Annotated in this window: 53 protein-coding genes (2 of these 53 running past the window's edge); 24 read left to right on the plus strand and 29 right to left on the minus strand. The window is 73.3% G+C overall.

The genetic code is table 11. The features are described 5' to 3' along the window. The 4 genes from ACH4TP_RS11150 to ACH4TP_RS11165 all read right to left on the minus strand — a co-directional run. Positions 1-495, minus strand: the 5' portion of a protein-coding gene (locus ACH4TP_RS11150; protein WP_398437151.1) for an RNA polymerase sigma-70 factor. The gene continues 384 nt to the left of window position 1, outside the view; the window shows 495 of its 879 coding nt (coding positions 1-495); its start codon is at positions 493-495; the stop codon falls past the left edge of the window. 5 nt (positions 496-500) lie between these two features. After that, positions 501-1,424: an NAD-dependent epimerase/dehydratase family protein gene (locus ACH4TP_RS11155; RefSeq protein ID WP_398437153.1), complete on the minus strand. Its 924-nt coding sequence runs from the start codon at positions 1,422-1,424 to the stop codon at positions 501-503. 144 nt (positions 1,425-1,568) lie between these two features. After that, the gene (locus ACH4TP_RS11160) at positions 1,569-2,210 is read right to left on the minus strand and encodes a phosphatase PAP2 family protein (RefSeq protein ID WP_398437155.1); all 642 of its coding nucleotides are present in this window, start codon (positions 2,208-2,210) and stop codon (positions 1,569-1,571) included. Continuing rightward, complete coding sequence (locus tag ACH4TP_RS11165) at positions 2,210-2,893, minus strand: DedA family protein (RefSeq protein WP_398437157.1); 684 nt, start codon at positions 2,891-2,893, stop codon at positions 2,210-2,212. The genes ACH4TP_RS11160 and ACH4TP_RS11165 overlap by 1 nt, the downstream gene beginning before the upstream one ends. 151 nt (positions 2,894-3,044) lie before the next feature. Between ACH4TP_RS11165 and ACH4TP_RS11170 the strand changes: the two genes are divergently transcribed. Beyond that, positions 3,045-3,419, plus strand: coding sequence for a BlaI/MecI/CopY family transcriptional regulator (locus ACH4TP_RS11170; RefSeq protein ID WP_398191321.1), 375 nt, complete (start codon positions 3,045-3,047; stop codon positions 3,417-3,419). Continuing rightward, positions 3,416-4,351, plus strand: a complete 936-nt coding sequence (locus ACH4TP_RS11175; protein WP_398437160.1) for a M48 family metalloprotease — start codon at positions 3,416-3,418, stop codon at positions 4,349-4,351. Before ACH4TP_RS11170 ends, ACH4TP_RS11175 begins: the two co-directional genes overlap by 4 nt. Before the next feature lie 48 nt (positions 4,352-4,399). Here ACH4TP_RS11175 and ACH4TP_RS11180 read toward each other — a convergent pair whose 3' ends face one another. Beyond that, entirely contained in the window at positions 4,400-4,891 is a 492-nt protein-coding gene (locus ACH4TP_RS11180; protein ID WP_398437162.1) for an SMI1/KNR4 family protein, read from the minus strand. Positions 4,892-5,085: 194 nt separating this feature from the next. On the opposite strand from ACH4TP_RS11180, the gene ACH4TP_RS11185 reads away from it, so the two are divergent. Beyond that, on the plus strand, positions 5,086-6,618 hold the full coding sequence (locus ACH4TP_RS11185) for an NCS1 family nucleobase:cation symporter-1 (protein WP_398437163.1): 1,533 nt from the start codon (positions 5,086-5,088) through the stop codon (positions 6,616-6,618). Here ACH4TP_RS11185 and ACH4TP_RS11190 read toward each other — a convergent pair. Together ACH4TP_RS11190 and ACH4TP_RS11195 are read right to left on the minus strand one after the other, a co-directional pair. After that, positions 6,581-7,393 (minus strand): serine protease, encoded by an 813-nt coding sequence (locus ACH4TP_RS11190; protein WP_398437165.1) that lies wholly within the window; start codon positions 7,391-7,393, stop codon positions 6,581-6,583. The genes ACH4TP_RS11185 and ACH4TP_RS11190 overlap by 38 nt on opposite strands. A gap of 516 nt (positions 7,394-7,909) precedes the next feature. Beyond that, positions 7,910-8,965: a biotin/lipoate A/B protein ligase family protein gene (locus tag ACH4TP_RS11195; RefSeq protein WP_398437167.1), complete on the minus strand. Its 1,056-nt coding sequence runs from the start codon at positions 8,963-8,965 to the stop codon at positions 7,910-7,912. A gap of 121 nt (positions 8,966-9,086) precedes the next feature. On the opposite strand from ACH4TP_RS11195, the gene ACH4TP_RS11200 reads away from it, so the two are divergent. The 6 genes from ACH4TP_RS11200 to ACH4TP_RS11225 all read left to right on the plus strand — a co-directional run bounded on the left by ACH4TP_RS11200 (position 9,087) and on the right by ACH4TP_RS11225 (position 15,012). Further along, positions 9,087-9,923, plus strand: a complete 837-nt coding sequence (locus ACH4TP_RS11200; protein WP_398437169.1) for an inositol monophosphatase family protein — start codon at positions 9,087-9,089, stop codon at positions 9,921-9,923. Positions 9,924-10,004: 81 nt separating this feature from the next. Then, on the plus strand, positions 10,005-11,408 hold the full coding sequence (locus ACH4TP_RS11205; protein ID WP_398437835.1) for a phytoene desaturase family protein: 1,404 nt from the start codon (positions 10,005-10,007) through the stop codon (positions 11,406-11,408). A 9-nt stretch (positions 11,409-11,417) separates the two neighbouring features. Further along, entirely contained in the window at positions 11,418-12,038 is a 621-nt protein-coding gene (locus ACH4TP_RS11210) for an L-threonylcarbamoyladenylate synthase (RefSeq protein WP_389233122.1), read from the plus strand. A gap of 102 nt (positions 12,039-12,140) precedes the next feature. Then, positions 12,141-12,902: a metallophosphoesterase gene (locus ACH4TP_RS11215; RefSeq protein WP_398191271.1), complete on the plus strand. Its 762-nt coding sequence runs from the start codon at positions 12,141-12,143 to the stop codon at positions 12,900-12,902. A gap of 74 nt (positions 12,903-12,976) precedes the next feature. After that, entirely contained in the window at positions 12,977-14,515 is a 1,539-nt protein-coding gene (locus ACH4TP_RS11220) for an AlkA N-terminal domain-containing protein (RefSeq protein ID WP_398437172.1), read from the plus strand. Further along, the gene (locus ACH4TP_RS11225; protein ID WP_398437174.1) at positions 14,512-15,012 is read left to right on the plus strand and encodes a methylated-DNA--[protein]-cysteine S-methyltransferase; all 501 of its coding nucleotides are present in this window, start codon (positions 14,512-14,514) and stop codon (positions 15,010-15,012) included. Before ACH4TP_RS11220 ends, ACH4TP_RS11225 begins: the two co-directional genes overlap by 4 nt. A 4-nt stretch (positions 15,013-15,016) precedes the next feature. Here the strand turns inward: ACH4TP_RS11225 and ACH4TP_RS11230 are convergent, their stop codons facing one another. Next, positions 15,017-15,736: an SIR2 family NAD-dependent protein deacylase gene (locus tag ACH4TP_RS11230; protein ID WP_398437176.1), complete on the minus strand. Its 720-nt coding sequence runs from the start codon at positions 15,734-15,736 to the stop codon at positions 15,017-15,019. Between the two features lie 64 nt (positions 15,737-15,800). Here ACH4TP_RS11230 and ACH4TP_RS11235 point away from each other — a divergent pair, with 64 nt between their 5' ends. Further along, on the plus strand, positions 15,801-16,004 hold the full coding sequence (locus ACH4TP_RS11235) for a type II toxin-antitoxin system VapB family antitoxin (RefSeq protein ID WP_398191259.1): 204 nt from the start codon (positions 15,801-15,803) through the stop codon (positions 16,002-16,004). Here the strand turns inward: ACH4TP_RS11235 and ACH4TP_RS11240 are convergent. Next, positions 16,001-17,074 carry an ADP-ribosylglycohydrolase family protein gene (locus ACH4TP_RS11240; RefSeq protein ID WP_398437178.1) on the minus strand — a complete coding sequence of 358 codons (1,074 nt, stop codon included), beginning with the start codon at positions 17,072-17,074 and terminating at the stop codon, positions 16,001-16,003. The genes ACH4TP_RS11235 and ACH4TP_RS11240 overlap by 4 nt on opposite strands. Before the next feature lie 43 nt (positions 17,075-17,117). After that, positions 17,118-18,782, minus strand: coding sequence for a BCCT family transporter (locus ACH4TP_RS11245; RefSeq protein WP_398437180.1), 1,665 nt, complete (start codon positions 18,780-18,782; stop codon positions 17,118-17,120). A gap of 112 nt (positions 18,783-18,894) precedes the next feature. Between ACH4TP_RS11245 and ACH4TP_RS11250 the strand changes: the two genes are divergently transcribed. Then, positions 18,895-20,046, plus strand: a complete 1,152-nt coding sequence (locus ACH4TP_RS11250; RefSeq protein WP_398191253.1) for a glycerate kinase — start codon at positions 18,895-18,897, stop codon at positions 20,044-20,046. A 69-nt stretch (positions 20,047-20,115) separates the two neighbouring features. Continuing rightward, complete coding sequence (locus ACH4TP_RS11255; RefSeq protein WP_398437181.1) at positions 20,116-21,120, plus strand: GNAT family N-acetyltransferase; 1,005 nt, start codon at positions 20,116-20,118, stop codon at positions 21,118-21,120. Positions 21,121-21,205: 85 nt separating this feature from the next. Here the strand turns inward: ACH4TP_RS11255 and pssA are convergent, their stop codons facing one another. From pssA to ACH4TP_RS11300, 9 genes are all read right to left on the minus strand, one after another. Beyond that, positions 21,206-22,072 (minus strand): CDP-diacylglycerol--serine O-phosphatidyltransferase, encoded by an 867-nt coding sequence (pssA, locus tag ACH4TP_RS11260; protein WP_389233277.1) that lies wholly within the window; start codon positions 22,070-22,072, stop codon positions 21,206-21,208. Then, positions 22,065-22,721 carry a phosphatidylserine decarboxylase gene (locus ACH4TP_RS11265; protein WP_398191247.1) on the minus strand — a complete coding sequence of 219 codons (657 nt, stop codon included), beginning with the start codon at positions 22,719-22,721 and terminating at the stop codon, positions 22,065-22,067. The genes pssA and ACH4TP_RS11265 overlap by 8 nt, the downstream gene beginning before the upstream one ends. Before the next feature lie 169 nt (positions 22,722-22,890). Beyond that, positions 22,891-24,096: an acyl-CoA dehydrogenase family protein gene (locus ACH4TP_RS11270; RefSeq protein WP_389233155.1), complete on the minus strand. Its 1,206-nt coding sequence runs from the start codon at positions 24,094-24,096 to the stop codon at positions 22,891-22,893. Positions 24,097-24,099: 3 nt separating this feature from the next. Continuing rightward, positions 24,100-24,612, minus strand: a complete 513-nt coding sequence (locus ACH4TP_RS11275; protein ID WP_389233158.1) for a MaoC family dehydratase — start codon at positions 24,610-24,612, stop codon at positions 24,100-24,102. Between the two features lie 5 nt (positions 24,613-24,617). Further along, complete coding sequence (locus tag ACH4TP_RS11280) at positions 24,618-25,583, minus strand: HpcH/HpaI aldolase/citrate lyase family protein (protein WP_398437184.1); 966 nt, start codon at positions 25,581-25,583, stop codon at positions 24,618-24,620. Further along, a complete protein-coding gene (locus ACH4TP_RS11285) occupies positions 25,580-27,640 on the minus strand; it encodes a protein meaA (RefSeq protein ID WP_398191240.1) in 2,061 nt (686 codons plus the stop codon). The genes ACH4TP_RS11280 and ACH4TP_RS11285 overlap by 4 nt, the downstream gene beginning before the upstream one ends. A gap of 10 nt (positions 27,641-27,650) precedes the next feature. Next, positions 27,651-28,988 (minus strand): crotonyl-CoA carboxylase/reductase, encoded by a 1,338-nt coding sequence (gene ccrA, locus ACH4TP_RS11290; RefSeq protein WP_389233164.1) that lies wholly within the window; start codon positions 28,986-28,988, stop codon positions 27,651-27,653. Between the two features lie 398 nt (positions 28,989-29,386). After that, on the minus strand, positions 29,387-30,226 hold the full coding sequence (locus ACH4TP_RS11295; RefSeq protein WP_389233167.1) for a TetR family transcriptional regulator: 840 nt from the start codon (positions 30,224-30,226) through the stop codon (positions 29,387-29,389). Positions 30,227-30,341: 115 nt separating this feature from the next. Further along, a complete protein-coding gene (locus tag ACH4TP_RS11300; protein WP_389233170.1) occupies positions 30,342-32,123 on the minus strand; it encodes a 3-hydroxyacyl-CoA dehydrogenase family protein in 1,782 nt (593 codons plus the stop codon). A gap of 335 nt (positions 32,124-32,458) precedes the next feature. On the opposite strand from ACH4TP_RS11300, the gene ACH4TP_RS11305 reads away from it, so the two are divergent. Then, entirely contained in the window at positions 32,459-33,061 is a 603-nt protein-coding gene (locus ACH4TP_RS11305) for a HEAT repeat domain-containing protein (RefSeq protein WP_398437187.1), read from the plus strand. Here the strand turns inward: ACH4TP_RS11305 and ACH4TP_RS11310 are convergent. From ACH4TP_RS11310 to ACH4TP_RS11325, 4 genes are all read right to left on the minus strand, one after another. Then, positions 33,032-34,285, minus strand: coding sequence for an MFS transporter (locus ACH4TP_RS11310; RefSeq protein WP_398437189.1), 1,254 nt, complete (start codon positions 34,283-34,285; stop codon positions 33,032-33,034). The genes ACH4TP_RS11305 and ACH4TP_RS11310 overlap by 30 nt on opposite strands. A gap of 164 nt (positions 34,286-34,449) precedes the next feature. After that, positions 34,450-34,884, minus strand: coding sequence for a RidA family protein (locus ACH4TP_RS11315; protein WP_398437191.1), 435 nt, complete (start codon positions 34,882-34,884; stop codon positions 34,450-34,452). 82 nt (positions 34,885-34,966) lie between these two features. Further along, entirely contained in the window at positions 34,967-36,595 is a 1,629-nt protein-coding gene (locus ACH4TP_RS11320; RefSeq protein ID WP_389233182.1) for an alpha/beta hydrolase, read from the minus strand. 149 nt (positions 36,596-36,744) lie between these two features. Then, positions 36,745-37,776 carry an Rv2578c family radical SAM protein gene (locus ACH4TP_RS11325; RefSeq protein WP_398437192.1) on the minus strand — a complete coding sequence of 344 codons (1,032 nt, stop codon included), beginning with the start codon at positions 37,774-37,776 and terminating at the stop codon, positions 36,745-36,747. Between the two features lie 160 nt (positions 37,777-37,936). Here ACH4TP_RS11325 and ACH4TP_RS11330 point away from each other — a divergent pair, with 160 nt between their 5' ends. Both ACH4TP_RS11330 and ACH4TP_RS11335 read left to right on the plus strand, forming a co-directional pair. Continuing rightward, the gene (locus ACH4TP_RS11330; RefSeq protein ID WP_041132028.1) at positions 37,937-38,380 is read left to right on the plus strand and encodes an SRPBCC family protein; all 444 of its coding nucleotides are present in this window, start codon (positions 37,937-37,939) and stop codon (positions 38,378-38,380) included. Positions 38,381-38,579: 199 nt separating this feature from the next. Then, complete coding sequence (locus ACH4TP_RS11335) at positions 38,580-41,168, plus strand: MFS transporter (protein WP_398437194.1); 2,589 nt, start codon at positions 38,580-38,582, stop codon at positions 41,166-41,168. A 6-nt stretch (positions 41,169-41,174) separates the two neighbouring features. On the opposite strand, the gene ACH4TP_RS11340 is transcribed toward ACH4TP_RS11335, so the two are convergent. Further along, positions 41,175-42,359 (minus strand): hypothetical protein, encoded by a 1,185-nt coding sequence (locus ACH4TP_RS11340; protein ID WP_398437196.1) that lies wholly within the window; start codon positions 42,357-42,359, stop codon positions 41,175-41,177. Between the two features lie 165 nt (positions 42,360-42,524). Between ACH4TP_RS11340 and ACH4TP_RS11345 the strand changes: the two genes are divergently transcribed. From ACH4TP_RS11345 to ACH4TP_RS11365, 5 genes are all read left to right on the plus strand, one after another. Beyond that, positions 42,525-44,297, plus strand: coding sequence for a hypothetical protein (locus ACH4TP_RS11345; protein WP_398437197.1), 1,773 nt, complete (start codon positions 42,525-42,527; stop codon positions 44,295-44,297). A 95-nt stretch (positions 44,298-44,392) separates the two neighbouring features. Beyond that, positions 44,393-45,226 carry a M55 family metallopeptidase gene (locus ACH4TP_RS11350; protein WP_398437199.1) on the plus strand — a complete coding sequence of 278 codons (834 nt, stop codon included), beginning with the start codon at positions 44,393-44,395 and terminating at the stop codon, positions 45,224-45,226. Further along, the gene (locus tag ACH4TP_RS11355; protein WP_398191208.1) at positions 45,219-46,553 is read left to right on the plus strand and encodes a M20/M25/M40 family metallo-hydrolase; all 1,335 of its coding nucleotides are present in this window, start codon (positions 45,219-45,221) and stop codon (positions 46,551-46,553) included. The genes ACH4TP_RS11350 and ACH4TP_RS11355 overlap by 8 nt, the downstream gene beginning before the upstream one ends. A 33-nt stretch (positions 46,554-46,586) precedes the next feature. Then, positions 46,587-48,605, plus strand: coding sequence for a prolyl oligopeptidase family serine peptidase (locus ACH4TP_RS11360; protein WP_398437200.1), 2,019 nt, complete (start codon positions 46,587-46,589; stop codon positions 48,603-48,605). Further along, the gene (locus ACH4TP_RS11365) at positions 48,602-49,537 is read left to right on the plus strand and encodes an LD-carboxypeptidase (RefSeq protein ID WP_398437202.1); all 936 of its coding nucleotides are present in this window, start codon (positions 48,602-48,604) and stop codon (positions 49,535-49,537) included. Before ACH4TP_RS11360 ends, ACH4TP_RS11365 begins: the two co-directional genes overlap by 4 nt. Positions 49,538-49,673: 136 nt before the next feature. Here the strand turns inward: ACH4TP_RS11365 and ACH4TP_RS11370 are convergent, their stop codons facing one another. Next, positions 49,674-50,234, minus strand: coding sequence for a cytosine permease (locus tag ACH4TP_RS11370; protein ID WP_398437204.1), 561 nt, complete (start codon positions 50,232-50,234; stop codon positions 49,674-49,676). A 30-nt stretch (positions 50,235-50,264) separates the two neighbouring features. After that, positions 50,265-51,032, minus strand: a complete 768-nt coding sequence (locus tag ACH4TP_RS11375) for a DUF1116 domain-containing protein (protein WP_398437205.1) — start codon at positions 51,030-51,032, stop codon at positions 50,265-50,267. Between the two features lie 21 nt (positions 51,033-51,053). On the opposite strand from ACH4TP_RS11375, the gene ACH4TP_RS11380 reads away from it, so the two are divergent. Continuing rightward, a complete protein-coding gene (locus ACH4TP_RS11380) occupies positions 51,054-51,512 on the plus strand; it encodes a hypothetical protein (RefSeq protein ID WP_398437207.1) in 459 nt (152 codons plus the stop codon). 167 nt (positions 51,513-51,679) lie between these two features. Here the strand turns inward: ACH4TP_RS11380 and ACH4TP_RS11385 are convergent, their stop codons facing one another. The 3 genes from ACH4TP_RS11385 to ACH4TP_RS11395 all read right to left on the minus strand — a co-directional run bounded on the left by ACH4TP_RS11385 (position 51,680) and on the right by ACH4TP_RS11395 (position 54,430). Further along, positions 51,680-52,333: a GntR family transcriptional regulator gene (locus ACH4TP_RS11385; protein ID WP_398191190.1), complete on the minus strand. Its 654-nt coding sequence runs from the start codon at positions 52,331-52,333 to the stop codon at positions 51,680-51,682. A gap of 142 nt (positions 52,334-52,475) precedes the next feature. Beyond that, complete coding sequence (locus ACH4TP_RS11390) at positions 52,476-53,564, minus strand: adenosine deaminase (protein ID WP_041132039.1); 1,089 nt, start codon at positions 53,562-53,564, stop codon at positions 52,476-52,478. A 110-nt stretch (positions 53,565-53,674) separates the two neighbouring features. Beyond that, positions 53,675-54,430: a GntR family transcriptional regulator gene (locus ACH4TP_RS11395; protein ID WP_389233221.1), complete on the minus strand. Its 756-nt coding sequence runs from the start codon at positions 54,428-54,430 to the stop codon at positions 53,675-53,677. Between the two features lie 190 nt (positions 54,431-54,620). Between ACH4TP_RS11395 and ACH4TP_RS11400 the strand changes: the two genes are divergently transcribed. From ACH4TP_RS11400 to ACH4TP_RS11410, 3 genes are all read left to right on the plus strand, one after another. Beyond that, the gene (locus ACH4TP_RS11400) at positions 54,621-54,872 is read left to right on the plus strand and encodes a DUF1049 domain-containing protein (RefSeq protein ID WP_398437210.1); all 252 of its coding nucleotides are present in this window, start codon (positions 54,621-54,623) and stop codon (positions 54,870-54,872) included. Continuing rightward, positions 54,869-55,219, plus strand: coding sequence for a hypothetical protein (locus ACH4TP_RS11405; protein WP_389233227.1), 351 nt, complete (start codon positions 54,869-54,871; stop codon positions 55,217-55,219). Before ACH4TP_RS11400 ends, ACH4TP_RS11405 begins: the two co-directional genes overlap by 4 nt. Before the next feature lie 307 nt (positions 55,220-55,526). Then, a protein-coding gene (locus ACH4TP_RS11410; RefSeq protein ID WP_398437212.1) for a GNAT family N-acetyltransferase crosses the window boundary here: on the plus strand, positions 55,527-55,629 show its 5' end (the start). It continues 437 nt past the right edge of the window; 103 of the gene's 540 nt are visible here — the first part of the coding sequence; its start codon is at positions 55,527-55,529; its stop codon lies off the right edge, out of view.

A 55,629-nucleotide genomic window follows, 5' to 3' on the forward strand; every position in this document is an offset into this window, starting at 1 on the left:
CCGGGCCTGGACGTGTCCGCGGGCGCGGTGGGCGGTCTGCCGGACGTTCGCCTCGCTGCGGTCGAGGATCCCGGCGATCTCGGCATGCGAGTACCCGAACACCTCGCGCAGGACGAACACCGCGCGTTCGACGGGGCTCAGGCTCTCCAGGACGACGAGCAGGGCCGTGGAGACGCTGTCCGCCAACTCGGCTCCCTCCACGAGGTCCGGTGCGGTGAGCAGGGGTTCGGGCAGCCAGGGGCCCACGTAGGACTCGCGGGTGGCGTGGGCCGAGGTGAGCCGGTTCAGCGAGAGGTTGGTGACCGTGCGGACGAGGTAGGCACGGGCGTTGGCGACCGGACCGCGCCGCGTCCGGGACCACGTGAGCCAGGCGTCCTGGAGCACGTCCTCGGCGTCCGCGACGCTGCCCAGCATCCGGTAGGCGGTACCGAAGAGCAGCCGGCGGTGCGCGGTGAAGTCGGCGAGGGCGTCGTCCGTGGCGGTCGTGTCGATCATGGACCTCAGGCTGCCAGCGGGGACGAGCCCGCGGCAAGGAATGCCAGGCCGTCGGCGCTGTCCGCGTGGGTGGGGGCCCAGCCCAGCTCCGCCCGGGCCCTGTCGTTGGCCAGGCGCAGGTTGGTGGACATGATGCTGTGCGCCAGCGGGGCCGGGCGCAGCAGCCACAGCGGCACGGTCCTCGGCACGGGGGCGCCGAAGGCGGCCGAGACGGCGCGGACATGGCCGCCGAAACCGACCGGGGTGTCGTCGACGATGTTGTACGCCTGCCCGGCCCGGCCGCGCTCCACGGCGGCGGCCAGCGCCCGGGCGGCGTCGTCCACGTCCACCCACGACAGCGCCCGGCCCCGGTCGGCGACGACCGGAAGGGCCCGCTTGCGCAGCATCGGCAGGAGCGTGGTCTCGGTGACGCCCTTCCCGTAGAACATGCCGAAGCGCAGACTGACGGCCTCGATTCCGTCGGCGCGGAAGGCGAGTTCCTCCTTGGTGCGCATGGCGCCGACGTGCTGCTCCAGCCGGTCGTCGGACTGCACCGGGCCGAAGGAGTCCCGGTCCTCGGAGAGCCGCCGGTCGCCGTGGTCCCCGTAGCCGTACCCGAACATCATCGACTCCACGATGATGCGGCGGGCACCGGTCCCGCGCGCCGCGGCGATCAGGTTCGCGGTCCCCTCGGTGCGGAGCGCATTGGTGCCGGCCATGTCCTGGTGCCGCATCATCTTCTTGCCCTGGAGCGCGGTGGCCGCGTGCACGACGACGTCGAAGGACAGTCCGTCCACGGCGCGCAGCACCGCGTCCCGGTCCAGGAGGTCAGCCCGGACCTCGCTCCCCTCGCCGCGGCCGAGCCCGTGGACCTCGTGCCCGGCGGCCCGCAGCTCGCGCGCGGCCTTCCGGCCGAGGAGTCCGCTCGCGCCCGCCATCAGTACCTTCATGCCCGTTCCCCGTCCTGTGCGTGTCGCGTTGTCGCTCATGGGACAAGCGGGGGTACGGGAACGTGACAGGCACCCCGTGTGAACCAGGTCACAGGGTCTGGTGCCGGTGCGGCCACGAGGGGCCCGGCCGGCTCCGGCGGTCGGTCAGCGCGGGGCCAGCAGCGGGCGCAGCGGGCCGCGTGCCAGTCGCTCGGCGAGGGCGTCCTGGCGGCGGCGTACGGCCGACGTGGCGAGAACGGCCACGGCGGCGCCGAGGAGGAGGCCGACGAGGACGTCGTGCGGGTAGTGCGCGCCCACCCACACCCGGGAGGCGGCCATCAGGACCGCCGCCACCAGGGCGACCGCGCCCAGCCGGCGCGAGACGAACAGCAGCGCGACGGCCGCGGCGGCGGCGAGGGTGGCGTGGTTGCTGGGGAAGGACCAGTCGCCGGGGGCCGGGCAGGCTTCGAGGACCGTCACGTGGAGCGACTGGCAGGGGCGGGCTTCCCGTACGACCAGCTTGAGCAGGCTGCTGACGGCGAACGCCGCGACGGTGATCAGCGGGACGGCGAGCGCCCGCGCGGCCCGCTCGGGGCCCCGGCCGCGCGCCTGCCACCAGGCCGCCAGCATGAGGACGGCGAACAGGGCCAGGCCGTAGGCGGAGTAGTCGCCGACGAGCCGGTCGAGCCAGCCCGGGGAGGTCTGGGCGGTGTGGACGACGTCGAGGTAGGCGGTTCCGTCGACGGTCGAGCCGTCGAAGGCCGACGGGTCCGCGGGGACGGCCGCCGTGGCGGTGAGGACGGGCATCAGACGGTGCCGCCCGGTCGGCGGGCCCGCCGGGAACGGGTGAGTTCCAGGGCGACGGGGACGAGGGAGAGGGCGACGATCACGGCGATGACGGGCAGGAGGTAGCGGTCGACGTTCGGCACCGAGGCGCCGAGTCCGTATCCGGCGAGGACCAGTCCGACCGTCCACAGCAGACCGCCGAGCACCTGCCACGTCGTGAAGACGCGCGCCGGGACGCCGAGGGCGCCGGCGAGCGGGTTGAGGACGGTCCGCACGATCGGCAGGAAGCGGGCCAGCACGATCGCCTTCGCGTACCCGTAGCGCTCCAGGATCTCCGCGGCCCGGTCGGCGCCCTCGCCGATCTTCCGGGACTTCGTCCGCGACAGGAACGCCGGGCCGGCCTTGCGGCCGAGGAGGTAGCCGGTCTGCGCACCGGCGAGGGCGCCGGTGGCGGCGGCGAGCAGCACCCAGGGCAGCGACAGGTGGCCGGGCTGGGTGGCCGAGCCCGCGCACAGCAGGCCCGCGGTGAACAGCAGGGAGTCGCCGGGCAGGAAGAAGCCGACGAGCAGGCCGGTCTCGGCGAACAGGACGACGGCGACGCCGAGCGTCCCGAAGGCGGCGAGCAGGGACTGGGCGTCGAGGACGTTCACGGCGAGGTGCGTCTGTGGCGCGACGCTCAACGCGGCGGTCAGCGCGGGGGTCATGGGGAGGGCCCTTCTGGTGGGCGGGGACGGGCGTCGCCGAGCGGGAAAGCGGATGCTCGACGGGCACGGGGCGGCGGCGACGACCTATCCTGTCTACAGGACAGTAGTCGGTCTACTTCACTGTAGACGCAAAGTGGGTGGAGAGGGTTCCGTGACAGGGTCCGAAAGCGAGCGCAGGCCCGCCGGCGAACTGGAGGCCGGCGTCCTCGCGGCACTGTGGGCGGCGGGCGAGCCGCAGACGGCCGCCCAGGTGAGAGCGGCGATATCCCAGGACCTGGCGCGCACCACCGTCGCCACCCTCCTGGCACGCCTGCACGACAAGGGGGCCATCGGCCGCCGGCCGGGCACCCGGGGATTCCTCTACTTCGCCATAGAGGACTCGAACGGCCTGACCGCCCGCCGCATGCATCGCGCACTCGACCAGGGAGGCGACGACCGCAGCCTCGTGCTGGCCCGCTTCGTCGAGGGACTCAGCCCCGACGACGAGGCCGAACTGCGGCGCATCCTCCAGGAAGACCGCCTGTGATCGCCCTCCTCCTCATCCCCCTCCTGCTGCCCTGGGCCCTCCCGCCCCTGGCCCGCCGAACGCTCGCCCGCGTCCGGCCGGACATCGCCCTCGTGGCGATCACCGGCGCCGCCGCCGCACTCGCCGTCGGCGTCGTCGCCTGCCTCGGCGTCCTGCTGCTTCCGCTCGTCCTCCGCGTCCCGGGGTTCGCCGCCCTCCTGCACCTCCTCCAGCCGCTCCAGGCCGGCCCGACGGCCCTCGTGTTCACGACGTCCGCCGTGGCGGCCGGCGCCCTCGCCGTGACCCTGATGGCGGCCGTCCGCGGCGCCGTGGCCGAGGCGGCCCGGCTGCGCGCGGCCCGCCGCAGGGTGGCGGGACTTCCCGAGGCCGGAGGCCTGTCCGTAGTCGACGACGACCGCCCCGACGCGTTCGCGCTGCCCGGCGGCCCCCGCGGCACGGGCCGGATCGTCGTCACCGCCGGGATGCTCCGTGCCCTCGACCGCCACGAGCGCGAGGCGCTCCTCGGTCACGAACGCGCCCACCTGGCGGCCCGGCACCACCTCTTCCTCGGCGTCGCGGCCCTGGCCGGCTGGTGCCACCCGGCCCTGGCCGCCGTCGTCCCCCAGGTCTCCTTCGCGGCCGAGCGGGCCGCCGACGAGGCCGCCGCCCGGGCCTGCGGAGACCGCCGCCTGACCGCGCGCGCCGTCGGCCGCGCCGCCCTCGCGACCGGTTCCCGCCCGGCGGGACCGGCCCTCCCCGTCCTCGCCGCGGGCGGCACCACCGGCCCGGTCCCCGCCCGGGTGAGGGCCCTGCTCACCCAGGCCCCCGCCCGCCGCGTAGCCCCCGCCCTGCTCGCCATGGTCCTCCTCTGCTCCGCGGCGGCCGCCTCCTCCACCGCCGGCGCCGTCTGGCTCCACCAGGGGGTGGAGGTCGCCCAGGGCGAGCGGCCCTGAGGCCGCCGAGGCGCGGCCGCCGGGCTCACGACGACCGGCCGCGCGGGATCAGGGGAGGAGCTCGTAGGACGGACCGCCGGGCGCGCGGTCGCGCGAGCACAGCGTCACGTCCCGTCCCTTGAGATAGGCGAGCAGCCATGCGCCGAACGTCATCTCGTAGAGCGTCCACGAGGGGCTGTCCATCTCCTGGACCAGCACGCGCCAGGGCGACGACGGCGCGTCGGGGACGCGGAGGAAGACCATCTCCCCGGTCGTGGCCGTCGCCACCGGCAGCAGTTCACCGGGGCCCGCCCCCGCCCGGCTCGGCAGGAACCCGGCCATGTCCTCCTCGCGCCAGAACTCCAGGTCCAGCCTGATGTCCTTGCCCAGTTCGTGCAGGAGATGGCCGGCGGGGTGCTTGAGGTAGAGCTGCCCGTTGATCGAGACCGAACCGTAGGCGTCGACGATCTCGCGGAAGTCCGCGGGGAACTCCACGCCGAGTTCCCGCTCCAGGTCGGTCCACGGCGCCGGGTCCGACCAGTTGAAACGGGGTTCGCCCAAGAGGGCGCGTACCTCCGAAAGCGTTGCCATCCCTGAGTCCCTTCCGACACGGTGATCCGAGGACACCGTAGAGCGACGGCCGGCCCCTTCCGTCTCCCTTGACGCCCCCGCCCCGCAGGACGAGACTCCGCACGGTCAAGAACCCCACGCCCCGCACGGCCTCGTTTGCGTCCCCGAACGAAGGGTTCCCGTCCATGACCGCAACCGCGCCCTCCGGCAGACCCGCATCCCCGGACGTCCGTGACGGCCGTGTCGAGCTCGCGTCCGGCACGGTCCCCGCCGACCCCCGCTTCGTCAACGACGACCTGCTGCCCGTCCCCGTGGCCGGGCGTCGCTGGACCACGTACAACTTCGCCGCCCTCTGGGTCGGCATGGCCCACAACATCCCCTCCTGGATGCTCGCCTCCGGCCTCGTCGCCCTCGGCATGGACTGGAAGCAGGCCGTCCTCACCATCGCCCTGGCCAACCTCGTCGTCCTCGTGCCGATGCTGCTCACCGGGCACGCCGGACCGAAGTACGGCATCCCCTTCCCCGTCCTCGCCCGCGCCTCCTTCGGGCTGCGCGGGGCGAACCTGCCCGCCCTCGTCCGGGCCGGCGTCGCCTGCGCCTGGTTCGGCATCCAGACCTGGATCGGCGGCCAGGGCGTCTTCGTCCTGCTCGACAAGGTCTTCGGCGGCGGCTGGGCGGACGTGTCGAGGATCGGCGGGCAGCCGTGGACCCTGTGGCTCTGCTTCGTCCTCTTCTGGGCGCTCGAACTCGCCATCATCTACCAGGGGATGGAGGCCCTGCGCCGCTTCGAGAACTGGGCCGCGCCCTTCGTGATCGTCGGCGCGCTCGCCCTCCTCGTCTGGATCACCGTCAAGGCGGGCGGCCTCGGCCCGCTCCTCGACCAGCCGTCGAAACTGGGCTGGGGCGCCGACTTCTGGCCCGTCTTCTTCCCCTCCCTCATGGGCATGATCGCCTTCTGGGCGACCCTGAGCCTCAACATCCCCGACTTCACCCGCTTCGGCGCGGGGCAGCGCGCCCAGGTCCGGGGCCAGAGCCTCGGACTCCCCACCACCATGACCCTGTTCGCGCTGCTCTCCGTGCTCGTCACCTCCGGCTCGCAGGCCGTGTACGGGGCGCCGGTCTGGGACCCGGTGGCGCTCGCCGCGAAGACCGACAACGTCTTCGGGCTGCTCTTCGCCCTGGTGACGGTCCTGGTCGCCACCCTCTCGGTGAACATCGCGGCGAACGTCGTCTCCCCGGCGTACGACCTCGCCAACCTCGCCCCGCGGCTGGTGAACTTCCGTACGGGCGCGCTGATCACCGGCGTCGTCGGCGTGCTCCTCATGCCGTGGAAGCTCACCGCCACCCCCGAGCTGTACATCTTCACCTGGCTCGGCCTGGTCGGCGGCCTCCTCGGGACGGTAGCGGGCATCCTCATCGCCGACTACTGGCTCGTCCGCCGCACCGTCCTCGACCTCGCGGGCCTCTACCGGGCCGACGGCCCGTACTGGTACCGGGGCGGCTGGAACCCGGCCGCCGTCCTCGCCTTCGCGGTCGGCGGCGTCCTCGCCGTGGGCGGCTCCCACTCGGCGCCGGGCACGGGCCCGTTCCCGCAGGACGGCCTGATCCCCTTCCTCAAGCCCCTGGCGGACTACGGCTGGGCCGTGGGCCTCGCCGCCGCCCTGCTCCTCTACACCGCCCTCATGAGGCGCGGGGCAGCCGCCCGGCCGTCTTCCTGATCCAGCTGAGGTAGGACCAGACCCGGGTGTTCACGGCGGGGGTGTCGGTCGCGCACCCCTTCCCGTACGAGACGAGACCGATCACGTACGGCGTCCCCGCGATCGTGTGGACCAGGGGCCCGCCGGAGTCGTACTGGCAGGTGTCCCGCCCCGGCGCGTACGTGCAGAGCTGGGCGGCGGTGACCTGCGACATCCCCCGGGCCCCGCACTCCGCGTTGCCCATCGTGCCGAGGACCACGGTCCGCAGGACCTCGGAGGTCCGCCCCCCGAAGGAGGTGGTGCCCCAGCCGGGCGCCTCCACCTGCACGTGGTCGAAGGTCCCGTGCGCGAAGCGGCCGGGCAGGGCGACCGGCCGCACGTCACGGTTGGACACCACCGGCTCGGCCAACCTGATCAGCGCGATGTCGTCGCGCTGGGTGCCGGGGTCGTAGCCGGGGTGCGGGAGGAAGGCGTCCGGGGTCGCGAGCACCGCCTCCGGACTGTCGTCCGTACGCGTCAGATCATGGTCACCGAGCAGCACCCCCACACGCGCGGTACTGCTGTACGAGCCGGTCAGACAGTGCGCGGCGGTGAGCACGTACCGCTCACCGACCAACACCCCGCCACACATCACCCGCCGCTCCTCCAGATCCACCAGCCCCACCATGAACGGGTACTGATGCGGCCGCGCCTCCTGCCCGCCGACGACCGCGTACGCGGGCGGCGCGACGACGAGGGGGCACACCGCCATCACCGCACCCGCGACCCCCGCCATGAACTTCCTCGCCCGTGCCACCTGATCTCCGCCCTGCCGACACCATGTCCCCGGGACCGCCACCCGAGCGGAGACGTTTCCGCACGCCCGCCGCAGCCCGCGTGGGCATCAACGACGGGGACGCGGTGGGGTCACCTGATCATGGGTCCGGACGGGTGACCGATGGTGTGATCAGCGGCCGGGATCGGGCGCCCCGCCCGCTGCGGGCCGCGCCCTCTGCCGGGGCGAGGCCCCAGGACGCCGCCGCCCGGAGTCCCGTCTCCGCGTGGGCGGTCCAGCGCGCCGCCCACCCCTCCGTGCCCGCTGCCGCGAACTCCGCGAACACGCGCGCCCGTTCGGCTCGGAGGGGGCCAATGGGGAGGCGTATCGACCGGTGCGTGCGTAGTGCACCCCGCGGTGGGTGGCCCGCTGCCGGGCGAACAGCACCGGGACCGCGTCCTGGAGCAGCACCAGCCGGCCTCCGTCGGCGCACTCCATCCGCAGACCGGACTTCACCGGCCCCTCGACAAGCAAGCAGCCACCCTGCGCAGCGCGCGGCTACGGCACCCGGGCCGTCCACTCCACCGTGCCGAACTTGGACTCCGCGAGCTCCTTCGCGCGGGTCAGTTCGTCCTCCGTGACGTGGCTCTCGGTGAGGCCGTAGCGGTTGCGGAAGGAGGTGATCAGGCGCTCGATCACGGTTTCGCGGGGGAGGCCGGTCTGGCGGCGGAGGGGGTCGACGCGCTTCTTGGCGCTCTTGGTGCCCTTGTCGGAGAGCTTCTCCCGGCCGATGCGCAGGACTTCGGTCATCTTGTCGGCGTCGATGTCGTACGCCATCGTCACGTGGTGCAGGACCGCGCCCTCGCCGCCCACGAGCCGCTTCTGGGCCGCGCCCGCGATCTTGCCCGCCTCGGTGGCGATGTCGTTGAGGGGCTGGTACCAGGCGCGGACGCCCATGTCGCCGAGGGCGCCGAGGACCCAGTCGTCGAGGTAGGCGTAGCTGTCGGTGAAGGAGAGGCCCTGGACGAGGGCGTCGGGGACGGAGAGCGAGTACGTGATCGTGTTGCCCGGCTCGATGAACATCGCCCCGCCGCCGCTGATCCGGCGCACCACCTGGATGCCGTGCCGCTCCGCCGCCTCCGGGTCGACCTCGTTGCGCAGGGACTGGAAGCTGCCGATCACCACGGCCGGGGCGCCCCACTCCCAGATCCGCAGGGTGGGCGGGCGGCGGCCGGCCGCGACCTCGGCGGTGAGGACCTCGTCGAGGGCCATGTGCAGCGCGGGGGACTGCGCCGGCTCGTGGATCAGCTGCCAGTCGTAGTCGGTCCAGTCCGTGGCGTGGGCGAGGGCCCGCCGGACCGCGACGCCGACGCCCTCCGTGGTCAGCCCGAACATCTGCGTGCCCGGCGGCAGCGCCGCGTCGATCCGGGCCGCGAGCCCGGAGGCGTCCGTGTCGACGGGCGCGCCTTCGAGGGCTCCGTCGATCGCGAGGATCGCCTCGTCCGGTTCCAGGAAGAAGTCGCCCGCGACCCGGACGTTCCGCAGGACGCCCTCCTCGGTGTCGAGGTCGACGACCACCAGTTTTCCGCCGGGGACCTTGTACTCGCCGTGCACGGAAGCCTCCCTGTGCCTCAGGTCCGTAAGGGGTGAACTCGGCCGAAGGGTACTCCTCGGGGAAACATCGGGTGACAAGTGCGGCATTCCGGTTGTCAGCCCCCCGTGCTTAGCTGGGGACATGATCGAAGACTTCCTTGAGCACGTCCTCGGCGGTCGTACGACCGAGGTCGAGGAGGCCGTCCGCAAGGCGGCCGCCGCCGAGATCATGCCGCGTTTCCGGCAGCTCGCGGCCGACGACATCGTCGAGAAGAACGGGCCGCACGACCTGGTCACGGTCGCGGACCGGGCGGCCGAGGTCCATCTCAGCGCCTCCCTCACCGCGCTGCTGCCGGGCTCCGTGGTCGTGGGAGAGGAGGCCGTGCACGCGGACCCCGGCGTGTACGAGGAGCTGCGGGGCGACGCGCCGGTCTGGATCGTCGACCCGGTGGACGGCACCCGCCAGTTCGTCCACGGCGACCCCGCCTTCTGCACCCTCGTCGCCCTCGCCCGGCACGGCGAGGTCCTCGCCTCCTGGACGTACGCGCCCGCCCTGGAGCAGTTCGCCGTGGCCGTGCGCGGGCGCGGTGCCACGCTCAACGGGGAGGCGATACGGTCCGGTTCACCGGCCCCCGGCGAGGTCCTGGAGGTCGCCACCTCGCACCCCGACTACACCACCCCGGACCAGAAGCGGGCCCTGCTCGGGCTGCGGACCGAGGGCGTCCGGCCGCGCCCCTGCGGCTCCGCCGGTCTCGAGTACCTCGCCGTGGCGCGCGGGGAGCTCGCCGGCACCGCCTTCAGCTGGGAGTACGCCTGGGACCACGCCGCCGGACTCCTCCTGGTCGCCGAGGCGGGCGGCGCGACCACGACGATCGCGGGGGAGCCGTTCCGGCTCGCCGGGGGCAACGCGCTGCCGTTCACGACCGCCCGGGACGCGGCCACCGCCGAGCGGATCCGGGCGCTCCTCGGGGGCGGGTGAGGCGCGGTCCGCCACCCGCCTATCCTGGGGTTCCTGGCCATCGGCTGACGAAGGAGTCCGAAGGTGACGAACGAGACGCCGATGCTCGATGTTGTCGTCGTGGGGGCGGGACCCAACGGACTGACGGCCGCCGTCGAACTGGCCCGGCGCGGCCTCTCCGTGGCCGTCTTCGAGGCCAAGTCCACCGTCGGCGGCGGAGCCAGGACCGAGGAGCTCACCCTCCCCGGATTCCGCCACGACCCCTGCTCCGCCGTGCACCCGCTCGGCGCCGGCTCGCCCGTCTTCAAGACGATGCCGCTCGACCGGTACGGCCTGGAGTGGCTCCACCCCGAACTGCCCATGGCCCACCCCTGGGACGACGGCACCGCCGCCGTCCTGGCCCGCTCCGTCGCCGAGACCGCCGCCTCCTTCGGGCCGCGCGACGCCGGCACGTACCGCAGGCTCGTCGCCCCCTTCCTCGGCAAGTGGGACACCCTCGCGAGCGACTTCATGCAGCTGCCGCTCACCGCGCTGCCCCGCGACCCGGTCACCCTCGCCCGCTTCGGCCTCACCGGGCTCCCGCCGTCCACCTGGCTGATGCGGAGGTTCAAGGACGAGAAGGCCCCCGCGCTCCTCGCCGGGCTCGTCGGCCACGTCATCGCCCCCCTCGGCGGCTTCGCCACCGGCGCCGTGGGCCTGGTCTTCGCGCTCGCCGCGCACGCCGGCGGCTGGCCGATGCCCCGGGGCGGCTCGCAGTCCATCTCCGACGCCCTCGCCGCGTACCTCAAGGACCTCGGCGGCGCCGTCCACACCGACTTCGAGGTCAAGCGGCTCGACGACCTGCCGCCGGCCCGCGCCTACGTCTTCGACACCTCGCCCACCGCCCTCGCCCGGATCGCCGGCCTCGGCGGGCACTACGACCGCTACAAGTACGGCGCCAGCGCCTTCAAGATCGACTACGCGCTCGACGGGCCCGTGCCCTGGACCGCCGAGGAGGCCCGCCGCGCCGGCACCGTCCAGGTCGGCCCCACCGCCGGGGAGATCGGCACCGCCCTGCGCGAGGCCTCCTCCGGCACCGCCCCCGACGCGCCCTTCCTCATCACCGCCCAGCCCAGCCTCGTCGACCCCTCCCGCGCCCCCGAGGGCAAGCACGTCTTCTGGGCGTACGGCCACGTGCCGAACGGCTGGCGCGGCGACCTCACCGAGGCGATCGAGCGTCAGATCGAGCGCTTCGCCCCCGGCTTCCGCGACCGCGTCCTGGCCCGCGCCACCGCGGGACCGCCCGAACTCGCCGAGCGCAACGCCAACTACATCGGCGGCGACATCGCCTGCGGCGCCGCCCGCGGCCTCCAGCTCCTCCTGCGCCCCACCCTCTCCCTGCGCCCCTACGCCACCCCGCACCCCGCGGTCTTCCTCTGCTCCTCCGCGACCCCGCCCGGACCCGGCGTCCACGGCATGTCCGGGCACAACGCGGCGAAGGCCGTCTGGCGGAGCCTGCGAAAATAGACTGCCCCCATGGCCAAGTACTTCGACGTGCACCCCGACAACCCCCAGCACCGCACCATCGGCACGGTGGCGGACTCCATCCGGAACGGGGCGCTCGTCGCGTACCCGACCGACTCCTGCTACGCGCTGGGCACCCGGCTCGGCAGCCGCGACGGCATCAGCCGCATCCGCTCCATCCGCGACCTCGACGACAAGCACCACTTCACGCTGATGTGCGCGAACTTCGCCCAGCTGGGCCAGCTCGTGCACATCGACAACGACGTCTTCCGCGCGGTCAAGGCGTCCACGCCCGGCGCGTACACCTTCATCCTCCCGGCGACGAAGGAGGTGCCCCGCCAGCTGCTCCACCCCAAGAAGAAGACGGTCGGCGTCCGCATCCCCGACCACGTCGTCACCCAGGCGCTCCTCGCCGAACTCGGCGAGCCGCTGCTTTCCAGCACCCTGCTCCTGCCCGACGAGCCCGAACCGCTGACCCAGGGCTGGGAGATCAAGGAGCGGCTCGACCACCAGGTCGACGCGGTGCTCGACTCCGGGGACTGCGGCACCGAACCCACCACCGTCGTCGACTTCTCCAGCGGCGAGCCCGAGATCGTCCGCCGGGGCGCCGGGGACACCACCCGCTTCGAGTAGCCGGACCGGGCGGGCCACCGCTCCCGGATCGGCCCTTCCGGGCCCGACCGCGCCCGCCGTACGGTCGGGTGAACGCCACGCGCACCCACGGAGGCCCGGCCCATGATCGTCATCGCCCACGTCAGCGACGTCCACATCGACGGCGAGCAGCGCAGCCAGGACCGCACCCGCGCCGTCCTGCGGTACCTGGAGGAGCTGCCGTACGACCTGGCGGCCGTCCTCGTCACCGGTGACGTCGCCGACCACGGGACCCCGGACGAGTACGCGGTGGCGCGGGAGCTGCTGACCTCCCGCCACCCGCTGCTCGTCTGCCCCGGCAACCACGACGACCGCGCCGCCTTCCGCAAGGGCCTCCTCCCGGAGGAGACGGCGGTACGCCCCTCCGCCCCCGTCAACCAGGTGCTCCGCGGCGAGGGTTTCGTCATCGCCCTCTGCGACTCCTCGGTGCCCGGCGAGCACCGGGGCCTCCTGGAGGACGAGACGGTCGAGTGGCTCGACGGCGTCCTCGCCGACACCCCGCACGAGGTGCCCGTCCTGGTCGGCTTCCACCACCCGCCGGTCCCGCTGCACACCCCGTACGTGGACGGGATCCGGCAGTTCGGCGAGGAGCGGCTCGCCGCGCTCGCCGACCGCCACCCCCACCTCACGGCCTTCCTCGCGGGCCACGCCCACACCGCCGCCGCCACCACCTTCGCCGGGCGTCCGCTGCTCGTCGCGCCGGGGGTCGTCTCCGCCCTCCGCCTCCCCTGGGAGAACCCGATCGACCACCCGTACGTCCACCTCGGCCTGCCGCCCGCCCTCGCCTTCCACGTCCTCGGCGAGGACGGCCGGCTGACCACCCACTACCGGACCGTCGCCGTCTGAGGGCACGACCGGGGCCGGACGTCCATGTCGTTTTCTCGCCAGCCCGCGAGCCGTCCGTCCCCGATCCTGGACCCATGCACACCGACACCGAGCGCTGCGTACGGGCCGTCCAGTCGAAGGAGGCCCGGTTCGACGGCGTGTTCTTCACCGCCGTCCGCACCACCCGGATCTACTGCCGCCCCAGCTGCCCGGCCGTCCCGCCCAAGCCCGAGAACATGGAGTTCCACCCGAGCGCCGCGTCCTGCCAGCGCGCCGGCTACCGGGCCTGCAAGCGGTGCCGACCCGACACCAGCCCCGGCTCGCCCGAGTGGAACGTCCGGGCCGACGCCGTCGCCCGCGCCGTACGGCTCATCCAGGACGGCGTCGTCGACCGCGAGGGCGTCCCGGGCCTGGCCCGCCGGCTCGGCTGGTCCACCCGCCAGATCGAACGCCAGCTCCTCGCCGAGCTCGGCGCAGGACCCCTCGCCCTGGCCCGCGCCCAGCGCGCCCAGACCGCCCGGGTGCTCATCGAGACCACCCCGATGCCCTTCGGCGAGATCGCCTTCGCGGCCGGCTTCTCCTCCATCCGCACCTTCAACGACACCGTCCGCGAGGTCTTCGCCCTCACCCCCGGCGAACTCCGCGCCCGCGCCGCCCGCCGGCCACCGGCCGGGACGACGACCGGCCCCGGCGCCGCCCGCAGCGGGTCGCCCGCACCGGTCACCGCGACCCCCGGCGCCATCAGCCTCCGGCTGCCGTTCCGCACCCCGCTCGAACCCTCCAACCTCTTCGGGCACCTCGCCGCCACCGCCGTCCCCGGCGTGGAGGAGTGGCGCGACGGCGCCTACCGGCGGACGCTGAGCCTCCCGTACGGGCACGGCATCGTCGCCCTCGCCCCGCGCCCCGACCACATCGCCTGCCGCCTCTTCCTCACCGACCCGCGCGACCTCACCCACGCGATCAGCCGCTGCCGCCGGCTCCTCGACCTCGACGCCGACCCCGTCGCCGTCGACGAGCGGCTCCGCGCCGACCCGCTGCTCGCCCCGATCGTCGACAAGGCGCCCGGCCGCCGGGTGCCGGGGACCGTCGACGCCGCCGAGTTCGCCGTACGGGCCGTCCTCGGCCAGCAGGTCTCCACCGCCGCCGCCCGCACCCACGCCGCCCGCCTGGTCACCGCGCACGGCGTCCCGGTCGAGGACCCCGAGGGCGGACTCACCCACCTCTTCCCGGGCCCCGAGGCGCTCGCCGCCCTCGACCCCGAGACCCTCGCCCTGCCGCGCAGCCGCCGCACCACCCTCCTCACCCTCGTCCGGGCCCTCGCCGACGGCTCGCTCCCGCTCGGCCCCGCCGACGACCGCGAGGAGGCCCGCGCCCGGCTGCTCGCCCTGCCCGGCTTCGGCCCCTGGACCACCGAGATCATCGCCATGCGGGCCCTCGGCGACCCCGACGCCTTCCTCCCCGGCGACCTCGGCGTCCGCCGCGCCGCCGAGGGACTCGGACTGCCCGGCACCCCGGCCGCGCTCACCGCCCGCGCCGCGCACTGGCGCCCCTGGCGCGCCTACGCCGTCCAGTACCTCTGGGCGACCGACGACCACCCGATCAACTTCCTGCCCGCCGAGGAGACCGCACCATGACCACCGTCCGGCACACCGTCGTGGACAGCCCCTACGAGCCGCTGACCCTCGTCGCCGTCGACGGCGTCCTCAGCCGCCTCCACATGACAGGACAGCGCCACCGCCCGCCCGAGGAGACCTTCGGAGAGCCCGACCCGCGCCCCTTCGGCGAGGCGATCCGCCAGCTCGACGCCTACTTCGCGGGCGAACTCACCGATTTCGACCTGCCGTTGCACCTGATCGGCACCCCCTTCCAACTGCGGGTCTGGGAGCAGCTCGTCCGCATCCCGTACGGGGAGACCCGGACGTACGGCGAACTCGCCGAGGAACTCGGCAGCCCCGGCGCCTCCCGGGCCGTGGGCCTCGCCAACGGCAAGAACCCGGTCGGCATCATCGTCCCCTGCCACCGGGTGGTCGGGGCCGGCGGCGGCCTCACCGGCTACGGCGGCGGCCTGGACCGCAAGCAGCGGCTGCTCGCCTTCGAATCGGGCACGGCGGAACCGGACGCCCTTTTCTGAGGAGCTAGCGGAGCCGGTCGAGGAGCGCGGGCAGCGCCGTGCCGATCGGCTCGCGCACGACCTCGTCGGCGACGGGGTCGTACGGGGTGGGCTCGGCGTTCACGATGATCAGCCGGGCGCCGTGCTCGGCCGCGATCCCCGCGAGGGAGGCCGCCGGCTGGACCTGGAGGCTGCTGCCGACCGCGACGAACACCTCGGTGGCCTTGGCGATCGACATGGCCTGGCCGAGCACCACCGGATCGAGCCGCTGCCCGAACATCACCGTCGCCGACTTCAGGATCCCGCCGCACCCCCGGCACGCCGGGTCGTCCTCGCCCGCCCGCACCCGGTCGAGCGCCTCCGCCATCGACGAGCGGGCGTGGCAGGCCGTGCACACCACCGACCGCGCCGAGCCGTGGAGTTCGAGCACCTTCCGCGCGGGCAACCCGGCGGCCTGGTGCAGCCCGTCCACGTTCTGCGTGATCACCCGCAGCGCGTTGCCGCTTGTCCGCTCGTACGCGGCGATCGCGCGGTGTGCCGCGTTCGGCCCGGCGCTCAGGGCCGGACCGTCGAGCCGCATCCGCCACGAGCGGCGGCGGACCTCCGGATCGGCCATGTACGGCCCGTAGGTGACGAGCCGTTCGGCCTCGGGGTCCTGCCGCCACATGCCGTTCGGCCCCCGGTAGTCGGGGATGCCCGAGTCCGTGGAGATGCCGGCACCACTGAAGATCGCGACCATCGTCATGTGCCGACCCTAGGCATCGCCGAACCGCTCCCGCGAGCGGGTTTCCCGGTGCTAGGTTCCCGCCATGGCCAAGGTGAACATCGCGCTCGACGCCGAACTCGTCGTGGAAGTCATGGTCCTCGCCGGAATCGGCAACCCCCAGGACGCCGTCGAGGCCGTCGTCCGCGACTACATCGCCCGCGGCCACCGCACCGAGGCGCGGGCCGTCAGCCGGGACGAGTCCCGGCGCGCCGGCGAGATCGTCCCGCCGGAACCCCCGCAGGGCTAGGTCCCAGGGGGTTGTTCGGCCAACCGCAGTGTCCGCTCGGCCAGTTCGCTGATGCGGACGCCGTCGAAGCCGAAGACGGCACTGCGCACCCGGTCCCGCAGGGGCTCCGACCACTGCGGCGGGATCGCGGACGCGCCGCACAGGACACCGGCCACCGAGCCCGCCGTCGCCCCGTTGGAGTCGGTGTCCAGGCCGCCGCGGACGGTCAGCGTGATCGTGCGGGTGAAGTCCCCTTCCCCGTAAAGGAGTCCGGCCGTCAGCACGGCCGCGTTCGGGACGGTGTGGATCCAGCCGAGGCCCGCCGTCCGCTCCGCGAGCTCGGCGAGGGCGTCCGGCCAGCCGAGCCCCGACTCGTACAGCGCGATCGCGCCCCGTACGGTCCGGGCGAGCCGGCTGCTCGCCGGGATCCGCTCCAGGCTCGCCTCCAGGGCCGCGCGCACGTCCGGCGCGGTGAAGGCCGCCGCGATCAGCGCGGCCGCCCACATCGCGCCGTACACGCCGTTCCCGGTGTGCGAGAGGACCGCGTCCCGGCGGGCGAGCGAGGCCGCCCGGCGCGGATCGCCCGGACAGGTCCAGCCGTACACGTCGGCCCGGATCAGCGCCCCGATCCACTCCTGGTACGGATTGTCGTACGTGGCCGTCAGCGGCGGCCGCAGCCCGTTCGCGAGGTTCCGGTAGGCGACCCGCTCCGCCGTGAACGTCTGGAGGTACGGCAGCCGCAGCAGCCACTCCCCGCCGACCTGCTCGGTGGTGAACGCGAAGCCGTGCGTCTCCAGGAGGTGCAGCCCCAGGACCGACCAGTCGACGTCGTCGTCCCGGCAGCTCCCGTCGATCCCGCCCCGCACGCACCGCTCCCACTCGGGCCGCAGCTCGAAGCCCTCCGCCCCGGGCGGCGGGGGCGGGAGGTAGTCCGTCAGCGGGAGCGCCCCCGCCAGCCGCAGATAGGCGTCGATGCGATCCCGGGTCCAGTGGTCACCGCGCTCCACGGGCTTGCCGAGCATGTTCCCGGCGATCCGGCCCGTCCAGCCGCCCAGAATCCGGTCCCCGAGCTCCCCGTCCGCGCCACCCATACCTCCGGTGTACCGAATCCGGCGGCCGGGCGCGCGTCGACCCTCACTCCCCGGGCGGCTCCGCGCCGGCCCGGGCCTTCGCCGCCCGCCGCAGCCGCGGGTGGCGTTCGCCGCCCTGCTCGCTCATCGCCTCCCCGACCAGGTTCCGCACCGCGTCCCGCAGCCCGTGCAGGGCGGGGTGCCGGGCCGGGCCCGCCCCCGGGTCCTCCCGCAGCTCCCGCAGGAGCGCGAAGCACAGCACCAGCATCACGACCACGAACGGCAGCGCCACCAGGATCGTCGCCGTCTGCAGCGACTTCAGGCCGCCCGCCACGAGCAGCACCGCCGCCACGGCGGCCATCAGGACGCCCCAGGTCACCACCAGCCAGGTCGGCGGGTGGAGCGCGCCGCGGCTCGTCAGCGACCCCATCACCAGCGAGGCCGAGTCCGCGCTCGTGATGAAGTACGTCATCACCAGGAGCATCGCCAGGACCGAGGTCACCGTCCCGATCGGCAGCGCCTCCAGCATCGCGAAGAGCGAGGCCTCGGCGCCGTCCTTCATCGCCGTCGCCAGGTCCGCCGCCCCCGTCGACTCCAGCCGGATCGCGGTCCCGCCCATCACGCAGAACCACACCACCGTCGCCCCCGAGGGCACGAGCAGCACCCCCACCAGGAACCCCCGGATCGTCCGGCCGCGCGAGATCCGGGCGATGAAGGTGCCGACGAACGGCGCCCAGGACAGCCACCACGCCCAGTAGAAGATCGTCCACGCGCCCAGCCACTCGCGGTCGGTGAACGCGCCCGTGCGGCTGGCCATCGGCAGCAGCTGGTCCAGATAGCCGCCGACGGAGGCCGGGATGGTGTCCAGGATGTAGACGGTCGGGCCGAGCAGGAACACGAAGAGCATCAGACAGGCCGCGAGGACGATGTTGATCGTGGACAGCCACTTCACGCCCTTGTGCAGCCCGGAGAACGCCGACAGGACGAAGGCCGCCGACAGCGCCACGATGATGATCAGCTGCGTGGCCGTCGAGTTCTCCACGTCCATCGTCAGGTTCAGCCCCTCGGCGACCTGGAGGGCGCCGAGCCCCAGACTCGTCGCCGTGCCGAACACCGTCGCGAACACCGCGAGCAGGTCGATCGCCTTGCCCGGCCAGGAATCCGCCCGGCGCGCCCCCATCAGCGGCACGAACGCCGAGCTCAGCCGGTTCCCCCGGCCCTTGCGGAAGCCCGCGTACGCCAGCGCGAGGCCCGCGATGCCGTAGATCGCCCACGGCGTCAGCGTCCAGTGGAAGAACGAGTACTCCAGGGCCGTGCGGGCCGCCGCACCCGTCCCCGCCGGGACCCCGCTCGCCGGCGGAGGGCTCAGGAAGTGCGTCAGCGGCTCCCCGACCCCGTAGAACATCAGGCCGATGCCCATGCCGGCGCTGAACATCATCGCGATCCACGCCAGGTTCGTGAACTCCGGCTCCGAGTCGTCCGCGCCCAGCCTGATCCGGCCGAATCGGCTCAGCGCGATCACCACGCACAGCACCAGGAAGGCGTCCGCGGCGACCACGAACAGCCAGGCGAAGTTCGCCAGCACCCACTGCAGGGCGGAGGAGGACGCGCTGTCGAAGGAGTCCTCGCCGAGTGCCGCCCAGCCGACGACCGCGACGACGGCGGCGATCCCGATCCCGATGACCCTGCCGTCGGGCGTGCCGTCCGGAATGATCTTTTCCGTGCTCATGCGACCCCACTATGGTGCGGAATATCGCCTTATCAGGGGGTGGCACGCCGTCCGGACGTACGGATAGGGTCAGCCTCGGCGCGACTGCACGTTCGAAAGCAAGGGATGCAAGGTGACGGACGGAGCAGCAACTCAGGTCGCTCACGTGCTCGTGGCGGCCGACAAGTTCAAGGGCTCGCTCACGGCCGTACAGGTCGCGGAGCGGGTCACAGCAGGACTGCGACGGGTCGTCCCGGAGCTCACGGTGGAGACCCTGCCCGTCGCGGACGGCGGTGACGGCACCGTCGCGGCGGCCGTCGCGGCCGGCTTCGAGCGGCGCGAGGTCCGCGTGACGGGCCCGCTCGGCGAGCCGGTCACCGCGGCGTACGCGCTGCGCGGCACCACCGCGGTCGTCGAGATGGCGGAGGCCTCGGGCCTCCAGCTCCTCCCGCCCGGCGTGTTCGCCCCACTGACGGCGACCACGTACGGCTCCGGAGAGCTGCTCCGCGCCGCCCTCGACGCCGGTGCGACCACTCTCGTCTTCGGCGTCGGCGGCAGCGCCACCACCGACGGCGGCGCCGGAATGCTCGCCGCGCTCGGCGCCCGCTTCCTCGACGCGGCCGGCGAGCCCGTCGGTCCCGGCGGCGCGGCCCTGGCCGACCTCGCCACGGCCGACCTCAGCGGCCTCGACCCCCGCTTCGCCGCGGTCGACCTCATCCTCGCGAGCGACGTCGACAACCCGCTCACCGGCCCCAAGGGCGCGCCCGCCGTCTACGGCCCGCAGAAGGGCGCGACCCCGGACGACGTCCGGGTCCTCGACGCGGCCCTCGCGCACTTCGCCACCGTCCTGGAGAAGGCCGTCGGGCCGCGCGCCGCCGAGGCGGCCGTCGCGCCCGGCGCGGGCGGTGCGGGCGGCATCGGGTACGGCGCGCTCATCCTCGGCGCGAGCTTCCGGCCCGGCATCGAGCTGATGCTGGAGGTCCTCGGCTTCGCCCCCGCCCTGGAGCGCGCCACCCTCGTCGTCACCGGCGAGGGCTCCCTCGACGAGCAGACCCTCCACGGCAAGGCCCCGGCCGGCGTCGCCGCCGCCGCCCGCGCCGCCGGCAAGGAGGTCGTCGCGGTCTGCGGCCGCCTCGCCCTCCCCCCGGAGGCCCTCGGCACCGCCGGCATCCGCCGCGCCTACGCCCTGGCGGACCTGGAGCCCGACCCGTCGAAGTCCATGGCGAACGCGGGCCCGCTCCTGGAGGACGTGGCGGCGAACATCGCACGGGACTTCCTCTCCTAGGACCCCGCTGCGGGCGCCGGCTCGGGAGAGCGTCACCTCCCCGAAACACGGCGGTGTGAAGCTCGGTCCATGACTGCTGCGCGTATCGAGGAGAACCGCTCCCACCCCCGCCTCCCTGACCTGCTCGGCGCCTATCACCTGGCCAACCAGGCCGAGCGGGGAAGGGCCGTCGCGGGGGTCGCCGGGCTTGCGGGCGCATACCGGGTGGAGGCAGAGGACCCGGTCGGGGCGTTCGCCGGGGACACGGTGCTGCTCGCCACTCCGGTGGGGGCGGAGGAACCGGTCGGCTGTGTGGTGCTGAAGGCCTCGGGGGAGGGGCGCGGGCCCGAGATCAAGCGGCTCTGGGTGGCGCCGGGGGCGCGGCGGAGGGGGATCGCGAGGGCGCTCATGGGCGAGGCCCTGCGCCGGGCCGAGGCCGCCGGGGAGCCCGTGGTGCGCCTGACGGTCTGGAAGGGGCGGGAGGAGCCGCTCGCGCTCTACCGGAGCCTGGGGTTCGAGACCGTGGAGTCCTGGGACGAGCGCCCGGACCTCCTGTGCCTGGAGCGGCGGCTCGACGTCGTCGAGCGGCTCACCCCCGAGGCCGTACGGGCCCACGCCGCCGCCGGACTCGCCGCGCTCCTCGTGGACGCCGTGGACGGCGGGGCCTCCGTGGGCTTCCTGGCGCCCCTGGAGACCGCCGAGGCGGCCGCCTGGTGGTCCCGCGTCGCCGAGGAGGCCGCACAGGGCATCCGGGACGTCTGGGCCGCCCACGGCCCCGACGGGCGGCTCAGCGGCGTCGTCACCCTCGTCCGTACCGGCGCGGCCAACGGCCGGCACCGCGGCGAGATCGCCCGGCTCCTCGTCCACCGCTCCGCCCGCGGCCGGGGCCTCGGGCGGCGGCTGCTCGCCGCGGTCGAGGCCCACGCCGCCGCCACAGGCCTGCGCCTGCTCGTCCTGGACACCCAGACCGGCAGCCCGGCCGAGCGCCTCTACCGGGGCGCGGGCTGGACCGCCGCCGGGACGATCCCGGACTACGCCGCCGACCCGGCCGGCACCCTCCGCGCCACCACGCTCTACTACAAGCGCCTCGGCTAGGACACGGGCAGGACATCGGTCAGGACACGCGGAAGGGCCCGGGAGGCGATTCGCCTCCCGGGCCCTTCCGTACGTCGTCCGTCCGTTACGGCAGCTGCGCCGCCCGCGCCTCCCGGCTCTCACGCCGGTTGTCGCGGAAGGTGTTCACCCGCCGGGCCGTCGCGAAGAGGGGGATCACGGCGCCCAGCACGACCTGCAGCGCGCAGCCGGTCTGGAGCAGGAACGCCCCGCCCGGCGCGTCGAACGCCCAGGCCGCCAGCATGGCCATCGCGCCGACGATCCAGCTGAGCATCGCCACCGCGAGGACACCCCGCGGCTTCGGGTACTCGACCCGGCTGACCATCAGCCACGCCACTCCGATGATCGCGAGCAGCGTCGGGATGAAGGGCAGCTCCAGGAGCACGATCGAGACGACCGTCAGCGCGCCGAAGGGGCTCGGCATGCCCTGGAACATGCCGTCCTTCATCGTCACGCAGGAGAACCGGGCCAGCCGCAGGACCACCGCGAGCAGCACCACGATCGCGGCGACCGCCGAGACCTTCTGCTGCGCGTCGTCCGCGACCATGCCGTACACGAGCACGAAGTAGGCCGGGGCCAGACCGAAGCTGATCAGGTCCGACAGGTTGTCGAGCTCGGCGCCCATCGGCGAGCTGCGGAGCTTGCGCGCCACGATGCCGTCGAAGAGGTCGAAGATCGCCGCGGCCAGCATCAGGATCACGGCGGTGGCGGCGCTGTTGCGCGCCATGCCGGTCTCGCTGCTGCCGGTGAGGTGCGGGATGAGGATGCCGGTGGTGGTGAAGTACACCGCCATGAAGCCGCACGTGGCGTTACCGAGCGTGAGGGCGTCCGCTATGGACAGCCTCAGCGACAGCGGCATCTCCTCGGCTTCTTCGGCCGCCTCCGCCTCGGCGTCGGCGGCCCAGTCGGCAGCTCGTGTGTCGGGATCAATCACGGTCAATGCGAGTCACCCCCGCTGTGGTGGTCTGGCCGACCTCGACCGCGACCTCGACGCCCTCGGGGAGGTAGATGTCGACGCGCGAGCCGAAGCGGATCAGACCGATACGGTCACCCTGCTCGACCTTCGTCCCCTGCGGGATGTACGGCACGATCCGCCGGGCGACGGCGCCCGCGATCTGGATCATCTCGATGTCGCCGAGCTCGGTGTCGAAGTGCCAGACAACGCGCTCGTTGTTCTCGCTCTCCTTGTTGAACGCCGGGACGAACCCGCCGGGGACGTGCTCCACGGACGTCACCGTGCCGGCCAGCGGCGCGCGGTTGACGTGGACGTTCAGCGGGCTCATGAAGATGGCGACCCGGGTCCGTCCGTCCTTCCACGGCATGATGCTCTGCACCACACCGTCGGCGGGGGAGATGACCCGGCCCTGAGCGATCTCACGCTCGGGGTCGCGGAAGAACCACAGCATGCCGGCCGCGAGCGCGGTGGTCGGCACGGCGATGGCCGCGGCACGCCTCGACTTGCGGGAGCGCGCGAGGCTGAGCGCCGCGGTGGCGACGGTCGGCAGAAGCCACGGCGATGCTCCGCGAGCGATGCGCGCACCCTTGAGGCTGTCGCGATGTGCAGAGGTTTGGCTGTGGGGCATGGATGACCTTCGTAGCGGATGATGCCGCACTGGCAACGGGGGACGGCGGCTTTCCGGCGATGCTATCGGTTGCGGGGCGCAACTGGGCAAGCCAGGAACCGAGTCGACGGCCGGAAGACGAACACGGGGTGTGATCTTCTTCGCGGCCGAACCGACTCAAAAGCGACAATCAGCCCTGGAATCGGTACTCCTCCAGGAGCCGGCGACCAATGATCATTTTCTGGATCTCGGCGGTACCTTCACCGATGAGCAGCATCGGCGCCTCGCGGTAGAGCCGCTCGATCTCGTACTCCTTCGAGAAGCCGTATCCACCGTGGATGCGGAAGGCATCCTCCACGACCTCCTTGCAGTACTCGGAGGCGAGGTACTTCGCCATCCCTGCTTCGAGGTCGTTTCGTTCCCCGGAGTCCTTTTTGCGTGCTGCGTTCACCATCATGGCATGGGCGGCCTCGACCTTGGTAGCCATCTCGGCCAGCTTGAACTGAATCGCCTGGTGCTGGGCGATCGCCTTGCCGAAAGTGTGACGTTGCTGGGCATAAGAGACACCCAGTTCGAAAGCACGCTGCGCGACGCCGCAGCCACGGGCCGCCACGTTCACGCGGCCGACCTCGACGCCGTCCATCATTTGGTAAAACCCTCGGCCGGTGACCCCGCCGAGCACGCGATTGGCCGGAATGCGCAGTCCGTCCATGATGAGTTCGGTCGTGTCGACGCCCTTGTAACCCATCTTTTCGATCTTGCCGGGGATCGTGAGGCCGGGGCGGACCTCTCCGAAGCCGGGCTCCTTCTCGACGAGGAAGGTCGTCATCGACTTGTGGGGGGCCGTGCCCTCGGGGTGGCCTTCGTCACTTCGGACGAGAACGGCCACCAGCGTTGACGTGCCGCCGTTCGTCAGCCACATCTTCTGACCGTTGAGGACGTACTCGTCGCCGTCCTTGACCGCCTTCGACGTGATCGCCGACACGTCCGAGCCGAGGCCCGGCTCCGACATCGAGAAGGCGCCGCGCGTCTCGCCGGCCGCCATCCGCGGAAGGAAGTACTCCTTCTGCTCCTGGGTGCCGTGCTGCTTGAGCATGTACGCCACGATGAAGTGCGTGTTGATGATGCCGGAGACCGACATCCAGCCACGGGCGATCTCCTCCACGCAGAGCGCGTAGGTGAGCAGCGACTCGCCCAGGCCCCCGTACTCCTCGGGGATCATCAGGCCGAAGACGCCGAGCTCCTTGAGCCCGTCGACGATCTGCTGCGGGTACTCGTCGCGGTGCTCCAGCTCCGTCGCGACCGGGATGATCTCCTTGTCGACGAAGTCCCGGACGGTGGCGAGGATCTCCTGCTGGACGTCGGTCAGACCGTGGGTCTGGGCGAGTCGCGCCATGGCTTACTTCCCCTGTTCCTGGAGTTCCGGGCGGCCGGGCTGCTCGCCGCCGCGCGCGTCGATGTACTCGGCGGTCGGGACCATCACCTTGCGGCGGAAGACGCAGACGAGGGTGCCGTCCTGCTTGTAGCCCTTGGTCTCGACGTAGACGATGCCGCGGTCGCTCTTCGACTTCGACGGGGTCTTGTCGAGGACCGTCGTCTCGCCGTAGATCGTGTCGCCGTGGAAGGTCGGCGCCACGTGCCGCAGCGACTCGATCTCCAGGTTGGCGATGGCCTTTCCGGAGACGTCCGGAACGGACATGCCGAGCAGCAGCGAGTAGATGTAGTTGCCGACGACGACGTTCCGCTTGAAATCGGTCGTGTTCTCGGCGTAATTCACATCCATGTGCAGCGGATGGTGATTCATGGTGAGCAGACAGAAGAGGTGGTCGTCGTACTCGGTGACCGTCTTTCCGGGCCAGTGCTTGTAGACGGCACCGACTTCGAACTCTTCATAGGTACGGCCGAACTGCATCGCTCTCAGGCCTCCGGGATCTCGAACTTGCTGGTGCGCTGCATTTCGGCGGCGCGGCCCTTGCCGGAGATGACCAGGGCCATCTTGCGGGAGGCCTCGTCGATCATCTCGTCGCCGAGCATCGCGGAGCCCTTCTTCCCGCCGGCCTCGGACGTGTAGTAGTCGTACGCGTCGAGGATCAGCTCGGCGTGGTCGTAGTCCTCCTGCGAGGGCGAGAAGATCTCGTTCGCGGCGGCGACCTGGTCCGGGTGCAGCACCCACTTGCCGTCGAAGCCGAGGGCCGCGGCGCGCTGCGCGACCGCGCGGTAGCCCTCCTGGTTGCGGATCTGCAGGTAGGGGCCGTCGATCGCCTGGAGGTTGTTGGCGCGGGCCGCCATCAGGATGCTCATCAGGATGTGGTGGTAGGCGTCCGCCGGGTAGCCGGGCGGCTGCTCGCCCACGACGAGGGACTTCATGTTGATGGAGGCCATGAAGTCGGCCGGGCCGAAGATGATGGTCTCGACGCGCTGGGAGGCCTGCGCGATCGCGTTGACGTTGGTCAGGCCCTGGGCGTTCTCGATCTGCGCCTCGATGCCGATCTTGCCGACCTCGAAGCCCATGGTCTTCTCGATCTGCGTGAGCAGCAGGTCGAGCGCGACGATCTGCTGGGCGTCCTGGACCTTCGGCAGCATGATGCAGTCGAGGTTCTGGCCGGCGCCCTCGACGACCGTGACGACGTCGCGGTAGGTCCAGTGGGTCGTCCAGTCGTTGACGCGGACCACGCGGGTCTTGCCGGTCCAGTCGCCCTCGTTCAGGAACTTCACGATGGTGTGCCGGGCCTCGGGCTTGGCCAGCGGGGCGCACGCGTCCTCCAGGTCCAGGAAGACCTGGTCGGCCGCGAGGCCCTGGGCCTTCTCCAGGAAGCGCGGGTTGGAGCCGGGGACCGCCAGGCAGGAGCGGCGGGGGCGGAGCCGGTTCACAGGGCTGGTCATGCGAGGACCTCCGTACTTTCAAGGGGGCTGAGCTTGTTCGCTGTCCGGATCTCGTCGACGATACGGCCGATGATCTCCGTGATACCGAAGTCCTTCGGTGTGAAGACGGCGGCGACACCCGCGCGCTTCAGTTCTGCGGCGTCGGCGTTCGGGATGATTCCACCGACGATGACCGGAATGTCCGGGGCGCTCGCCTCACGGAGGCGGTCGAGCACGTCCGGGACCAGCGCGGAGTGCGAGCCGGAGAGGATCGACAGTCCCACGCAGTGCACGTCCTCCGCCAGGGCGGCGTCGACGATCTGCTCGGGGGTCAGCCGGATGCCCTGGTAGACCACCTCGAAACCGGCGTCGCGCGCGCGTACGGCGATCTGCTCGGCCCCGTTGGAGTGTCCGTCCAGACCCGGCTTGCCGACCAGGAGGCGCAGCCGGCCGACGTTCATCTCCTCGGCGGTCCGGGCCACCTTCTCGCGGACGAGCGCGAGCGGCGTGCCCGCCTCGGCCGTCACGGCGACCGGGGCGGAGGAGACGCCCGTCGGGGCGCGGAACTCGCCGAACACCTCGCGCAGGGCCCCGGCCCACTCGCCGGTGGTGACACCGGCGCGGGCGCACTCCAGGGTGGCCTCCATGAGGTTCTCCGTGCCCCGGGCGGCCTCCTTGAGGCGCTCCAGGGCCTGCTGGGTGGTGGGGAAGACGAACGGGTCGCCGTTGCCCTGCCGGTCGGTGGACTCCTGCCGCTCGGCGCGCCAGCGGCCGACGGCGTCGACCACCCTGGCCTCGACCGCCGGGTCCACCGTCATGATCGCGGTGTCCAGGTCGGCGGTGAGGGGGTTCTCCTCGGTCGACTGGAAGATGTTGACGCCGACGATCTTGTCCTCGCCGGCCTCGATCCGGGCGCGCCGCTCGGCGTGCGAGGAGACCAGCTGCGACTTGAGGTAGCCGGACTCGACGGCGGCCATCGCGCCGCCCATCTCCTGGATCCGGTCGATCTCGGCCAGGCACTCCCCGACGAGGGCGTCCACCTTGGCCTCGATGACGTGCGAGCCGGCGAAGATGTCCTCGTACTCCAGCAGGTCGGACTCGTGGGCGAGCACCTGCTGGATGCGGAGCGACCACTGCTGGTCCCAGGGCCGGGGGAGGCCGAGGGCCTCGTTCCAGGCGGGGAGCTGCACGGCGCGCGCGCGTGCGTCCTTGGAGAGGGTGACGGCCAGCATCTCCAGGACGATCCGCTGGACGTTGTTCTCCGGCTGCGCCTCGGTCAGGCCGAGCGAGTTGACCTGGACGCCGTAGCGGAAGCGCCGCTGCTTGGCGTTCTCGATGCCGTACCGCTCAAGGGTGATCTTGTCCCAGATGCGGCCGAAGGCGCGCATCTTGCACATCTCCTCGATGAAGCGGACGCCCGCGTTCACGAAGAAGGAGATGCGGGCGACGACCTCGCCGAACCGCTCCTCGGGGACCTGCCCCGAGTCGCGGACCGAGTCGAGGACGGCGATCGCGGTGGCCATCGCGTACGAGATCTCCTGGACCGGCGTGGCCCCGGCCTCCTGCAGGTGGTAGCTGCAGATGTTGATCGGGTTCCACTTGGGGATGTGGTTGACCGTGTACGCGATCATGTCGGTCGTGAGGCGGAGCGAGGGGCCGGGCGGGAAGACGTGCGTCCCGCGCGACAGGTACTCCTTCACGATGTCGTTCTGGGTGGTGCCCTGGAGCTGGGTGATGTCCGCACCCTGCTCCTCGGCGGCCACCTGGTAGAGCGCCAGCAGCCACATGGCGGTGGCGTTGATGGTCATCGAGGTGTTCATCTGCTCCAGGGGGATGTCCTGGAACAGCCGGCGCATGTCACCGAGGTGCGAGACGGGGACGCCGACCCGGCCGACCTCGCCGCGGGCGAGGACGTGGTCGGGGTCGTACCCGGTCTGCGTCGGCAGGTCGAACGCGACCGAGAGGCCGGTCTGACCCTTGGCGAGGTTGCGCCGGTACAGCTCGTTGGACGCCTCGGCGGTCGAGTGACCGGCGTACGTCCGCATGAGCCACGGCCGGTCCTTCTGGCGCTCAGTCATCTTCGGGACCTCAGACGTTCCGGAAGCGGTTGATGGCGTCGATGTGCTGGGCGCGGAGCTCCGGGTCGCTGACGCCCAGGCCCTCCTGCGGCGCGAGCGCGAGGACGCCGACCTTGCCCTGGTGGAGGTTGCGGTGGACGTCGTAGGCGGCCTGGCCGGTCTCCTCCAGGGAGTAGACCTTCGACAGGGTGGGGTGGATCTTGCCCTTGGCGATCAGGCGGTTGGCCTCCCACGCCTCGCGGTAGTTGGCGAAGTGCGAGCCGATGATCCGCTTCAGCGACATCCACAGGTAGCGGTTGTCGTACTGGTGCATGTAGCCGGAGGTCGAGGCGCAGGTGGTGATGGTGCCGCCCTTGCGGGTGACGTACACGGAGGCGCCGAAGGTCTCGCGGCCCGGGTGCTCGAAGACGATGTCGATGTCCTCGCCGCCGGTCAGCTCGCGGATCTTGGAGCCGAAGCGCTTCCACTCGCGCGGGTCCTGGGTGTTCTCGTCCTTCCAGAACCTGTAGCCCTCGGCGTTGCGGTCGATGACCGCCTCGGCGCCCATGGACCGGCAGATGTCGGCCTTCTCGGGGGAGGAGACGACGCAGATCGGGTTGGCGCCGCCGGCCAGGGCGAACTGCGTGGCGTACGAGCCGAGTCCGCCGCTCGCGCCCCAGATGAGGACGTTGTCGCCCTGCTTCATGCCGGCGCCGTTGCGGGAGACCAGCTGGCGGTAGGCGGTGGAGTTGACGAGGCCGGGGGCCGCCGCCTCCTCCCAGCTGAGGTGCTTCGGCTTCGGCATCAGCTGGTTGGACTTGACGAGCGCGATCTCGGCGAGGCCGCCGAAGTTGGTCTCGAAGCCCCAGATCCGCTGCTCGGGGTCGAGCATGGTGTCGTTGTGGCCGTCCGAGGACTCCAGCTCGACCGACAGGCAGTGCGCGACGACCTCGTCGCCGGGGGTCCAGGCGTTGACGCCCGGGCCGGTGCGCAGCACGACGCCCGCGAGGTCGGAGCCGATGACGTGGTACGGCAGGTCGTGGCGCTTGGTGAGCTCGGACAGGCGTCCGTAGCGCTCCAGGAAGCCGAAGGTCGAGACGGGCTCGAAGATCGAGGTCCAGACCGAGTTGTAGTTCACGGAGCTCGCCATGACGGCCACGAGGGCCTCGCCCGGTCCGAGCTCGGGGAGCGCGACGTCGTCGAGGTGGAGCGACTTGCGCGGGTCCTTGTCGCGGCTGGCGAGCCCGGCGAACATCTCCTGCTCGTCCTTGTGGACGGTGACGGCGCGGTACGACTCGGGGAGCGGGATGTTCGCGAAGTCGGCGGACGTGGCGTCCTGCGACTGGATCGCGGCCAGGATTTCCTTCACGGTGTGCCTCCGGCGGTGGGCGTCCTGAGGGCGGGACGCCTGAGGGTTACGGCGGGGGGTGCTGCTGCTGTGGAGGTGTGCCGTCGGTTCGGCTGGTGGTGCGGTGGCGGCGCTGTGGTGGAGCGCGGGGTGCCTGTGACGCAGGCGTCCGGGCGCACGAGCCGTTGGCTGTGGGGACAGCCGGCGAACGAGGTGGTCTCTGCTCGCCGGCCGCCCGGACGACATCAACGTATGGCACGCCGTGTCACCTGACAAGGCACTGCGTGCCAACAATTTCTCTCAGATGCGATCTGCCCGTCACGGATGAGCGATGATCGATCGAAATCCCCTCTGAACTGGGACGATACGCAGACGGCCGCCCCCGGAAACCGGGGGCGGCCGTCATGGTGGAGCGGGGTTCAGGGCTTCTTCAGGGCCTGCTGGATGGCGCGCATGACCTCGTCGAGGGGGGCGTCGGTACGGGCCACGGCCACCACGACGTCACCCGTCGTGGAGGCGGTCGCGGCGGCCGGTTCCGGGGTCGGCTCGGCCGGTGCGGCGGTGGTGCTCCCGGCGGGCGCCGGGCGGGCGCCTATGCCCGAGCCGAAGGTCTCCCGGACGATCGCGAAGGCGTGGTCGAGCTGGGCCTCCACGTCGCCCTGGCCGCCGGCCCGCAGCCAGCGGCGCAGCACGTGGTTGTGGGCGGTGACGACCGCCGACGCGGCCACCTCGGCGAGCAGCGGGTCGTCGTTGCCGTCGTGGTGGTCCCGCTCGTCGAAGTGCCCGAGGAGATAGCGGGTGAAGAGCCGCTCGTAGCGGGCCACCGAGGCGATCTCCCGCTCCCGCAGGGTCGGCACCTCACGGGTGAGCCGGTAGCGCTCCACGGAGACCGCGGGGGACCCCGCGTACATCTTCATGACTTCCTTGATGCCCCGGCACACCGTGTCGAGCGGGTGCTCGTGCGGCGGGGCGGCGTTCAGCACCGCCTCCGCCCGGACGAGCGTGTCGTCGTGGTCCGGGAAGATCGCCTCTTCCTTGGACCGGAAGTGCCGGAAGAACGTCCGCCGCGCGACCCCGGCCGTGGCCGCGATCTCGTCGACGGTCGTCGCCTCGTACCCCTTGGTCGCGAAGAGCTCCATCGCGGCGGCGGCCAGCTCCCGGCGCATCTTGAGCCGCTGCGCGGCGGCACGGGTGCCCGCCGCGCTCTCCGGAGCGTCGGACGGGGACGTGGCACGGGGTGTCTTCGCGGCCTTGGGCATGGTCCGAACGTACTGCATCGGAGTGGGAGCGTGCCCAGGTGGGGGCGGCGGGGCCCCCGGGGCACCGAGGGTGCCCGGGGGACTCAGCAGACCGCCCCAGCCGGCGGTGCGGGGCTCAGCGTCGGGCATATTCGCGGAAGCCGCGCCCCGTCTTGCGGCCCAGGCAGCCGGCCGCCACCAGGTGCTCCAGGAGCGGGGCGGGGGCGAGGCCCGGGTCGCGGAACTCGCGGTGCAGCACCTGCTCGATCGCGAGCGAGACGTCCAGGCCGACCACGTCGAGCAGCTCGAACGGGCCCATCGGGTAGCCGCCGCCCAGCTTCATGGCCGCGTCGATGTCGTCCAGGGTCGCGTAGTGCTCCTGGACCATCTTGATCGCGTTGTTCAGGTACGGGAAGAGCAGCGCGTTCACGATGAAGCCGGCGCGGTCGCCGCAGTCCACCGGGTGCTTCCTGATCTTCGCGGTGACCCCGCGGACGGTGGCGTGGACGTCGTCCCCGGTCAGGACCGTGCGGACGATCTCGACCAGCTTCATCGCCGGCGCCGGGTTGAAGAAGTGCATCCCGATGACGTCCTGCGGGCGCGTGGTGGCGCGGGCGCAGGCGATGACCGGCAGCGAGGAGGTCGTGGTGGCGAGCACCGCGCCCGGCTTGCAGATCTTGTCCAGTCGCGCGAACAGCTCCTGCTTGACCGCCAGGTCCTCGGCGACCGCCTCGACGGCCAGGTCGACCTCGGCGAAGGCGTCGAGCGAGCCCGCCGGGGTGATCAGGGCGAGCGTCTCGTCGCGGGCCTCGCCCGTCATCCGGCCCTTGTCGACCGAGCGGGCCAGGGACTTGGCGATCCGGGCCTTGGCGGTGTCCGCCTTCTCCTGGGAGCGGGCGGCGAGCACGACCGCGTACCCGGCCTTGGCGAAGACCTCGGCGATGCCGGAGGCCATGGTGCCCGAACCGGCGACACCGACCGAGCGGACCTCGCGGCCGGCGCCGGCCTCGGCGGAGGCGAGCGGGGTCAGCGCGTCGCGCACGACCTCGCCGGAGCCGGGCGCCTCGTACGTGTAGAAGCCGCGGCCCGCCTTGCGGCCGGTCAGACCGGCCTCGCTGAGCTGCTTGAGGATCGGGGCGGGGGCGTGCAGCCGGTCGTGCGAGGCGGCGTACATGGCCTCCAGGACCGTACGGGCCGTGTCGACGCCGATCAGGTCGAGCAGCGCCAGCGGGCCCATCGGCAGGCCGCAGCCCAGCTTCATCGCCGCGTCGATGTCCTCGCGGGAGGCGTACTTGGCCTCGTACATGGCGGCGGCCTGGTTCAGGTAGCCGAAGAGCAGCCCGTCCGCGATGAAGCCCGCCCGGTCGCCGACCGCCACCGGCTCCTTGCCGAGGTCCTGGGCGAGCCGGGTGACGGCGTCCACGGCCCGCGGGTCGGTCAGCACGGAGGAGACGACCTCGACCAGCTTCATGGCCTGGACCGGGGCGAAGAAGTGCAGGCCGAGGACCCGCTCGGGGTGCGCCGAGTCGGCGGCGAGCCGGGTCACGGAGAGCGCGTTGGTGCCGGTGGCCAGGATCGCGTCGGGCCGGACGATCCCGTCCAGGGCCCGGAAGACCTCCTGCTTCGCCTCGTACGACTCGGGGACGACCTCGATCACGAGGTCGGCCTCGGCGGCCGCCTGGAGGTCGGAGAAGGTACGGAAGCGGGCCAGGACGTCCTGCCGCTCCTCCTCGGTGATCCGCTCGCGGGCCACCGCACGGGCGGTGGAGGCCTCCAGGGCGGCGACGGCCTGGGCGGCGGCGGTGTCGCTGATGTCGATGCCGATGACCTCGCGGCCGGCCCGGGCGAGGACGTCGGCGATGCCCGTGCCCATGGTGCCGAGACCGACGACGGCGATGGTGGAGAGAGGGGTGTCCATCAGGGGACTCCTGGGAGGAAGAGTGACGACTGAAGGCAGTGCGTGGGAAATGCGAGTGCGCGGGTGCGTGCGGGAGGAGCACACGGGTGGTGCCGCTGAAATGCGCGCGAGGGAACGCCCGAGAAAGGGCGGCGCCCTGGGAAGGTGAGACGGGCTCTGTCCCGGAGCCGCGTCGAAACTGCCGAACCGACAAGCGAACACAACGGCTGCGTCACCAGGCCGTCGTGAGAAGTGCGGGTGGTGCCCGCTCACCTGAGACTAACCGGACGGTAACGAGCGCGCCAGTCCCGGGAAGTTGGGAAAGTGTGATCTGGATCGCGGATAGGGTCGGATTCATGGAAATCTCCGAGGACCCGGAATTCTGCTCGATGATCGATCGATTGCGGGACGAGATCGAGAATGACACCGGAGAAGTCCCGGCGGCATTCGGGGAACTCGCCGCGACGGAGGATCCCGAGGAACTGCACCGCGTCCTCATGGCCCCCGGACAGCCGCTCTGGGCCCGGGAGATCGCCGCCTACGGCCTCGGTGTCGCCGGCGACCCCCGCGCCTTCGAGGCCCTCGTCCTCCTCCTCAACCACCGCGACCCGGAGCGCTGCGTCACCGCCGCCCACGCCCTGGCCCGGCTCGGCGACCCGCGCACCGCGCGCGCGGCCGCCGCCCTCGCCACCAACGAACTCCGCGTCGCCTACGCCCTGCTGCCGGTCCGGCTCCTCGCCGAGCTCCGCGCCCCGGAATCCGTCCCGGCCCTGATCACCGTCCTGGAACGGCGACTTCGCCCCGACGACCCCCACTGGCGCGTCGGCCTCGCCTGCGTCGAGGGCCTCGGCACCCTCGGCGACCCCCGGGCCCGGGGGGCCCTGGAGGCCGCGCTGCCGCACCCGCGGCTCGGCCGCGCGGCCTGGGAGTCACTCGCGCGGCTCGGCTCCGGCGGCTGACGGCCCCGGGACCAGCGTCACGAGCGCCGTGACGACGGCCGGGAGCGCCATGAGCGCGAAGCAGAGGGCCAGGGGCAGCCGGCCGACGAGGAGCCCCGCGGCGGCCGTGGCCGCCGTGCCGCCCGCGTTGAAGGCGGTGTTGACCCAGGCCCCGGCCCGGGTCCGGCGGCCCGGCCCGGCGGACTCGTCGGCGAGCAGATAGGCGCTCGTGAGCGCGGGGGCCAGGAAGAGACCGCCGAGTGCGACCCAGCCGACCAGGACGTACGGATGCGGCGAGAGCCCCGCCGCCGCCAGGACCGCGCCGAGCCCGAGCGCGAGCAGCGAGAGGCGCACGGCGGTGGGGATCCGCAGGTCCACGGCGCCGAGCACCAGGCCGCCGACCGCGCTGCCCGCCGACAGGGCCGCCAGCGCCCACGGCACGACTCCGGGCATCCGGTGCTCGTCGCCGAAGGCGATCACCAGCAGGTCGAAGGCGCCCAGGCAGACGCCCATCGAGGCGGAGACGGCTATGGCCCGCACGACCCCGGTGCGCACGGGGGTACGGGACCCGGGCCCGGTCCCGGCCGTCGAGGCCTCGGCCGCGGGCCCGCCCTCGCTCCCGGTCTCGCCCCGCACCGCCGGGGACGTGACGAGGCCGAGCGTCCCGGCCAGCACGAGACCGGCGCTCACCGCGAGACCGGCGGCCGCCGGCGCGTACCCCGTGAGCAGCCCCACCAGCAAGGGCCCGGAGACGAAGAGGAGTTCCTCCGCCACCGTGTCCAGGCTGTACGCGCGCCGCAGCAGGTCCCGGTCCGGGATCATCGCGCTCAACCGGGCCCGTGTCACCGCGCCCAGCGGCGGGACCACCGCGCCGGCCGCCCCGGCGAGGGCCACGAGCGCGGGCACCGGGGGCGCGGTCCCGGCCGCCGCCACCGCGAGCGCGGCGAGCAGCAGCGCGTACGCGAGGGCCAGCGGGGTCAGGGCCCGGCGCGGTCCGAAACGGTCGACCAGAGCCGCCCGCGCGGGCGAGAGCAGGACCGTGGTCAGTCCCCACACGGCCATGACCGTGCCGGCCGCCGCGTACGAGCCGGTGCTCGCCCTGACCGAGAGGAGCAGGGAGAGCGGGGCGGTCCCGTAGGTGAGCCGCCCGAGCAGCGCCGCCCCGAAGACGCGGCGGACGTGCGGGGTCCTCAGGACCGCCGCGTAGGTGGGGGTGGGGGACAGGGCAGGGGAGGTCGCGGACATGGCGAAGTACCTCGGGTGTTCCTCGGAGAGGGCGCCGGGCGGCGGGGCCGGTGGGCGCCGGAGCGTGCGGGGTCGGCTGGGGACCGCGCCGGCTGGGCACGGCCGTCGGAGCGCCGACTTCTACGCACGGAAGAGGAACATGCGCGTCAACGTATCAAACGGAGCTACGCCCCCGTCTGGTCCGGTGCCGTCCCGGCCCGCTCCGGTATCAGCGCGAACGCCTCGATCTCCACGAGCAGTTCCGGCCGGACGAGCGCCGACACCTGCACCGCCGAGCTCGCCGGCAGGGGCGCGCCCGCGAAGTGGGCGTCCCGGGCGTCCCGCACGGCCGGGAGGTGGGCCACGTCCGTGACGAAGTACGTCAGCTTCACCACGTCCCGGAAGCCCGCGCCGGCCGCCGCGAGGCAGCGCTCCAGGTTCGCGAAGACCTGGTGGGCCTGGGCCGCCGCGTCGCCCTCGCCGACCACCGCGCCGGAGGCGTCGAAGGCGCACTGCCCGGATATCGCGACGAACCGGCCCGTGCCCCACACGACGTGGCTGTACTGGGGGCTGGGTGCGAGGCCGTCGGGGGCGGGCACGTGGGTGAGGTGGCTCGTCATGTCCCCCATCCTCGCGCACGCCACTGACAGTGCCCGCACCCCCTTTCGCGGGGCGCGGGCACGGTGAGGGGCCGTCAGGAGGTCAGCGGACGTGGCCCAGGAGGCCGTGGAGGGCGATGCCGGCCGGTTCCGCGCGGACGGCGCCGGCCCGCTTGCCGGTCTTCTCCGGGGTCGACGGCGCCGCCGGGGTCACGGGCTCCGGCTCGGGGTCGGGGAGCGCCGCGCAGACCGCGTCGACCTCGGCGTCGTCCTTGCCGCGCGGGACCTTGCCGGTGGCGAGGTAGGAGGCGAGGTGCTCGTCGAGGCAGTCGTTCCCGCCGAGGGTCACCCCGTGGTTGCCGCCGCCCTCCTCGACGACGAGGCTGGAGCCGCGCATCAGACGGTGCAGGGCGACCCCGCCCTCGTACGGCGTCGCCGCGTCGTCGGTGGCCTGGAGGATGAGCACCGGCGGCACCTGGTCGTTGGTGACGTCCGGCGGGGTCAGCGAGTCCACCGGCCAGAACGCGCAGGGCGCGTTGTACCAGGCGTTGTTCCAGGTGGAGAACGGCGCCTTCGCGTGCGTGTCCCAGCTGTCCTTGCGCCACACGTTCCAGTCGCGGGGCCAGCCCGCGTCCCGGCACTGCACGCTCGTGTAGACCGAGTAGCCGTTGTCGGCGGCCGCGTCGGCCTCCCCGTACCGCTCGTACGCCGCCTTCAGCGGCGCCGGGTCCGCGTCGTTGACGTACGCGGCGAAGGCGCTCGCGAGGCGGGGCCAGTAGCCGTTGTAGTACCCGCCCGGCAGGAAGGTGTCCTCCAGTTCGCCGGGCCCGACCTTTCCGCCTGCCGGGCTCGCGCGAAGCGCGTTGCGCATCCGGTACCAGGCGGCCTCGACGGCCGCCGGGTCGGTGCCCAGCTTGTAGACGGCGTTCTGCCGGGCCACCCAGGCCATGAAGGCCTTGTGGCGGGTGTCGAAGGCGTAGTCCTGCGCGATGTTGTCCTCGTACCAGACGCCGTGCGGGTTCACGACGGAGTCGAGGGCCATCCGCCGCACCCGCTCCGGGTACAGGCGCGCGTACACGGAGCCCAGGTAGGTGCCGTACGAGTAGCCGAGGTAGTTGATCTTCTGTGCGCCGACCGCCCGGCGGATCGCGTCCAGGTCCCGGGCGGTGCTCACGGTGTCGATGTACGGCAGCAGGTCCGCGTACTTGTCGCCGCAGGACCGGGCGAAGGACTGCGCCCGCGCGACGGCCGCCCGCTCGGCCGCCGCCGAGTTCGGCACCGAGTCGGCCCGCACGGGCGCGAAGTGGCCGGGCTCGCAGTCGAGCGCGGGCTCGCTCTTGCCGACCCCGCGCGGGTCGAAGCCGATCACGTCGTACTCGGCGGCCACCTTCGGGGGCAGCGAGGCCGCCACGTACCCCGCCATGGCGCGCCCGCTGCCGCCGGGCCCGCCCGGGTTGACGAGCAGCGGGCCCTGGGAGGTCTTCGCGGTGTGCGGGACCCGGGTGAGGGCGAGCGTGATCATGCGCCCGGCCGGGTCGTCGTGGTTCAGCGGCACCTTCAGGGTGGCGCACTGGAGCCGGGTGTACGCCTGCGTGGCGCAGTCGGTCCAGGCGAGCGGGGAGAGCGGTCGGGGGGTCGGTTCACCGGCGCCCGCGGGGGCGGCGGGCAGGACGGTGACCGTCCCGGCGACCAGCGCTCCAGCGGCGATCAGCATTCCTGCGCGTGGGGTCATAGGGCGTTTGTGTCCCGAACCGGCGCGGAGGGGACCTGTTTCGCCGAGAGTTGACCCGAACGGAGGGGGATCCGACGGCGTGTCAGGTGACCGGTCCGACGATCGGAGAAGTCGCTCGGGGGTCGCTCGGAAGTCGCTCAGGGGGTTGCTCAGAGGAGCGTGAGCTGTTCCGGGGCGGCCGCCGGGGACGGTGCCTCCGGTGCGGGGATCCGGCGCGCCGCTCCCCGGTGGGCGGGCCCGATGCCGAACTCGGCCGCGAGTTCGTGCACCTGACGGGTGATCCGCCGCTGGTACCAGGTCGGCGCGTAGGCCCCGTCCGCGTACATCCGCTCGTACCGCCGCACCAGGCCCGGGTGGTGCGCGCGCAGCCAGGTCGTGAACCACTCGCGGGCGCCCGGCCGCAGGTGCAGTACGAGCGGGGTGACCGAGCTCGCGCCGGCCTCCGCGATCGCGCGGACCGTCGCGCGCAGTTGCTCGGGACGGTCGCCGAGGAAGGGCACCACGGGGGCCATCAGCACCCCGCAGTCGATGCCGTGCGCGCCGAGGGCGCGGACCACGTCGAGGCGGCGCTGCGGCGAGGGGGTGCCGGGCTCGATCGTCCGCCAGAGCTCCCGGTCGGTGAAGCCGACGGAGACCGAGATGCCGACCTCGGTGACCCGGGAGGCCTGGGCGAGGAGCTCCAGGTCGCGCAGGATCAGCGTGCCCTTGGTGAGGATCGAGAAGGGGTTGGCCCGGTCCCGCAGGGCCGTGAGGATGCCCGGCATCAGGCGGTAGCGGCCCTCGGCGCGCTGGTAGCAGTCGACGTTGGTGCCCATGGCGATGTGCGCGCCCTGCCAGCGGGCGGAGGCGAGCTGCCGGGCGAGCAGCTCCGGGGCGTTGACCTTGACGACGATCTGGGAGTCGAAGCCGAGGCCGGTGTCGAGGTCGAGATAGCTGTGGGTCTTCCTGGCGAAACAGTAGACACACGCGTGCATGCAGCCCCGGTACGGGTTGACCGTCCACTCGAACGGCATCCGGGAGGCGCCGGGGACCCGGTTCAGGATCGAGCGGGCCCGGACCTCGTGGAAGGTGATGCCGCGGAACTCGGGGGTGTCGAAGGTGCGGGTGGTGACCGCGTCCGTGCCGAACAGGGAGATGTCGGCGGGGGCGGCGGGAGTGTCGCCCAGATTGTCCCAGCGCATGGACGCCTCCTCTGGCTCTGCCCCGGCCGTGCGCGCGGAGGCCGTGCGCCCAGAATAGAACACCTGTTCCCTTGATCGTCGCAACCCGGATTTCGTCACCCGGAGCCCACGTGGTTCGCTTGGCCCACACCCCCGAGGAACCACAAGCTGGAGGAAGTCAATGGCGCAGGTCGAGGCCACCACGGAACGGATCATCGCCGCGGACGCGGAGACGGTGTTCGACGCGCTGGCCGACTACAGCGGCACGCGCGCGAAGCTGCTCCCCGAGCACTTCAGCGAGTACGAGGTGCGCGAGGGCGGCGACGGCGAGGGCACCCTCGTCCACTGGAAGCTCCAGGCCACCAGCAAGCGCGTCCGCGACTGCCTCCTGGAGGTCACCGAGCCCACCGACGGGCAGCTCGTCGAGAAGGACCGCAACTCCTCCATGGTCACCACCTGGACCGTGACCCCCGCCGGCGAGGGCAAGTCCCGAGCCGTCGTGAGCACCGTCTGGAACGGCGCCGGCGGCATCGGCGGCTTCTTCGAGCGGACCTTCGCGCCCAAGGGACTCGGCCGCATCTACGACGCCGTCCTCGCCAAGCTGGCGGACGAGGTCGAGAAGTAACGCCCGGAGCGTTCACCGATTCGAGTGGATCGCCCGCGGCCCCCGTACCGGCGCCCCGGCGCACCGGGGGCGCGGGCCTTCTCGTAAACGCGCTGATGAGCGACCCAAGTGCGCCGTGGCGCAGGGACGTTCGTCCCCTGAGGTGCCACCGCCCTCCCGTACCGCCCGACTTGCTCCCCCTTCGCGCGCAATGCGAAGAATGGCGCGGCGCAGACGCCGTGACGAGGGGAGCAGGCACGTGGGTGCGATCACGATCGCGAAAGAGACCGGGGAGGGCACGGAGCCGCTCGCCCCGGACGGACCGCCCGCCCCGGGCGGGTCACACGCTCCGGACGGGTCAGGCGCGTTGGGCGGGGCGCACGCCTCGGACGGGTCGGGCGCCTCGGACGGCTCGCGCGCCGACCTCGCGCCGCCGCCCGGGCCGGGACCCGCCGACCTCGACCCCCGCCGCGTCCGGCTCGTCTTCTGCGGCCTCATGCTCGCGCTGCTCCTCGCCGCGCTCGAGCAGATGATCGTCGCCACCGCCCTGCCGAAGATCGTCGGCGAACTCCACGGCCTGGACCGGATGTCCTGGGCGATCACCGCCTATCTGCTGACCTCCACCATCGGCCTGCCGGTCTACGGAAAGCTCGGCGACCTCCTCGGCCGCAAGGGCGTCTTCCTCTTCGCGATCGTCGTCTTCGTCATCGGCTCCGGCCTCGCCGGCTGGTCCCACACGATGGACCAGCTCATCGCCTTCCGCGCGATCCAGGGCGCCGGCGCCGGCGGCCTCATGATCGGCGTTCAGGCGATCATCGCCGACATCGTCCCCGCCCGGGAACGCGGCCGCTACATGGGCCTGATCGGCGCCGCCTTCGGCCTCGCCTCCGTCGCCGGACCGCTGCTCGGCGGCTTCTTCACCGACCACGTCTCCTGGCGCTGGTGCTTCTACTTCAACGTGCCCTTCGGGCTCGTCACCCTCGCCGTCGTCGCCGCCGTCCTCAAGCTCCCCAGGCCCACGGCACGCGCGCGCTTCGACGTCCTCGGCGCACTGCTCCTCGCCGCCGCCTCCACCTGCCTGGTCCTGCTGACCAGCTGGGGCGGCACCGAGTACGCCTGGGGCTCCCGGGTCATCCTCGCCCTGGCCGGCGGAGCCCTCGGAACGGCCCTGCTCTTCCTGCTCGTCGAGCGCTTCGCGGCCGAACCGCTCATCCCGCTGCGGCTGTTCCGCGACTCCGTCTTCACCGTCACCGCCCTCGTCGGCGCCGTCGTCGGCATCGCGCTCTTCGGCGCCGCCAGCTACCTCCCCAGCTTCCTGCAGATGGTCGAGGGCGCCAGCGCCACCGAGTCCGGCCTCCTGATGCTGCCCTTCATGGGCGGCATCGTCGTCGCCTCCGTCGTCTCCGGCCAGCTCATCAGCCGCACCGGCCACTACAAGATCTACCCGGTGCTCGGCGGGGCCGTCTCCGTCCTCGGCATGTGGCTGCTCTCCCGCCTGGACACCGACACCCCCCGCCTCCAGTACAGCCTGTGGCAGGCCGTCCTCGGCACCGGCATCGGCCTGGTCATGCCGGTGCTCGTGCTCGCCGTGCAGAACTCCGTCCGCCCCGCCGACCTCGGCACCGCCACCAGCGCCCACACCTACTTCCGCCAGATCGGCGGCAGCGTCGGCGCCGCCGTCTTCGGCACCCTCTTCGCCTCCCGGCTCGACCGCGCCCTCGGCGACCGGCTCGCCGGCGTCCTCGCGCAGGGCGGCCCCGTGTCACTGCCGCCCGCGGAATCGATCACCCCGGGGACCGTCCACACCCTGCCGCCCGTCCTGCGCGACGCGTACATCCAGGCGTACGCGGACGCGATGCCGCGGATCTTCCTCTACCTCGTGCCGGTCCTCGTACTCGGCCTCGTCCTCGCCTTCCTGCTCAAGGAGAAACCGCTGGTGTCCCACCACAGCCCCCTCACCGAGGCCACCGACATCGCCTTCGACACCGCCGCCCAGGCCGTGCCGCACGCCCGCCACGCCGTCCCCGCCCCGGCCGCCGCCCCCGCGCACTCCGGGGTGCCGGTCTGCGGCACCGTCCAGCACCACGACGGCAGCCGCGTCCCCCGCGCCGCGCTCACCCTCATCGACGTCCAGGGCCGGCAGATCGGCCGCGGCGCGAGCGGCGAGGACGGCCGCTACGCCCTCAGCGTCCCCGGCGGCGGCGCGTACGTCCTGATCGCGGCGGCCGGCGGACACCAGCCGCAGGCCGTCTCCGTCACCGTCGGCGACCGGCCCGTCGAGCTCGACGTCGTCCTCGGCGGCGCCGGACGGCTCGCGGGCACCGTCGTCACCGCCGACGGCACGCCCGTGCGCGACGCGGCCGTCACCCTCACCGACGTGCGCGGCGAGGTCGTCGCCTCCACCCGCAGCGGACGCGAGGGCGGGTACGTCATCGGCGAGCTCGTCGCGGGCGAGTACACGCTCGCCGCCAGCGCCCCCGCCTTCCGGCCCGCCGCGCTCCCCGTGAGCGTCCAGTCCTCCCGCGAGACCCGCCAGGACATCGAACTGGCCGGCGGCGCGGTGCTGCGCGGCACCGTGCGCGCCGGGGGAGGGCGCCCCGTGGAGGACGCCCGGGTGACCCTCCTCGACGCCGCGGGCAACGTCGTCGACACCCTCACCACCGGCGCCGACGGCACCTTCCGCTTCGTCGACCTGTCCTCCGGCGAGTACACCGTCATCGCCGCCGGGTACCCGCCCGTCGCCACCGTCCTCCAGGTGGCCGGCGGCGGCCGCACCGAGCGCGACCTCCAGCTCGGCCACCAGGACTGAACGGGATCACTCGGAGGCGGTCGTCGCCCTGCGCAGCGCGCTGATGCAGGTGCCGATCGCCTCCTGGAGGGCTTCGAGGCGCTGGAGCATGTCCGCCTCGTAGATGTCCTCCTCCATCACCTCGTCGAGGGTCAGCTCCTCGAAGACCTTCGTCGCCTTCTGCAGGCTGTTGTAGAACTTCGTCCGCCGCTCCTGGACGCGCAGCGCCGGATCCTCCTCGACCGCCTTGGCGACCAGGCCCTTCACCGTGTCGTAGGCCTCGCCGGCCCACTCGCCGGCCTCCTCCGAGTCGTCCAGCTCGTCGAGGAGCGACAGGTGCCGCTCGGCCTCGGCCCGCAGCTCGGGCGGCGCCTCCACGGTCTGCCCGGCGGGGGTCCTGATCTCGCCCTTCTCGACGATCTGCCGCACGTAACCGATGCGGTCGGCCGCCTTCGCCTCGTTCGCCACCGCCTTCTTCAGGTCGTCGGTACGGGCGAAGGCCCTGGCCATCTCGGTCTGGAGGGCCGGGTCCTCCTTCATCCGGTCGAGCAGCGCCCCGCGCGCGGCCTCCGCCGTCCCGGGGTCGGCGAGGATCGCGGCCCGCAGCGCCGTCGGGTTCTCCGCGACCTCCAGGGCCTTCGTCGGCTTGATGCCCTCCGCCTCGGCCGCGGCGCTGATCGCCTGGCCGCGCACGGAGTGCGCGCTGTTGCGGGAGGTGTAGTACGAGAGCCAGACGTCCGCGTCCGGCAGCTCGATGTCCTCGCCCGGGACCAGGACCTCGAACTGCGGGACCAGACCGTCGTCGGCCGCCATGTCCCAGGCCTTGTAGTAGCGCATGACCCGCTCGGGCGAGCACCCCGCGAGCTCCGCGAAGGCCTTCGCGGAGACCTTCGTCCGGGCCGTCCCCTCGGCGGGCTGCCCGCCGGGCCGGACGCTCCGGGCCACCTTCAGCGCGAAGGTCCAGCCGCCCGTGCGCGCGTAGACCCCGAAGTCCCGGGCGTCGCGGACGACGACGGGGTCGTGCTCCCGGCCCTGGTCGTCCGTGTCGTCCTCGTCCGCAGTCTCCTGGTGCTCCTGAGTCTCCTGGGGTCCGGGAGCCGACGGCTCCCAGAACTCCGGCTCCTCCGCCATGGCGGGCCCCGTGGGCTCGGGAACGGCGACGGGCTCGGTCTCGACGGGCGCGGATTCGGACGGGGTGAAGGCGATGGTCACCGAGAGCTCTCCGGAAGGTCGACAACGACAACTGCGGCCGACAGCCTATACGCACCCGTTGGCGATGTTTCGTCCGATTCGATGTCCGCCAATCGGGTGGCGCGCCGGGCTGTCACGAGGACACCATGCCTCCATGACTCACGGAATCGAGCTCCACCCCGCGCGGTGAGCGCCTCGCACGAGCGCTCGACGCTCGCCCCTTCCCTGTACGCGTACGCCAAGGGCCTGCGCGACTCCGCCCCCGACGCGCCCCTGCCCCGCCAGGGCCTGCCCCTGCCCGAGCACGCGCGGCCGCCGCGCGTCCGGGCCGGCGGCCCCGGCCCCCAGGAGGCCCGCGCGGTCGTCACCGACCTCCTGCTGCCGTTCCCGGCCCTCCCCGACCCCGAGCGCGCCGCCGCGGAAGTGGAGCGCACGCTCGCGCGTGCAGGCGTCCGCGAGCGGGCCGTCTTCGCCGCCGTCACGGCGATTCCGCCGTCCCGGGAATCCGCCGCCCGCAGCCGGGCCCGCGCACTCGGGCGGCACCTCACCCGGGGCGGGACGACCTTCGGGGCCGTGGCCGCCGGACTCGGGCTCCTCTCCCGGCTCGGCGAACCCGAGGACGTGCCGTACGTGCGCACCCTCGGCCTCCTCGAAGGGCTCGGGCAGTACGCCACCGCGACCCTGGAACCCCTGGACCCGGCATCCGCCGCCCTGGTGTGGCTGGTCCACCGGGCCCGGGGGGACGCCCTGCGCGGACTCGTCGACGCCCTCGCCACCGGGGACGAGGCGGCCGTCCGCGACCTGCTGCCGGAGCTGCCGACCGCACCCCGGGAGCTGGGCCCCGCACACGCACGGCGCGTCGCGGAGGCCGTCGGCCTGCCGGAACTCCTGCGGCGGGAGCCGGACCACCCCGGACTCCTCGCCCAGGCGGTGCGCCTGCTCAACCGCATGTGCAGCGGCCGGGGCTACGAGAACGAGATCCTCGAGTACGACGAAGCCGTCGCCCTCTACGAGACGGTGGGAGCCCGAGCCCACGAACTGCCCCCGCTCCTCGACCACCAGGCCCTCCTCGTCACGCTCGCCCTCGAACTGCACAGCGGTGCCGCGCACCTCCTGCCCTGGCCGCCGGGACGCCGCCGGCACGTGGGCGGCGCACTCCTGGCGGCCGTGGAGGAGCCCGACACCCCTCCCGACCGGGAAGGGCGCCGCCGCGCCGACTGGATCCGCCGCACGGTACGGCGGCTGTGCGAAGCCGCACCGGTGACGCCCTCCGCCGCGCCCCGGCTGCGGATCGAGGTCGTCGTGGCCGACCCCGGGGACCCGGACGGCGTCGAGACCCGCTTCCTCGTCGACGGGCGGCCCCTCGTCCCGGCCGCCTTCGGACGCGGGCCGGGCGAGCCGCCCGAACGGCTCCTCGACGACGGAGCCCTGCGGGCCGGCCCCGAACCCCGGGAGGTGCGGCTCGCCGAGGCGTACTGCACCGAGGGCTGCTGCGGCGCCCTGTACGTCACCGTGCGGCGCGAGGGCCCGCACGTCGTCTGGGACGGGTGGCGGCGACCCGGCACGCCGCCCGGACTGCCGGCGCTGCCCGCCGCGTACCGCTTCGACGCCGCCGCGTACGACACGGAGATCGCCCGCGCCGAGCGGGACCGGGACTGGAGCTGGCCGGCCCGTGACACCGCCCGGCTGATCGCCACGGGACTGCGCGAGCGGCCCGGCCTCCTCGCCCGCTGGGGCCTGCGGCAGGGCTGGGCGGGCACCGCGTTCGGCGACCCGGACACGGCCGTGGTCACCTACGCCGACCTGCCCCCGACCACCGGCGGACGGCAGGACGCCCCGCCGCGCCAGTACCTGTGGCACCTCCCCGAGGACGGCGCCCCGCCCGAGCGGCGGGCCGCCGACGCGCTGCGCCGGTTCGCGGAGGAGGACCCCAGGGGGTTTCCGGAACCGGCCGGGTGATCCGTACCGCCGTCCGGTGGGTGCCAGTGGTCCACTCCAACGGCGGTTATCCACAGGGGTGGTAGGGCGGCCGGGCGGCGCGTACGGTGCCAGGCATGAAGATCCTCATCAGCGCCGACATGGAGGGCGCGACCGGTGTGACCTGGCCCGCCGACGTGCTGCCCGGCACGCCGCAGTGGGAGCGGTGCCGCGCGATGTTCACCTCCGACGTGAACGCCGCGGTGCTGGGCTTCTTCGACGGCGGCGCGGACGAGGTCCTCATCAACGAGGCGCACTGGTCCATGCGGAACCTGCTCCTGGAGCGGCTGGACGAGCGGGCCGAGATGCTGACCGGCAAGCACAAGTCGCTCTCGATGGTCGAGGGCGTGCAGCACGGGGACGTCGACGGCATCGCCTTCGTCGGGTACCACACGGGAGCCGGCGCCGAAGGGGTCCTCGCGCACACCTACCTCGCCAACTCCATCACGGGGGTCTGGCTCAACGGCGAGCGGGCGAGCGAGGGCCTGCTCAACGCGCACGTGGTCGCGGAGTACGGCGTGCCCGTCGTCCTCGTCACCGGGGACGACCTGACCTGCGAGGACGCCCTCGGGTACGCGCCGGAGGCGCCCAAGGTCGCCGTCAAGGACCACGTCTCGCGGTACGCGGCGGTGTGCCGCACCCCGGCCAGGACCGCCGCCGACATCAGGGCCGCGGCGAAGACCGGAGCCGCGCTCGCCGTCCGGCACGAGCCGGTCAGGGGCGGCCCGTTCACCGTGGAGCTGGAGTTCGACGCCGAGCACCTCGGCGCCGCCGCCACGGTGGTTCCCGGCGTGGCGCGGAGCGGCGAGCGGCGCGTCGCGTACACCAGCGGGACGATGTACGAGGCAATTCGCACGTTCAAGGCGGTCACGACCATCGTCTCGGCCGCGGTGGAGGAGCAGTATGGCTGAGGAGGTCCGGGGCCCGGACACGACGGCGCTCGACGAGGTGGTCGGTTTCACCTCCGAGCTCATCCGCATCGACACCACCAACCGGGGCGGCGGCGACTGCCGCGAGCGGCCGGCCGCCGAGTACGTCGCCGAGCGGCTGGCGGACGCCGGGATCGAACCCACCCTCCTGGAGCGGACCCCCGGCCGCGCCAACGTGGTGGCGCGGATCCCCGGCACCGACCCCACGGCCGAGGCGCTCCTCGTCCACGGCCACCTGGACGTGGTGCCCGCCGACCCCGCCGAATGGACCGTGCACCCCTTCTCCGGCGAGGTCCGCGACGGGGTCGTGTGGGGGCGCGGCGCCGTCGACATGAAGAACATGGACGCGATGGTCCTGGCCGTCGTCCGCTCCTGGGCCCGGCAGGGCGTCCGCCCGCGCCGGGACATCGTCCTCGCCTACACCGCCGACGAGGAGGCCAGCGCCGAGGACGGCTCCGGCTTCCTCGCCGACCGGCACGCGGCCCTCTTCGAAGGCTGTACGGAGGGCATCAGCGAGTCCGGGGCGTTCAGCTTCCACCCGCAGCCCGGCACCACCCTCTACCCGATCGCGGCGGGGGAGCGGGGCACCGCCTGGCTCAAGCTCACGGCCCGCGGCCGGGCCGGCCACGGCTCCAAGGTGAACACGGCCAACGCCGTCACCCGCCTCGCCGAGGCCGTCGCCCGGATCGGCAACCACACCTGGCCGGTCCGCCTCACCGCGACCGTCCGCGCCGCCCTCACCGAACTGGCCGCGCTCTACGGCATCGAGGTCGACACGAGCGCCCGCGACCTCGACGTCGACCTCCTCCTGGACAAGCTCGGCCCCGCCGCCGCCCTCGTCGAGCCGACCGTCCGCAACAGCGCCAACCCGACGATGCTGGAGGCCGGTTACAAGGTCAACGTCATCCCCGGCCAGGCCGTGGCGTACGTCGACGGGCGGATGCTGCCGGGCGCCGAGGAGGAGTTCGCCGCGACCATGGACCTGCTCACCGGGCCCGACGTGCGGTGGGAGTTCCACCACCGCGAGGTGCCCCTGGAGGCCCCCGTCGACTCGCCGACCTTCGCCAAGCTCCGGGCCGCCGTCGAGCGCTTCGACCCGGACGGGCACGTCGTGCCGTTCACCATGTCCGGCGGCACCGACGCCAAGCAGTTCTCCCGGCTCGGCATCACCGGCTACGGCTTCTCGCCGCTCCGACTGCCCCCCGGCCTCGACTACGGAGCGCTGTTCCACGGCGTCGACGAGCGCGTCCCCGTGGACGCCCTGCACTTCGGCGTCCGGGTGCTCGACCACTATCTGAAGTCCGCGTAGGACATCCGTGCAGGACAGAAGGGGACCGGATCCATGACAGGGGGAGACGAGATGGCCACGACCACGGCCGCGTACGGCAGCTGGCCGTCACCCGTCGGCGCCGCGCTCGCCGCCGCGCACGACGGACGGCCCGAGTACCTCGGCACCGTCGGCGACGAACTGTGGTGGACCGCGCCCCGCCCGGAGGAGGGCGGCCGCCGGGCCCTCGTGCGCCGGCGCGCCGACGGCACCGAGGAGAGCCTGCTGCCCGCCCCGTGGAACGTACGCAGCCGGGTCGTCGAGTACGGCGGTCAGCCCTGGGCCGCCGTCGCGCGCCCGGCCGGCGGAGCGCTCGCCGTGTTCTGCCACTTCCCCGACCAGCGGCTCTACGCGTACGAACCCGACGCCTTCGGCGCGGAGCCGCGGCCGCTCACCCCCGTCTCCGCCGTCGGCGGCGGACTGCGCTGGGTGGACCCCGTGATCCACCCGGACCGGGGCGAGGTGTGGTGCGTCCTGGAGGAGTTCACCGGCCCCGCGCCCACCGACGTCCGCCGCGTCCTCGCCGCCGTGCCCCTCGACGGTTCGGCCGCCGAGGACCGCACGGCCGTCCGTGAACTCTCCGACGGGCGCCACCGGTTCGTGACCGGGCCCCGGCTCTCCCCGGACGGCCGCCGGGCCGCCTGGATCGCCTGGGACCACCCCCGGATGCCCTGGGACGGCACCGAGGTCCAGCTGGCCGAGGTCGGCCCCGACGGCACCTTCCACGAGGCCCGCGCGGTCGCCGGAGGGACCGCCGAGTCGATCCCGCAGGCCGACTGGGACGCGGCCGGCCGACTGCTGTTCGTCAGCGACCGCACCGGCTGGTGGAACCTCTACCGCGCGGAGGTCGACGCCGGTGGCGGCCTCGCCGCACCGGAGGCGCTCTGCCCCCGCGCCGAGGAGTTCGGCGGCCCGCTCTGGAAGATCGGACTGCGCTGGTTCACACCCCTGGAGAACGGGCTGATCGCCGTCGTCCACGGCAGGGGGACCACCACCCTCGGAATCCTCGACCCCGACCGCCGCGCCCTCGTCGACGCCGGCGGGACCCGCACCGAATGGGCCTCCACCCTCGCCGCGCACGGCACCCGCGTGGTCGGCGTCGCCGCCGGACCGCACCGCTCCTACGAGCTCGTCGAGCTCGACACCTGTACCGGCCGCAGCCGCGTGGTCGGCGCCGAGCACACCGACGCCGTCGACCCCTCGTACCTCCCCGAGCCCAGGATCCGCACCTTCACCGGCCCCGGCGGGCGGGAGATCCACGCGCAGGTGTACCCGCCGCACCACCCCGGACTCGACGGGCCCGAGGGCGAGCTGCCGCCGTACGTGATCTGGGCGCACGGCGGGCCCACCGGCCACGCCCCGCTCGTCCTCGACCTGGAGATCGCCTACTTCACCTCCCGGGGCATCGGCGTCGCCGAGGTCAACTACGGCGGCTCGACCGGCTACGGCCGCGAGTACCGGGAGCGGCTGCGCGAGCAGTGGGGCGTCGTCGACGTCGAGGACTGCGCGGCCGTCGCGGCGGCGCTCGCCGCAGAGGGCACCGCCGACCCGGCCCGGCTCGCCGTGCGCGGCGGCAGCGCGGGCGGCTGGACGACCGCCGCGTCCCTCGTCTCCACCGACGTGTACGCCTGCGGCACGATCATCTACCCCGTCCTGGACCTGCGGGGCTGGGCCACCGACGAGACCCACGACTTCGAGTCCCAGTACCTCCACGGGCTGATCGGACCGCTCGACGAGGTGCCCGCCCGCTACAAGGAGCGCTCGCCGATCGAGCACGTCGACCGCGTCACGGCCCCGTTCCTGCTGCTCCAGGGACTCGACGACGTCATCTGCCCGCCCGCGCAGGCCGAGCGCTTCCTCGCCCGCACGGCCGGCCGGGGCATCCCGCACGCCTACCTCGCCTTCGAGGGGGAGGGCCACGGCTTCCGCGGAGCCGACACCATGGTCCGGGCCCTGGAGGCCGAACTCGCCCTGTACACGCGGGTCTTCGGCCTCGACCGTACGGACGTGCCGGCCCTGGAGTACCGCACATGACCCCGGTCGAGGCCCTGACACGGGCCGAGCGGCTCGGGCCGGGGGCGCGGGTCGCCGTCGTCGCCCCCAGCGGGCCCGTCCCCGAGGAGCGGCTCGCGGCCGGGCTCGGCATCCTGCGCGGCTGGGGCCTCGAACCGGTGGTCGCCCCGCACGTCCTGGACACCCACCCCGCGCTCGGGTACCTCGCCGGAGCGGACCGGGCGCGGGCCCGCGACCTGACCGAGGCCTGGTGCGACCCCTCGGTCTCCGCCGTGCTCTGCGCGCGCGGCGGCTTCGGGGCCCAGCGCATGGTGGACCTGGTGGACTGGGCGGCGATCCGGGCGGCCGGACCCAAGGCCTTCGTCGGCTACAGCGACGTCACCGCCCTGCACGAGGCCTTCGCCGTCCGTACGGGCTTCGCCACCCTGCACGGACCCATGGTCGCCGCCGGCACCTTCCTGTCGGACCCGCCCACCCAGGAGTCGCTGCGGGCCACCCTGTTCGAGCCCGAGACCGTCCTGACCCTCGGCCGGGAGACGGCACGGGCCCTCGTGCCGGGCCGCGCCCGGGGCGTGACGCTCGGCGGCTGCGTCAGCCTCCTCGCCGCCGACCTCGGCACCCCGCACGGCAGACCCTCGGCGCGCGGCGGGCTGCTCCTCCTGGAGGACGTGGGGGAGGAGCCGTACCGCCTCGACCGCATCCTCACCCAACTCCTGCGCTCCGGCCGGCTCGACGGGGTCGCGGGCATCGGCCTCGGCTCCTGGGAGGAGTGCGGCCCGTACGAGGAGGTGCGGGCGGTGCTCGCCGACCGGCTCGGCGGCCTCGGGGTGCCGGTCCTGGAGGAGATGGGCTTCGGGCACAGCGCGACCGCGCAGACCCTGCCGCTCGGCCTGCCCGCCGTACTGGACGCGGACACGGGCACGCTCATCCTGGACGTACCGGCCCTGCGCTGAGCGGGCGGGGCCCGGCCCCGGGCCGTCGGGCCCGCCGCGCCCCGCCCGAAGCGCCTCATGACGACGACGCGCCCCCGCCCCGGCGAGGCGGGGTCGGGGGCGCGTCGTGCGACGGCGTGGCGCGGGGCCGGGGTGGCTACCCCGCCGCCTCGGCCGCGGCGACGGCCGGGGACCGGTGGTCGGCCCCGGACGGCTGCGGCACGAGCCGTTCGAGTACGGCGTACGCGACCACCGCGACGACCAGGCCGGTGACCGCGTCGGACAGCTGCGGCGCCCACCAGTGGGCGCCGCCGCCGGCCGCCGCGCCGACCGCCCAGGCCAGGAAGGCCGTCGGACGGACCGCCACGGTGGCACGCCGGTCCATCGCGCCGCGGCCGCCGCGGCCGAAGGTGCGTGTGGCCTGGAGCGAGAAGCTCTCGCCGGTGGATCCGGCCCGGTGGCTGAGGATCCCCACGTACAGGAGCATGACGAGGTTGGCCACGAGGATGGCCGCGAGCCCGCGCCAGAAGCCCAGCATGGCGACGACCACGCCGCCGGGAATGGCGTTGGTCAGGATCATCGGGAATCCGAACCAGACGGCCGAGACCGTCAGGAGCGACTTCCGGCGGTCGGCCGGTACCGGGCCGTGCTCGAACTCGTCGTCGGGTTCCCGGTCCGCGGAGGTGTCCGGTGCCGTGGCGGAGCGGTTTGTCTTCATCGTGTCCGGTCTTCCGGGAGGGCTGTCGCGTCAGGCGAGAGCGGGGATCGTGACGTTGGGGTTCTGCGCCGTGGTGATCTCGCCCATGTCGCGGGTGTGGCCCATGGCCTCGGCCACGGTGCCGCCGACCAGCGCGACGATGGCGGGCGCCGCCGACATCGCGAAGCCGCCGAAGCCGTACGTCTCGGTGATCGCGCTGTCGCCGATGTCGAGGCCGGAGTCCTCCGGCTTGTACCCGGCGAACATGGGGCCGATCACCTTCTGCGCGGGGCCGGTGAACCACTGGCCGGGCAGGCCGGCGACGCGGATGCCGAACTCGACGCCGTTGCGGGCCATCGTGGTGACGATCGTGGAGTCCGCCACGCCGTTGGCGGCGTCCAGCGCGGCCTTGGCCATCGCCATCCACGTCGGTCCGGAGAAGTAGTCGGAGGACGCGACGAAGTCGAAGACCTCCTTCTTCTGCTCGGTCGTGAAGGACGACCGGAGCAGGCCCGGCGCGAGCGCCTGGAAGAGCAGCAGGGTGCCGGCGCCGTTGCGGTTGTGGCACTCGTCGCCCATGTGGAGCGCCTGGGACAGCAGCAGGCGCAGGTCGACGGGGCCGGTGAACTCGACGGCCTCCTTGAGCATCGGGCCGAAGACGTCCCGCATCCAGACCAGGCGGTCGATGACGCTCTGGTCGTTGGCGCCCATCCGCAGGATCTTCGCCATCTGCTCGGACAGGTTGGTGTACGCGGTGTTGCCGTGCGTCTCGTTCCTCACGATGTGCACGTACATGGAGGCGGAGGTGACGCCGGCCATCGAGCCGACCGAGTCCGCCTCGTGACACGGCTTGAAGGTGATCCGGCCGGAGGCGGCGGCCTCGGCGGCCTCGTCGAGGTCCTTCGCCAGGCCCTCGAAGACGAGCGCGCCGGGGCCGGGGCCGAGCATGCCGCCGGGTGGTCCGTACGCGCGGCAGAGCCGGTCGATGAGGCCGGCGGCGGCCGCGAAGCCGCCGGGGGGCAGGGCGGCGAGCGAGGGGGCGACGGCGACTTCGTCAGTGAGAACTGGGGCACCCCCGAGCAGCGGGACATCCTCACCGCCTCGCCCGAGGGCCTGGCCGGGATCGCCTTCGCCGAGGGCTCGATGAAGCCCAAGGTCGACGCCGCCGTCCGCGTCGCCCGGGCCGGCGGCCGCACCCTCATCGGCCCGCTGGAGCGCCTCGACGACCTGATGGCGCGGCGCGTCGGCACGGAGATCCGCGCCGACGTCGACGGGGGCGTCGTGTACGTGGGGGAGTGAGGGGCGCGGGACTACGGGTGCGGGCTCACGGGGCGTCGGCCGAAAGCCCGGGTGGAGGCGAAGGCGTCCGGGACGGGCGGTCGCAGGGCGAGCATTCGGTATACCGTTTGATCGTCAGGGAGTGATCGCGGCCCGACACCGCCCCGCCGCCCCGCGGACCCGGGGGGCTACTTCTCGGCCGTCCTGCGCTGGTGCGCGGCGGCCTCGTCCCGGCTCGTCTCCAGGTGGCGCAGGGCCAGCTTCTCGACGCGCTCCACGTCCCGCGCCTCGATCCCCCGGTACAGCTCCGCGTGCTCCTCGGCGACGGCGGTGAAGTCGTCGTGCTGCCCGAGCATCCAGCGCATCCGGCTGCGCAGCGTCGCGTTCAGCTCGGTGAGCAGCGCGTTGTCGGCGAGCTCCGTGACGGTCTCGTGGAAGTCGGCGGCCGCCCGCCGGGCGGCCTGGCCGTCGCCCTTGGCCGCGGCCGCCAGCTCGGCGTCGAGGTCGGCGCGGAGCTTGGCGAGCCCCGCCCGGGTGCGGCGCTGCGCGGCGAGCCGGAAGCCGAGGATCTCCAGGGCGGACCGGACCTCGCCGAGGTCCGAGATGTCGGACGCGGTGAACTCGCGGACGACCGCCCAGGTGCGCGGGCGCGGCGTCACCAGGCCCTCCGCGACCAGGTCCCGCAGGGCGTCGCGGACGGGCAGCCGGCTCACGTCCAGCTCGGCCGCGATCTCGCGCTCCACGAGCCTGCTGCCGGGGGCCCGGGTCCCCTCGATGATCTGGTCGCGCAGCGCGCGCGTCACCCGCTCCGATTCGGGTTTGAACTCCTCAGCGCCTGTCATGCCGCCATTCTTCCATCGAGGGACGGGCGGTCATCCGCAGGACCCGGCCGTCGGGGGTCGGAGGCGGGCTTCGCTGAATGCCCGTCAGTGGTCCGGGCGGGATGGCCTCCCCTCCGTGAGGGGGAGGGGAGGCCTCTCCGGGCTACAGCGCCGCGTACCCCGGGCGGACGACCTCGTCGACGAGGCGCTGCCGCTCCGGCAGCGGCAGGAAGGCGGCCTCCAGGGCGGCGACCGTGAACTCCTCGAAGACCTCCGGGCCGTACCCGAAGGCGTCCACCATGTGCTGGAACTCCTCGCTCATGGTGGTGCCGGAGACCAGCCGGTTGTCGGTGTTGAGCGTGATCCGGAAGCCGAGCCGGCGCAGCTCGTCGATCGGGTGCGAGGCGTAGTCCTTCGCGGCGCCCGTCTGGAGGTTCGACGTCGGGCAGACCTCCAGGGCGATGCGGTTGTCCCGGACGTACGAGGCGAGCCGGCCCAGCGTGCCGTCCTCGGCGATGTCGTCCGTGATCCGCACGCCGTGGCCGATCCGCTCGGTGCCGCAGACCTGCACGGCCTCGTGGATCGACTCCGCGCCGACGGCCTCGCCGGCGTGGATCGTGTAGTGGCAGTTCTCCCGCTTCAGGTGCTGGAAGGCGGCGAGGTGGCGGGCCGGCGGGTTGCCGATCTCGCCGCCCGCTATGTCGAAGCCCGCCACGCCGTTGTCCCGGTGCGCGACGGTGAGCTCCGCGATCTCCAGCGAGCGGTCGGTGTGGCGCATACCGGTGAGCAGGGTGCGGACGGTGATCCGGCCGCCGGTGCGGCGCTCGCCCTCGCGGAAGCCGTCGTTGACCGCCACGACGACCTCGTCGAGGGTGAGGCCGCCCTCCAGGTGCTGCTCGGGGGCGTAGCGGATCTCGGCGTAGACGACGCCGTCCGCCGCGAGGTCCTCGGCGCACTCGGCCGCGATGCGCACGAGCGCCTCGCGGGTCTGCATGACCGCGCAGGTGTGCGCGAAGGTCTCCAGGTAGCGCTCCAGCGAACCGGAGTCGGCGGCGTCCCGGAACCAGACCGCGAGCTCGGCCGGGTCCTCCGTCGGCAGCGCGGTGTAGCCGCACTCCCGCGCCAGCTCGACGATGGTCGCGGGGCGCAGCCCGCCGTCGAGGTGGTCGTGGAGGACGGCCTTGGGGGCCCGGCGGATCCACTCGGAGACGGTGGCGGCGGCAGGCGTGGCAGGGTTGTCAGACAAGTGCATGGCGGGGAAGTGTACGCCACGGCGGCGCCGGCCGCTGTGACGGCTCCGACAAGGGGTCTACGCGGGTGGACCCCGCCGGGTCCCGCCCCGCCGGTCCGCGCCCCGTGGGATCAGTGGGACTGGAGCACCGGCAGCGCGGGGGTGCCCGTCGGGAGCATGTGCTTGGCGGCCAGGACCGGGGTCTCGCCGACCCGTACGACCTGCGTGATCAGGACGGCGGGGGTGTCCGCCGGGCGGCCCAGCTGCTCCCCGCGCCGCCGCCCGAGCAGCGTCGCCGTGATGCCGCTGTGCGCGCTCAGGGCCGTCTCCCGCGAGGCCGCGACGAGCACCGCGAGCATCGAGACCGCGCGGCCGGTGTCCGCCGCCGCGTCCCGCAGGGCCCGCGCGAACTCCGGGTGCACCCGGTCGAGCAGCTCGTCGGAGGCCGCCCACTCGTGGCTCAGCGCCGCCGCCGCGCCCTCCCCGGTCAGTACGGACTCCCAGAACCGCAGCTCGGCGCGGGCGGGCGCGAGCAGGTGCTGGGTGGTGAAGTCGGTCGGCTCCTCGACGGTCCTGAGCAGCGCCCGCACCCGCAGCGGGGTGCCCGCGCCGATCAGCTCCTCCAGCGGCTGGACCTGCTCGAAGCCGCGCCGGGGCGGACGGTCGTTGACCGTGCGGCCCACCCCGCGCCGCACCGTGAGGACGCCGTCCTCCTGGAGCAGCAGCAGCGCCTCGCGCAGGGCCGGCCGGCTGACGCCCAGCTCGGCGGCGAGCTTGGGCTCGGAGGGGAGCGTGGAGCCCGGCGGGTAGGTGCCGTCGTGGACGGCGTCCGCGATCCGCTCGTAGAGCGCCACGACCGGTCGCCGCCGCTGTCCGCTGACCGCCACGGCCCCTCCTCGTCTCGTTCCCGGCCCGCTGTCCGCCGGTCTCCGCACCCACGGTAGTCGGCCCACGTTGTCTGACAAGTCACCCGTACGGCCCTGCTCGCCGTCACGGGGAGGCGCCGCGCGTCCCATTCTGGTCCCACGGCTGTGGCCGCGTACGACCGACGGCACGACGTGAGGAGAGGAGCCGGGCATGAGTCCCAAGCACACGCCACGGACATCGGGCGGGGGCACGTCCCGGTTCGCCGGAGCCTTCACTCCGGGCCGGATCGCGATGATCGCGGTCGCGGTCCTCACCCTGGTCTTCATCTTCGAGAACACCCGCGAGGTCAAGATCCGACTGCTCATCCCCGAGGTCACCACGCCGCTCTACGGGGCCCTGCTCGCGACCGCCCTCCTCGGCGCCGCCTGCGGCTACTACTTCGCCGCCCGGAGGCGGAAGTGAAGCCGGCCACCGTCGTCGGCGTCGGCGCGGTCCTGGCGCTCGCGGCCGTCGCCGCCTCCTCGGTGGAGGAGGCCGCCGAGCCCGGCGACGAGGCCGGGACACGGCCGATGCCGGACTTCCTCGACCGGGGCCTGTGGCGGGTCTTCACCCATCTGCCCCGCCGGACCCGGCTCGACGTCCACGACGTGAGCGGCCGCGACCGGCGGGTGCTGTGGCCGCCGCGCTGGCAGGTCTGCACCCAGTACCCGGCGGCGGGCACGGGCCTCGACCGGCGCACCACCGTCATGATCGGAGTCGTACGCAAGGGCGAGACCTGCCCACCCCGCGTCCGCGACGCCCGCCGCTGACGGGGGACCGCGCCCGCCCCGTGTGGGCCTTCGCCCCCGCCCCGTGTGGGCAATCGTCCCGCTGGGGCGAGGGGGTCCCCCCTGCGCGAGCGGAGCCGAGAGCTTGGGGGAGGGTGGGTACACGGGACGGCGCCCTTCAGCGGCGCCTCCGCGTTCCCCGCCTGAACCCGCACCCCGTGCACGGCGCACAACGTGGTGCGGGTCCAGGCGCGGAAGCCTCTGGCGCCGGCAGGGTGCGGGTCCGTTGTGCCCACCCGTTCCGCCCCTTGCGGAACGCCTGCCCACAACGGGCCATAGCCTGGCCCGTATGTTCGACGACCCCGGTTCCTACCTCGCCATCGGCCCCCGCGTGGGTCTGCGCCCCTTCTCCCCGGCCGACGCGGAGGAGTTCACCGCCCGTGCCCGCGAGA

It is taken from the genome of Streptomyces sp. NPDC021012 (genome assembly GCF_044333355.1).
GTDB lineage: Bacteria > Actinomycetota > Actinomycetes > Streptomycetales > Streptomycetaceae > Streptomyces.

Coding starts and splice junctions, on each gene's coding strand:
- ACH4TP_RS11295 (WP_389233167.1), bottom strand. CDS start 30,226: ATGCCCAAGGCCGCGAAGACACCCCGTGCCACGTCCCCGTCCGACGCT.
- ACH4TP_RS11355 (WP_398191208.1), top strand. CDS start 45,219: ATGGCTGAGGAGGTCCGGGGCCCGGACACGACGGCGCTCGACGAGGTG.
- ACH4TP_RS11235 (WP_398191259.1), top strand. CDS start 15,801: ATGGCCAAGGTGAACATCGCGCTCGACGCCGAACTCGTCGTGGAAGTC.
- ACH4TP_RS11365 (WP_398437202.1), top strand. CDS start 48,602: ATGACCCCGGTCGAGGCCCTGACACGGGCCGAGCGGCTCGGGCCGGGG.
- ACH4TP_RS11255 (WP_398437181.1), top strand. CDS start 20,116: ATGACTGCTGCGCGTATCGAGGAGAACCGCTCCCACCCCCGCCTCCCT.
- ACH4TP_RS11375 (WP_398437205.1), bottom strand. CDS start 51,032: ATGGCCGGCGTCACCTCCGCCTCCATGTACGTGCACATCGTGAGGAAC.
- ACH4TP_RS11165 (WP_398437157.1), bottom strand. CDS start 2,893: ATGACCCCCGCGCTGACCGCCGCGTTGAGCGTCGCGCCACAGACGCAC.
- ACH4TP_RS11305 (WP_398437187.1), top strand. CDS start 32,459: ATGGAAATCTCCGAGGACCCGGAATTCTGCTCGATGATCGATCGATTG.
- ACH4TP_RS11275 (WP_389233158.1), bottom strand. CDS start 24,612: ATGCAGTTCGGCCGTACCTATGAAGAGTTCGAAGTCGGTGCCGTCTAC.
- ACH4TP_RS11265 (WP_398191247.1), bottom strand. CDS start 22,721: ATGCCCCACAGCCAAACCTCTGCACATCGCGACAGCCTCAAGGGTGCG.
- ACH4TP_RS11325 (WP_398437192.1), bottom strand. CDS start 37,776: ATGCGCTGGGACAATCTGGGCGACACTCCCGCCGCCCCCGCCGACATC.
- ACH4TP_RS11320 (WP_389233182.1), bottom strand. CDS start 36,595: ATGACCCCACGCGCAGGAATGCTGATCGCCGCTGGAGCGCTGGTCGCC.
- ACH4TP_RS11185 (WP_398437163.1), top strand. CDS start 5,086: ATGACCGCAACCGCGCCCTCCGGCAGACCCGCATCCCCGGACGTCCGT.
- ACH4TP_RS11225 (WP_398437174.1), top strand. CDS start 14,512: ATGACCACCGTCCGGCACACCGTCGTGGACAGCCCCTACGAGCCGCTG.
- ACH4TP_RS11385 (WP_398191190.1), bottom strand. CDS start 52,333: ATGACAGGCGCTGAGGAGTTCAAACCCGAATCGGAGCGGGTGACGCGC.
- ACH4TP_RS11310 (WP_398437189.1), bottom strand. CDS start 34,285: ATGTCCGCGACCTCCCCTGCCCTGTCCCCCACCCCCACCTACGCGGCG.
- ACH4TP_RS11205 (WP_398437835.1), top strand. CDS start 10,005: ATGCTCGATGTTGTCGTCGTGGGGGCGGGACCCAACGGACTGACGGCC.
- ACH4TP_RS11160 (WP_398437155.1), bottom strand. CDS start 2,210: ATGCCCGTCCTCACCGCCACGGCGGCCGTCCCCGCGGACCCGTCGGCC.
- ACH4TP_RS11360 (WP_398437200.1), top strand. CDS start 46,587: ATGACAGGGGGAGACGAGATGGCCACGACCACGGCCGCGTACGGCAGC.
- ACH4TP_RS11240 (WP_398437178.1), bottom strand. CDS start 17,074: ATGGGTGGCGCGGACGGGGAGCTCGGGGACCGGATTCTGGGCGGCTGG.
- ACH4TP_RS11315 (WP_398437191.1), bottom strand. CDS start 34,884: ATGACGAGCCACCTCACCCACGTGCCCGCCCCCGACGGCCTCGCACCC.
- ACH4TP_RS11200 (WP_398437169.1), top strand. CDS start 9,087: ATGATCGAAGACTTCCTTGAGCACGTCCTCGGCGGTCGTACGACCGAG.
- ACH4TP_RS11230 (WP_398437176.1), bottom strand. CDS start 15,736: ATGACGATGGTCGCGATCTTCAGTGGTGCCGGCATCTCCACGGACTCG.
- ACH4TP_RS11390 (WP_041132039.1), bottom strand. CDS start 53,564: ATGCACTTGTCTGACAACCCTGCCACGCCTGCCGCCGCCACCGTCTCC.
- ACH4TP_RS11335 (WP_398437194.1), top strand. CDS start 38,580: ATGGCGCGGCGCAGACGCCGTGACGAGGGGAGCAGGCACGTGGGTGCG.
- ACH4TP_RS11220 (WP_398437172.1), top strand. CDS start 12,977: ATGCACACCGACACCGAGCGCTGCGTACGGGCCGTCCAGTCGAAGGAG.
- ACH4TP_RS11300 (WP_389233170.1), bottom strand. CDS start 32,123: ATGGACACCCCTCTCTCCACCATCGCCGTCGTCGGTCTCGGCACCATG.
- ACH4TP_RS11370 (WP_398437204.1), bottom strand. CDS start 50,234: ATGAAGACAAACCGCTCCGCCACGGCACCGGACACCTCCGCGGACCGG.
- ACH4TP_RS11400 (WP_398437210.1), top strand. CDS start 54,621: ATGAGTCCCAAGCACACGCCACGGACATCGGGCGGGGGCACGTCCCGG.
- ACH4TP_RS11245 (WP_398437180.1), bottom strand. CDS start 18,782: ATGAGCACGGAAAAGATCATTCCGGACGGCACGCCCGACGGCAGGGTC.
- ACH4TP_RS11215 (WP_398191271.1), top strand. CDS start 12,141: ATGATCGTCATCGCCCACGTCAGCGACGTCCACATCGACGGCGAGCAG.
- ACH4TP_RS11155 (WP_398437153.1), bottom strand. CDS start 1,424: ATGAAGGTACTGATGGCGGGCGCGAGCGGACTCCTCGGCCGGAAGGCC.
- ACH4TP_RS11285 (WP_398191240.1), bottom strand. CDS start 27,640: ATGACTGAGCGCCAGAAGGACCGGCCGTGGCTCATGCGGACGTACGCC.
- ACH4TP_RS11350 (WP_398437199.1), top strand. CDS start 44,393: ATGAAGATCCTCATCAGCGCCGACATGGAGGGCGCGACCGGTGTGACC.
- ACH4TP_RS11210 (WP_389233122.1), top strand. CDS start 11,418: ATGGCCAAGTACTTCGACGTGCACCCCGACAACCCCCAGCACCGCACC.
- ACH4TP_RS11270 (WP_389233155.1), bottom strand. CDS start 24,096: ATGGCGCGACTCGCCCAGACCCACGGTCTGACCGACGTCCAGCAGGAG.
- ACH4TP_RS11330 (WP_041132028.1), top strand. CDS start 37,937: ATGGCGCAGGTCGAGGCCACCACGGAACGGATCATCGCCGCGGACGCG.
- ACH4TP_RS11280 (WP_398437184.1), bottom strand. CDS start 25,583: ATGACCAGCCCTGTGAACCGGCTCCGCCCCCGCCGCTCCTGCCTGGCG.